General features: G+C 46.3%; 45 protein-coding genes and 1 pseudogene. 18 read left to right on the top strand and 28 right to left on the bottom strand.

Annotated features, from left to right (window positions below; translation table 11 throughout):
- The 4 genes and pseudogenes from AC3A8L_RS02385 to ribA all read left to right on the top strand — a co-directional run.
- Positions 1-277, top strand: a pseudogene (locus AC3A8L_RS02385) (thiamine-phosphate kinase); the annotation flags it as partial.
- Positions 270-797 carry a phosphatidylglycerophosphatase A family protein gene (locus AC3A8L_RS02380; protein WP_487960621.1) on the top strand — a complete coding sequence of 176 codons (528 nt, stop codon included), beginning with the start codon at positions 270-272 and terminating at the stop codon, positions 795-797. The pseudogene AC3A8L_RS02385 and the gene AC3A8L_RS02380, both read left to right, overlap by 8 nt.
- 50 nt (positions 798-847) lie before the next feature.
- Positions 848-1,510, top strand: coding sequence for a retropepsin-like aspartic protease family protein (locus tag AC3A8L_RS02375; RefSeq protein ID WP_487960620.1), 663 nt, complete (start codon positions 848-850; stop codon positions 1,508-1,510).
- Positions 1,511-1,544: 34 nt separating this feature from the next.
- Positions 1,545-2,138, top strand: a complete 594-nt coding sequence (gene ribA / locus AC3A8L_RS02370; protein WP_487960619.1) for a GTP cyclohydrolase II — start codon at positions 1,545-1,547, stop codon at positions 2,136-2,138.
- 72 nt (positions 2,139-2,210) lie between these two features.
- Here ribA and AC3A8L_RS02365 read toward each other — a convergent pair whose 3' ends face one another.
- The 6 genes from AC3A8L_RS02365 to AC3A8L_RS02340 form a co-directional block, all read right to left on the bottom strand.
- Positions 2,211-2,663 carry a cupin domain-containing protein gene (locus tag AC3A8L_RS02365; RefSeq protein WP_487960618.1) on the bottom strand — a complete coding sequence of 151 codons (453 nt, stop codon included), beginning with the start codon at positions 2,661-2,663 and terminating at the stop codon, positions 2,211-2,213.
- A 61-nt stretch (positions 2,664-2,724) separates the two neighbouring features.
- On the bottom strand, positions 2,725-2,934 hold the full coding sequence (locus tag AC3A8L_RS02360) for a hypothetical protein (RefSeq protein ID WP_487960617.1): 210 nt from the start codon (positions 2,932-2,934) through the stop codon (positions 2,725-2,727).
- 125 nt (positions 2,935-3,059) lie between these two features.
- On the bottom strand, positions 3,060-3,752 hold the full coding sequence (locus AC3A8L_RS02355; RefSeq protein ID WP_487960616.1) for an MBL fold metallo-hydrolase: 693 nt from the start codon (positions 3,750-3,752) through the stop codon (positions 3,060-3,062).
- Between the two features lie 25 nt (positions 3,753-3,777).
- Positions 3,778-4,587, bottom strand: coding sequence for a sulfite exporter TauE/SafE family protein (locus AC3A8L_RS02350; protein ID WP_487960615.1), 810 nt, complete (start codon positions 4,585-4,587; stop codon positions 3,778-3,780).
- Positions 4,588-4,601: 14 nt separating this feature from the next.
- The gene (locus AC3A8L_RS02345; protein WP_487960614.1) at positions 4,602-5,138 is read right to left on the bottom strand and encodes a rhodanese-like domain-containing protein; all 537 of its coding nucleotides are present in this window, start codon (positions 5,136-5,138) and stop codon (positions 4,602-4,604) included.
- An 11-nt stretch (positions 5,139-5,149) separates the two neighbouring features.
- Positions 5,150-5,458 (bottom strand): ArsR/SmtB family transcription factor, encoded by a 309-nt coding sequence (locus AC3A8L_RS02340; protein WP_487960613.1) that lies wholly within the window; start codon positions 5,456-5,458, stop codon positions 5,150-5,152.
- 248 nt (positions 5,459-5,706) lie between these two features.
- Here AC3A8L_RS02340 and AC3A8L_RS02335 point away from each other — a divergent pair, with 248 nt between their 5' ends.
- The 6 genes from AC3A8L_RS02335 to AC3A8L_RS02310 all read left to right on the top strand — a co-directional run bounded on the left by AC3A8L_RS02335 (position 5,707) and on the right by AC3A8L_RS02310 (position 14,536).
- Positions 5,707-6,240 (top strand): RNA polymerase sigma factor, encoded by a 534-nt coding sequence (locus AC3A8L_RS02335; protein ID WP_487960612.1) that lies wholly within the window; start codon positions 5,707-5,709, stop codon positions 6,238-6,240.
- Complete coding sequence (locus AC3A8L_RS02330) at positions 6,241-7,257, top strand: FecR family protein (protein ID WP_487960611.1); 1,017 nt, start codon at positions 6,241-6,243, stop codon at positions 7,255-7,257.
- An 11-nt stretch (positions 7,258-7,268) separates the two neighbouring features.
- Complete coding sequence (locus AC3A8L_RS02325) at positions 7,269-9,896, top strand: TonB-dependent receptor plug domain-containing protein (protein ID WP_487960610.1); 2,628 nt, start codon at positions 7,269-7,271, stop codon at positions 9,894-9,896.
- Positions 9,897-9,992: 96 nt separating this feature from the next.
- The gene (locus AC3A8L_RS02320; RefSeq protein ID WP_487960609.1) at positions 9,993-12,128 is read left to right on the top strand and encodes a hypothetical protein; all 2,136 of its coding nucleotides are present in this window, start codon (positions 9,993-9,995) and stop codon (positions 12,126-12,128) included.
- Between the two features lie 222 nt (positions 12,129-12,350).
- Positions 12,351-13,268 (top strand): hypothetical protein, encoded by a 918-nt coding sequence (locus AC3A8L_RS02315; RefSeq protein WP_487960608.1) that lies wholly within the window; start codon positions 12,351-12,353, stop codon positions 13,266-13,268.
- A 185-nt stretch (positions 13,269-13,453) separates the two neighbouring features.
- Positions 13,454-14,536, top strand: coding sequence for an alpha/beta fold hydrolase (locus AC3A8L_RS02310; protein WP_487960607.1), 1,083 nt, complete (start codon positions 13,454-13,456; stop codon positions 14,534-14,536).
- Between the two features lie 75 nt (positions 14,537-14,611).
- Here AC3A8L_RS02310 and dbpA read toward each other — a convergent pair whose 3' ends face one another.
- From dbpA to AC3A8L_RS02290, 4 genes are all read right to left on the bottom strand, one after another.
- A complete protein-coding gene (gene dbpA / locus AC3A8L_RS02305; protein WP_487960606.1) occupies positions 14,612-16,012 on the bottom strand; it encodes an ATP-dependent RNA helicase DbpA in 1,401 nt (466 codons plus the stop codon).
- A 58-nt stretch (positions 16,013-16,070) separates the two neighbouring features.
- Positions 16,071-16,559: a TrmH family RNA methyltransferase gene (locus AC3A8L_RS02300; RefSeq protein ID WP_487960605.1), complete on the bottom strand. Its 489-nt coding sequence runs from the start codon at positions 16,557-16,559 to the stop codon at positions 16,071-16,073.
- A gap of 142 nt (positions 16,560-16,701) precedes the next feature.
- On the bottom strand, positions 16,702-17,973 hold the full coding sequence (locus tag AC3A8L_RS02295; protein ID WP_487960604.1) for a DUF1501 domain-containing protein: 1,272 nt from the start codon (positions 17,971-17,973) through the stop codon (positions 16,702-16,704).
- 12 nt (positions 17,974-17,985) lie between these two features.
- Positions 17,986-20,727, bottom strand: a complete 2,742-nt coding sequence (locus tag AC3A8L_RS02290; protein ID WP_487960603.1) for a hypothetical protein — start codon at positions 20,725-20,727, stop codon at positions 17,986-17,988.
- A 25-nt stretch (positions 20,728-20,752) separates the two neighbouring features.
- On the opposite strand from AC3A8L_RS02290, the gene AC3A8L_RS02285 reads away from it, so the two are divergent.
- The 3 genes from AC3A8L_RS02285 (at position 20,753) to AC3A8L_RS02275 (ending at position 22,717) form a co-directional block, all read left to right on the top strand.
- The gene (locus tag AC3A8L_RS02285; protein ID WP_487960602.1) at positions 20,753-21,142 is read left to right on the top strand and encodes a hypothetical protein; all 390 of its coding nucleotides are present in this window, start codon (positions 20,753-20,755) and stop codon (positions 21,140-21,142) included.
- A gap of 344 nt (positions 21,143-21,486) precedes the next feature.
- Positions 21,487-22,080 (top strand): response regulator, encoded by a 594-nt coding sequence (locus tag AC3A8L_RS02280; protein ID WP_487960601.1) that lies wholly within the window; start codon positions 21,487-21,489, stop codon positions 22,078-22,080.
- 391 nt (positions 22,081-22,471) lie between these two features.
- Positions 22,472-22,717: a hypothetical protein gene (locus AC3A8L_RS02275; protein ID WP_487960600.1), complete on the top strand. Its 246-nt coding sequence runs from the start codon at positions 22,472-22,474 to the stop codon at positions 22,715-22,717.
- Positions 22,718-22,742: 25 nt separating this feature from the next.
- Here the strand turns inward: AC3A8L_RS02275 and AC3A8L_RS02270 are convergent, their stop codons facing one another.
- The 3 genes from AC3A8L_RS02270 to AC3A8L_RS02260 all read right to left on the bottom strand — a co-directional run bounded on the left by AC3A8L_RS02270 (position 22,743) and on the right by AC3A8L_RS02260 (position 26,849).
- Positions 22,743-24,041: a GGDEF domain-containing protein gene (locus tag AC3A8L_RS02270; RefSeq protein WP_487960599.1), complete on the bottom strand. Its 1,299-nt coding sequence runs from the start codon at positions 24,039-24,041 to the stop codon at positions 22,743-22,745.
- Between the two features lie 597 nt (positions 24,042-24,638).
- A complete protein-coding gene (locus AC3A8L_RS02265) occupies positions 24,639-24,770 on the bottom strand; it encodes a hypothetical protein (protein ID WP_487960598.1) in 132 nt (43 codons plus the stop codon).
- Between the two features lie 171 nt (positions 24,771-24,941).
- Positions 24,942-26,849 (bottom strand): sensor histidine kinase, encoded by a 1,908-nt coding sequence (locus AC3A8L_RS02260; RefSeq protein ID WP_487960597.1) that lies wholly within the window; start codon positions 26,847-26,849, stop codon positions 24,942-24,944.
- 61 nt (positions 26,850-26,910) lie between these two features.
- Between AC3A8L_RS02260 and AC3A8L_RS02255 the strand changes: the two genes are divergently transcribed.
- Positions 26,911-27,546, top strand: a complete 636-nt coding sequence (locus AC3A8L_RS02255) for a response regulator transcription factor (protein ID WP_487960596.1) — start codon at positions 26,911-26,913, stop codon at positions 27,544-27,546.
- Between the two features lie 83 nt (positions 27,547-27,629).
- On the opposite strand, the gene AC3A8L_RS02250 is transcribed toward AC3A8L_RS02255, so the two are convergent.
- From AC3A8L_RS02250 to AC3A8L_RS02200, 11 genes are all read right to left on the bottom strand, one after another.
- Positions 27,630-29,039, bottom strand: coding sequence for a tetratricopeptide repeat protein (locus AC3A8L_RS02250; RefSeq protein ID WP_487960595.1), 1,410 nt, complete (start codon positions 29,037-29,039; stop codon positions 27,630-27,632).
- 23 nt (positions 29,040-29,062) lie between these two features.
- Entirely contained in the window at positions 29,063-29,665 is a 603-nt protein-coding gene (locus AC3A8L_RS02245; RefSeq protein WP_487960594.1) for an energy transducer TonB, read from the bottom strand.
- An 11-nt stretch (positions 29,666-29,676) separates the two neighbouring features.
- The gene (locus tag AC3A8L_RS02240; RefSeq protein ID WP_487960593.1) at positions 29,677-30,078 is read right to left on the bottom strand and encodes an ExbD/TolR family protein; all 402 of its coding nucleotides are present in this window, start codon (positions 30,076-30,078) and stop codon (positions 29,677-29,679) included.
- Positions 30,079-30,159: 81 nt separating this feature from the next.
- Entirely contained in the window at positions 30,160-30,687 is a 528-nt protein-coding gene (locus tag AC3A8L_RS02235) for a MotA/TolQ/ExbB proton channel family protein (protein ID WP_487960592.1), read from the bottom strand.
- 12 nt (positions 30,688-30,699) lie between these two features.
- Positions 30,700-32,070 carry a MotA/TolQ/ExbB proton channel family protein gene (locus tag AC3A8L_RS02230; RefSeq protein ID WP_487960591.1) on the bottom strand — a complete coding sequence of 457 codons (1,371 nt, stop codon included), beginning with the start codon at positions 32,068-32,070 and terminating at the stop codon, positions 30,700-30,702.
- The gene (locus AC3A8L_RS02225) at positions 32,067-32,852 is read right to left on the bottom strand and encodes a DUF3450 domain-containing protein (protein WP_487960590.1); all 786 of its coding nucleotides are present in this window, start codon (positions 32,850-32,852) and stop codon (positions 32,067-32,069) included. The genes AC3A8L_RS02230 and AC3A8L_RS02225 overlap by 4 nt, the downstream gene beginning before the upstream one ends.
- Positions 32,853-33,151: 299 nt before the next feature.
- The gene (locus tag AC3A8L_RS02220) at positions 33,152-33,658 is read right to left on the bottom strand and encodes a dihydrofolate reductase (RefSeq protein WP_487960589.1); all 507 of its coding nucleotides are present in this window, start codon (positions 33,656-33,658) and stop codon (positions 33,152-33,154) included.
- Between the two features lie 13 nt (positions 33,659-33,671).
- Positions 33,672-34,505, bottom strand: coding sequence for a thymidylate synthase (locus tag AC3A8L_RS02215; RefSeq protein ID WP_487960588.1), 834 nt, complete (start codon positions 34,503-34,505; stop codon positions 33,672-33,674).
- A gap of 3 nt (positions 34,506-34,508) precedes the next feature.
- A complete protein-coding gene (gene lgt / locus AC3A8L_RS02210; protein ID WP_487960587.1) occupies positions 34,509-35,387 on the bottom strand; it encodes a prolipoprotein diacylglyceryl transferase in 879 nt (292 codons plus the stop codon).
- 149 nt (positions 35,388-35,536) lie between these two features.
- A complete protein-coding gene (gene ptsP, locus AC3A8L_RS02205; RefSeq protein WP_487960586.1) occupies positions 35,537-37,810 on the bottom strand; it encodes a phosphoenolpyruvate--protein phosphotransferase in 2,274 nt (757 codons plus the stop codon).
- A complete protein-coding gene (locus AC3A8L_RS02200) occupies positions 37,810-38,316 on the bottom strand; it encodes an RNA pyrophosphohydrolase (protein WP_487960585.1) in 507 nt (168 codons plus the stop codon). Before AC3A8L_RS02200 ends, ptsP begins: the two co-directional genes overlap by 1 nt.
- A 162-nt stretch (positions 38,317-38,478) precedes the next feature.
- Here AC3A8L_RS02200 and AC3A8L_RS02195 point away from each other — a divergent pair, with 162 nt between their 5' ends.
- From AC3A8L_RS02195 to AC3A8L_RS02185, 3 genes are all read left to right on the top strand, one after another.
- On the top strand, positions 38,479-39,132 hold the full coding sequence (locus AC3A8L_RS02195) for a histidinol-phosphatase (RefSeq protein ID WP_487960584.1): 654 nt from the start codon (positions 38,479-38,481) through the stop codon (positions 39,130-39,132).
- Between the two features lie 31 nt (positions 39,133-39,163).
- Positions 39,164-40,318 carry an imelysin family protein gene (locus AC3A8L_RS02190; protein ID WP_487960583.1) on the top strand — a complete coding sequence of 385 codons (1,155 nt, stop codon included), beginning with the start codon at positions 39,164-39,166 and terminating at the stop codon, positions 40,316-40,318.
- A gap of 277 nt (positions 40,319-40,595) precedes the next feature.
- Entirely contained in the window at positions 40,596-41,462 is an 867-nt protein-coding gene (locus AC3A8L_RS02185; RefSeq protein ID WP_487960582.1) for an HDOD domain-containing protein, read from the top strand.
- 201 nt (positions 41,463-41,663) lie between these two features.
- On the opposite strand, the gene gcvH is transcribed toward AC3A8L_RS02185, so the two are convergent.
- Positions 41,664-42,050 carry a glycine cleavage system protein GcvH gene (gcvH, locus tag AC3A8L_RS02180; protein ID WP_487960581.1) on the bottom strand — a complete coding sequence of 129 codons (387 nt, stop codon included), beginning with the start codon at positions 42,048-42,050 and terminating at the stop codon, positions 41,664-41,666.
- Positions 42,051-42,137: 87 nt separating this feature from the next.
- The gene (gene gcvT, locus AC3A8L_RS02175; RefSeq protein ID WP_487960580.1) at positions 42,138-43,232 is read right to left on the bottom strand and encodes a glycine cleavage system aminomethyltransferase GcvT; all 1,095 of its coding nucleotides are present in this window, start codon (positions 43,230-43,232) and stop codon (positions 42,138-42,140) included.
- An 89-nt stretch (positions 43,233-43,321) separates the two neighbouring features.
- On the opposite strand from gcvT, the gene AC3A8L_RS02170 reads away from it, so the two are divergent.
- Complete coding sequence (locus tag AC3A8L_RS02170) at positions 43,322-44,959, top strand: putative glycoside hydrolase (protein ID WP_487960579.1); 1,638 nt, start codon at positions 43,322-43,324, stop codon at positions 44,957-44,959.
- Positions 44,960-45,144: 185 nt separating this feature from the next.
- On the opposite strand, the gene AC3A8L_RS02165 is transcribed toward AC3A8L_RS02170, so the two are convergent.
- Both AC3A8L_RS02165 and AC3A8L_RS02160 read right to left on the bottom strand, forming a co-directional pair.
- Positions 45,145-46,257 (bottom strand): acyltransferase family protein, encoded by a 1,113-nt coding sequence (locus AC3A8L_RS02165; RefSeq protein WP_487960578.1) that lies wholly within the window; start codon positions 46,255-46,257, stop codon positions 45,145-45,147.
- Between the two features lie 319 nt (positions 46,258-46,576).
- On the bottom strand, positions 46,577-47,692 hold a 1,116-nt coding region (locus AC3A8L_RS02160), incomplete at its 5' end, for a VanZ family protein (protein WP_487960577.1).

Raw genomic sequence — 47,692 nt, 5'->3', positions numbered from 1 at the left:
CGCAATGGTCAACGTTAACCGCCTCCCCATGAGCGACCATTGGCGCAGCAGTGTAAGCCTCGATAAAGCCTTAGATTGGGCCGTAAGCGGTGGCGACGACTACGAACTGTGCTTTACCGTACCGCGTGATAAAATTAGCACCCTAGAAGACTGGGTCCGACAGGGGCGCCTACAAGCAACAGCGATTGGTAAAATCACGGCAAGCACCGGCATTTTTATGGTCAACAACGGCAAAACCTTAGAATTTGATGTAGAGGGATACAAGCACTTTGACTAACACAACCGCCGAAAACACCTTTCGCATCGACGCCAAGGGCCGACCACAACCGACCTTTCGTCAGCTGCTCAGTAACCCTATCGCCCTACTGGCCTTTGGTTTCGGTAGCGGCTTAATGCCCAAAGTGCCCGGCACAGCCGGAACACTGGCCTCACTGCCAATCTTTTACTTCCTCGCCGATTTACCCCTCTATACTTACATAGGTGTAATACTCATTACCTTCGTTATTGGCATATACCTGTGCGAGCAGGCGTCCAAGTGGTTGGGTGTACACGACCACGGCGGTATTGTGTGGGATGAATTTGTCGGCATGTGGATAACCATGATTGCCGCCCCCGCAGGTTGGCCGTGGCTGATTGTTGGTTTTGTGCTGTTTCGCTTTTTTGACATGCTAAAACCATGGCCCATTAGCCTTGCCGATAAACACATACATGGCGGCTTCGGGATTATGGTTGATGATGTTTTAGCAGGGCTAGCCGCTTGGTGCTGCCTACAAGCACTGGCCTACTGGCTGGTTTAACGCTGCTGGCGGCAAACCTTATTCGCTGAACTTACCGCTGCGAGGGCTCCGTGCGCCGTTTTTGCATTTACCTCAGCTTTTACATCAGCACTGCACTCGCTACTTTGCTTGTAAGCCAAAGCATTGCCGATGCACCGCGCGTGCTTGTTAAAGGCTTGTTTGCAGGCAGTGCCGTACTCGAAGTTAACGGCAAAGCACATATATTAAAAGAAGGCGCCAGCACGCCCGAAGGCATCACACTATTACGCGCCACCAGCAAATTTGCTCAAATAGAACAAAATGGCGAGATCAAAAAACTGGGCCTCAACCGCCAAGTTGGCGGCACCTATACACAATCAGAGCCCTCAAGCGTTAATCTTACCCGCCAACCCGATGGTCACTTTATTTCCTCGGGGCGCATTAACAACCGCTGGGTCGAATTTATGGTCGACACCGGCGCCACCAGCGTGACCCTTAATTCCTATACCGCCGACCACCTCGGTATCAGCTATATCGAAGCACCCACGTTAGAAGTTGGTACTGCACAAGGCAAGACACAGGCTTATCAAGTTATACTAGCCTCCGTGGCCGTTGGCGATGTACTACTCACCAACGTGAGCGCCTTTATTATAGAGGGGCGTTTTCCACAGACTATATTGCTAGGTAATACGTTCTTAAGCCGAGTGAACATGCGCACCGAAAACAGCGCCATGACTCTGCAAGCGAAATACTAGCCGTTGTTATTACTTTTATTTTTAAGGCCACCGAGTGACCATTACCTACGTCGACACCTGCAAACTGCCTACGCCTTACGGCATTTTTAATATGCACGGCTTTGCCGACAGCGTTAACGATAAAGAGCACGTTGTACTCACCATGGGCGATGTCACCACCGACGCCCCCGTACTCGCGCGCATACACTCCGAGTGCTTAACCGGCGACTCCCTGTTTAGCTTGCGCTGCGACTGCGGCGCACAACTGCAGGCGGGCATGCATAAAATTGCCACCGAAGGGCGCGGTGTTATTTTTTACTTACGCCAAGAAGGCCGCGGCATTGGCTTGCTCAATAAAGTGAAAGCCTACCACCTACAAGACCAAGGCCTGGACACCGTAGAAGCCAACGAAAAACTCGGCTTTGGCGCCGACATGCGCGACTACAGTATTTTAAAACCCATGGTCGAACATCTAGGGATTCAATCTGTAAAGTTGATGACCAACAATCCCCGTAAAATAGCCGCCATGAAAGAACTCGGGCTACACGTTACCGAACGCCTAGAACACGAAACCGGCCGCAACCCACACAACGCACATTATTTGGCAACGAAAAAAGGCAAACTGGGGCATTTGTTGGATGGGGAGTAAAAAGATACGTGATCACCATATTGATGATGATCTACTTTTAGCGCGGCAAGGGGACGCCTAGGCTTTGATGGCTCAACCGCCGCTATTAGGACTCGACTTAATCTCAACATCCTCTACCACTAAAGTTTTACGCACAGGGAGCTGAGAAAAAATACGCTTTGACTGCCCCGTACCCGTAACCTGCATAAGCACCCGCCCCTCTTTTGCCCAAACAAAATGCGGCGTATCTTTAGGCTCGGTGAAGACACTGCCTTCAGGTAATTTTTTGAGTTTAGATTCATCATACTCATCACCGTAACCCACATAGAGAGACCCCTGCAAAACAGTAATCACCCGCTGATCGGTATGGTAATGCGGTGCGCTTTTATGCCCACCCGGGAAAGCCACACGGTAAACATACATATCACCCGTATGCTCATCGCCCGTAATAGGCGCGTATTGAACGCCGCCCTCTAGGCCCCGCCAATTTAATTCTTTAGGCTCTAGCCGAACCGAAGAAAAGTCACGCCCAAATGCCAGTGGCACAATAAAAGCAACGCCGACTAAAGCTAATATCCGTTTAATAATGCACTCCTTATTTCCAAAATCACTTCATATTGAACGCAACGCACAGCCCAAGCTGATTATGACAAATTGCGGTAGCCGGTAAGCATAAAGCCTGGCTTACATCCGAGCAAGCCAGGCCTTCTTTACATTCTTCATTCTCGGTCAATATTTGGATACGGCCGGCCGATAGTGCTCGCCAAAGTGCTTTATAACGCCTTTCCAGTTTTGACTCTAATGTATGCATATTCAAACGGGATCCCCTAAGGGATGGTAAAAATATATTACCCTCTAATACTTTCCTACTCTTCATTACTCAATGCGTTACATGTTCAACACGCACCCTTTAATCGCCTCGCAACGCCCCACTCCCCCCCCCTAAGCCAACTTCCCACATTTCTGATTCGCCGGTACAGCGACATCCATCATTTTAGGATTCGCCAACTTGAGGTTATTCATAATCACTGCGTATTCTTCAGCACTATTAACCTGCAAGCGCGGATTGTTGCGTCTCTCCTCCCCTACGGTACTTACCGTCCAACCGCGATAATCATGCCCCGGGTACACAACCGCATCATCACCATAGACAAGTAGCTTGTTAAAAATACTGTGGTATTGCTGCAGGGCATCACCTTGCTGAAAATCAGTACGGCCGGAGCCGCGAATCAATAAAGTATCGCCCGTAAATAAACGTATTTCCCCGTTATGCTTAAGCATAAAGCTGTAAGAATCGTCGGTGTGGCCTGGGGTATGAATCGCCGTTAATGCTAAATTCCCCACAGGGATTATTTCGCCATCGGTGAATGTTTGGCTAACACACTCACTTTTAGACTGCTCACCCAGCAAGGTTAGGCACTGCGTTTTCTCCCGCAACGCACCCATGGCCGAAATATGATCGGCATGGGTATGGGTATCGAGCACGGCCGTTAAATTGAGATCCAGCTCTTTAAGTAGCCGTAAATAATCGTCAACTTTTTCGACGACGGGGTCGATGAATACGGCCTCCGATTCATCGGCAATAAGATAAGTATAGGTATAGCTCGCTTGATCGAATAATTGGCGAAACAACATGCAAAACACCCCTGTAAAATAGTATTTAAAGAATAGCCCGAACAACCGTGACGATAGAAATAAAAATTAAAGTGATGGCGAATATTTTTTGCAACATAGGGCCTGCAATAAAGCGACTTAACCACTGGCTTAGCAGCATTCCCACTAGGCTAGCCAACAAAACGTGAAGTAATGAAACCTGCGTAGGTAAGCCCTTAAGCATTAAGTGGCTTAAAAAGCCTGAACTACTGATTAAAGTAATGGCCAATAAAGAGCTGGCCACCGCGCGCGCCATGGATATTTGACTAAGAAACAGCAAAACCGGAATAATTAAAAAGCCACCACCCACCCCAAGTAAGCCCGAAATAAAGCCAATAACCAGCCCTCCAACAATTAAGCCCGTAACGCACCTAGGCCTTAACTGAAATTGCCCGGTTGTACTTAGTCGACAAAGTAACGGGGCGCTATCGTATTGCGAATAGCCCGCGCGCAATACATGTGTTTGCGCTGGCTTTAACGTGGCTTGGCGCCACATTCTTAACGCAATAAAAAAAGCGAGCGCACTAAAGGCCATTAACAGATAAAGGTCTTCAACCATTAGGGCAACATATTTACCCAGCGGAGCCGTTAACATTCCGCCCAATGCCAACGAAAGTGCTGGCAGCCACAACACATTTTTACGCTGCAAAATAACACCGTAAGCCGCACTAGCCGCTACAGCACCCAATGCTACGCCCATCGCATCGGTGGCGCTTACCCCCAGAAATAGAATAAGCATGGGCACCGCAAGCACAGACCCGCCGGCACCCGTTAACCCCAGCACCGCGCCAATAAATAATCCAATGAGAAGCGCCATTTATTATCAACCCCTTAACTACGAGCTTTATTCCACGGCATGTGCGCTAAACACATAGCCATGCCGCACGTATCCGTAATCCCAGCAAACATTAAACCAGCCCCAACAAAGGCTGAAACGCCATAAAAATAGGCATTTACAAATGTCCCTAAAACAACCCCTGCGACCACTAAAGCCCCGGCCGCAATGCGTACTTGCCGCTCTAAGCTGATTGTTTTTCCGCCACCCGACTTAACCGGCAATCCGCTCGCTTTAAGGGCATTTAACCCGCCCTCAATAATCACCAATGGGCGATGAGTTTTACCTTGTAATTTATCGACAGCAATTTGCGCGCGCTTGCCACTTTGGCAGAGTAGATAAACAGGGTCGTCGCTATGGCCTTTTTCATTGAGTAGCGCATTAAAATTTTCGGCATTGAGCTCCTGCACGGGTAAACATAAGCAGTTATCTAAGTACTCGCCGTTAACCTCTGCAGCTGTACGCAAATCGACGATGGTTGCATTGTGGGCAACTTTAACGAACGCTTCGGCTGATGTTTTTGTATGTGTCATAACCACCTCGTTTATGGGCAATAAATGTTTTTAAGTGTAGAAATAATTTGCAATACTTTGTCATCCGCCAGCTGGTAAAAAACCGTTTGCGATGCTTTGCGAGTAACAACGACTTTAGCCGTGCGCAATCGCGCCAAGTGTTGCGATAAAGCCGATTGGCTTAACGGTAAACGCTCGTTAATCTCCATAACCGATAGCTCTCCGGCCACTAAACTGCAGCAGATCATTAAGCGATGAGTATTGGCCAACTCCTTCAAAAGCGCAGCCGCCTCGCCGGCATGGATAGCGAGCTGTTCAAGTGATACGGTTTGATCCGCCATAAGAATTCCCCTCTAAGACAACATCAGTATTATCCAGCACCGATGAATTAGCAACACCTAAATTAGCACTACCTAATATTAAAAACGTATAATTAGGCGCTTCAACACCTCCTTATTAATCTATCCGCAGTATCATGCTCCACTAGGGTTCGATTTTGTCAGCTCATACGTTATAGAGGAACATGACATAACCTGCCAAATCAAAACGGCTGAAGTCACCACTGGCCCACACAAGCAAAGCGTACTGCATGGAAATATCAAACCACAACCTAAGCCAGCTATACCTCACTCACAAAGAAGAGTTACTTCGCCATGTGAGCGTGAAGTTTGCCCTGGAGCGCGTGCAAGCCGAGGATATTGTGCAGCAGACCTTTGCCAAGTACACAACCACCGCGCGCGCGCAAACAATAACCAACCCCAGAGCCTACCTTTATAAAATGGCCAGTAATCAAGCGCTAGACCTATTGCGCCGGCAACAACACAATGCGCACCCGTGTAGCCATACCGACGCTGGCGAAGGCGATGCATTCAATGACGAGCAGCTTCACGACCCGGCACGCATTCATGCTGCCCGACAAGCACTGAACACTATGCAGAAAGCCATGCAAGCAATGCCCGAAAAACGCAGGCATTTTTTGCAGCTCAGTCGATTCGAGCATATTAGCAATGTTGATATCGCTAAAGAGGCTGGCATTTCTGAGGCTGCCGTACGCAAGCATATTTCACGAGCTCTGCTCGATATTAAACATGCCATGGATAATCAACCATTGGAGGAGTATTAAATGGATGAGTTATCGCAACACAGAGAAAATATTAATGAGCAAGCTAGCGATTGGTTTTCACTTATTTATCTGGGCAGCCCCTCTAAAACAGAAATACTTGCCTTCGAAAAATGGTGTTTAGCTAAGCCATCACATCGTAAAGCCTATCAAGAGCTCATTACGTTATGGCACAATTTGCCTGAAAACGAGGCGAGTCTTTCGCCAGTAGCGTTGCCGAATAACCCAAACCTAGAAACACCAAAAAGGAATCACTTTTTTTCCCGTAGAATGGCGCTTTCTATGGCTGCATCTGTAGCAGCATGCGGTGGCATATTTGCAATGACGAGCCTACAGGCTCCGCATAATCAGGCGATTCACTATCAAACAGCCATAGCCGAAACCAGCCGCATAACACTACCCGACGGAAGCCATGTTGAGCTCAGCGGAAAAACGCATATAGAATATGAGTTTGATCGTAAACGTCGCTTGGTTAGACTCTATTCAGGCCAAGCTTATTTTGATGTCAATACAATCGTTGATGAATACAATCAGAAGGTTCCCTTCGAAGTCACATCTGGTCCACTCAATATTAAAGTCGTTGGAACAGCCTTTGACGTAAAAAAACAAGGCGACAAAACAACAGTGACTGTTGCAGAAGGTATCGTAAAAGCCCAAACATCCTCGGCTAAAAGTACAAGAATTATAGCCGGCCAAAGCGTTTCCGCCGTTTCAACATTTCCCACAGAACAATTCACAATTGAAGAAGTAGAGCTAAAAAATATTGCTAGCTGGCGCCAAGGACGTCTAGTGTATGTGGATGCAACATTGGACGAAGTAATGAGTGATGCGCGGCGATTTCATAATGGGGCCATTATTCTAGGTGATCGTTCTTTGGCCAAACTGCGAGTGACCGCCACATTTAGATCGGATCAAATTAATGAAATGGTGACAATGCTAGAGCAACTGCTTCCAATCAATGTTTATTTAGAGCCCAGTGGTCGAATTGTTATTTTGGCAAAACACGTAAGAGAAACTTAAGAAAAAACACCGTGAAAAAAACAATAAAAAATATACGCTTTTACTTAATATTAACGCTTACATCATCGATTAGCTTTGACTCTATAGCCAAAGAAAATACGCTGTATTTTAACATCCCAAAGCAGCCGCTTGACCAAGCTTTAATTGCGTTCTCTATACGTACGAATACCATAATAGTTGCATTACCTGCGGCCATAAAAAAAATTGAATCCAACAGTATTATTGGTGAATTTAGCGTAAGCGATGCTTTACTAATACTAATGAGTAACAGCACGCTTACAGCAATACCTCAAGAAAATGGCGGTTATGTAATACACGCAGAAAACACCGTCACAGAAACGCCGAAAATCCATAAAACAGTGACAACGCCCCCAGTAAACGATATTGAAGAAGTCTTTGTGTATGGGTTTCCTTTAGCGCCAAAACCAACAACGCCTACCAAAGTTAGCACCACATTTGATAACCAGATTCTAGAACAATATCACTTAAATTCACTCAACAATATTGCCGCACTTGTACCTAACTTTACACCCATTTCCAATGGTGAAGGAATTGCCAACCTGAGTATTCGCGGTATAAAAAGTTTTGGCACCATAGAAGAAACCACCGCACCTGTAACGCTACATTACAATGGTGCCTATCTTTCGCCAGGCGAGACAGATACACTTTTTTTGTTTGATCTTGAAAAAATTGAAATTCAACCAACCCCCAACATTTCAGGTAAGGGGCGCAGCTCTGTCGCTGGAAACATTGATATTAGTTCAAGAAAAGCACAATACAGTATACCTTCTACCTCACTGCAGTATGGTGCAGGCACTTACAATGCACGCTCCGCACAGTTCATAAGTAATGTACCCTATGGCGATTCATTCGCTTTGCGTCTATCGGGCGCCTATGAATCGCACGATGGATATACGAAAAAAATCTCACAATATACGTTAGCGCCGGATAACGGCATGACGACGATACAAACCTCCAACAACGAAGATCAAGATAACATGAAGCGACACGCTTTACGTTTATCAGCCCTCCTAAACCCAACGAATACGACGACGATATCCGCATTTTACGAAAGGCATGAAAATACGAGTGACCCCATTACGTTCCTAGACCCCTTTTATGTTGAAAACTATGAACGTGCGGTCGTTATCGATTCCAATGTGGACAACAACAGCTCGTTAACATTAGGCGGCATTACTTTTCAGCACAATAATCCCAAAACAGCATTTTCATACAGCTATAATCAATCTCGGTTTTTCAGCCATTCAACGCTCGATGTGGACTTCGGACGGCGCGACTCTTTTCAAGAGCACCGAATAGAAAAATACGAGTCGCTTAAAAATAGCCACAATATAGAATTCTACTCGACATCAGACTCGGCAAAGAATTTTTGGTTAGTGGGCGTTCGCGGAGAAACCACACGCCACCTAAGCATTAGCAGTAATGACTCCTACCAGAAATTACCCAATCAAGCGGCGAATACCACAAGCTTTGTGCTAATTAATTCATACAAAGATAGCGAAATACTTGATGCCTACACACTACTAGGCCGCAACATTTCAAATTCTACGCAATTATTCGCAGAGCTACGCTCGACCACCAATACTATTAGCGCTTCGCCAGGAAGAATTGGCTTCTGCAGCGAAAATCTGCACAGCCCCAAAAAAAATAGTTTATCCATAAATAATCCAGATTACACATCAGCTCTTTACAATGTCAACGTGGATGATGAAATTATAAATACTGAAGGCAGCCCATGTAGCGCATTTACCTTTGATGGCATCCAAGTAAAAAGTAAACCTATTAGTTATAGAATCGGTATAGAAAAGAAACTCTCACCAACGCTCAGCAGTAACATTAGCTACAGCAAAGGCGCCCGACCAGAAAGCGATCACCAAATCAGTAAAACCTGGCAAAGTAGTAAAAATATTGAAGCGAGTCTAGCCGGAAAATTACTCGACAAAAAGCTTACATTCCAACTAACTGCTTTTAATAATACTCATGAGAATATGCTTGTCCCGTGGGGGGAGAACGATGAAATTTCAGCGGTTACCCGTGGACTGGAATGGCAAAGCAACCTTATGATTTCCACTAGCAGCCAATTTAATTTTTCGACAGCATACCTTTATACTAGAATGGGGGCCCTCGAACGTATTGACCCTGTATTTCCTGACAACAACGATTGGAATGCCCCCAGTCACGATCCCGACAAGGCCGCAGCTGGGGTAAAACAACTATATGGCAACCAGCTGCCTTATGCGCCAACATTGAGTGCCGCTTTTCGCTATATCCATAGCTTTGAATATTTACAGCATCGTTTTGAAGCGACGACAGAAATCACCGCGCATGATGGTTATTTTTTAGATATTTATAACAGGGACGATGTCACTGTCTCTCAAGCCGAACACGCGGACATAACCATCACGTCGTTATCTCGACAGGAAGGGCAAATAAACTTAAACATGAATATAGAATGGAGACCGAAGCGTGGACCACTCTATATTATGCTTTCTGCAAGTAACATCACCGACAACAAGAGTCGAACCTATGTACGTGAAAATTATTTCGGCCCTAATGGGTTTTCATCCAGCTACGCACCACCACGCACTATTATTATTTATGCAAACTTAGAATTTTAATTAAATAAATAAGTTCGAAATAGATATCCTATTCGTCTTAGCGCCATAGATACACGTTAAACACATTAACTTTAACAACTATGGCAAAAACGTCTTATGATATTTAAGCAAGCATTAGTATGTCTACTCGCCACACCTATTTTACTCATTAGCGGCTGCGGTAGCTCAAACTCAAAAACACCCACACAAACTACAATAAATACACCCTCATCAGAAAATCCATCAAGCACTTCAGCCACGCCAGAACCGGAAGAACCTCAAGACTTTATTAGCACACGGTATGAAGCAGAATTCGCGAATTTACTCGGTAGCTCCTCCTACGCTGTAGATAAAATGGCTTCCGCTTCAAAAATCGCCATTATTGAAGTGGGCCCCAATAATGGATTAGAGATTAATAGCGCACCAGCATCAGAATCGTTAAAAATATCTTACACTAGTGACAGTAGCGGCACGATCGCAGTTGCGATTAACGATATAGAAATAAAAGAAATAACCATTACTGAATCAACAATTCCAATGAGCTTAGAAACTAATCTATCTATTAGTCAGGATGATAAAGTTACCATTAACAACATGGGAATGGCGCCAATAAATATCGACTACGTGGAGCTTTCCCCTCAAGATATTGCGCTATCGCATTGGCAAAAAAATGAATACTTGGGGAGCATAGGGCAGCCCCGGGCCGACCATATAATTATATCGCCTAATGGTGACATTGTATCCTCGGGTGGATTCCCTAATCTTAATCAAACTGGGGTAACACCAACAACAATTGATATCGATAATTCAGAGGGTATTGTTGGCTTTGCGTATAACGCAACGGGAGATCTTTACATTGCTGATTTTGTTGGAAATAAAATTCTTAAACATAGCAACACGGAAGGTACAAGCGTCTTAATTAGTGATATTGCTAACCCCACAGGATTAGCGATAAATAGCAATGGTGACATTTACATTTCTCAATTTAATGATGGTTCAAACGTATCTATCATTAAATATTCTGAAAATTCTGGCACACAAGAAATAATCACACGAAAATCACAGACTAATGGCGTAATCGGCCTTGTGGTTGATGAGTACGACAACCTGTACGCGGGTAGCTGGTATACAGGCATTATCTACAAAGTTGATAGCCAAGGCACGCTTAGTACCGTTGGAACAATTCCTAACAGCACCAACAACGGTATTAATCAAATTACATATGCATCGGATTACGTCTATGTCACAGCGGGTTCACCAAGAAAGCTCTACCGCGCCAATATAATCGATAATAGTGTCGAAGAACTAACGCCCTCGCGACTTGATATACCTAGTGATTTTCTAGATAACCTAGGCGGCGCTATCACGATTACAGCTGATTCAAAAAAGCTATATCTTGGCACGAATGAAGGGGAGCTAATTTCCCTTAGCCCCAACGACGAAAAATATTCCTATGTTTCAACCCTGAAAAATGTTGGGCGCACCGTTGATGGTATGCGTGTGACGCCCGACGGCGACATACTTCTAGGCGGAGACACATTAAGTCGCCTATCGATCTCTGGTGAAGAAACAGCAGAATCATTAGGCGGGTATAGCGGCCTTGGAATGGACTTTGATTCTGATGGTAATCTATTCATCACCAATTGGGGTGACCGCGCTATTTACAAAAAAAGTACCGACGGAACTGTAGAGAGATGGGTATCTAACGCCAATTACCCCAATAGCGTAACAATTACGGACGATGGCTATTACGTCGCAATGTGTGGATCCAATTTCACCGGCAACAATGTTGTTAAATATGACAAAGACGGCCTTCAACTCGAGAATATTGTTATAAACGAAGCAAACAATTCTTGTATAGCGGGAATAACTCACGATTCAAATGGCGCCGTTTATGTCTCCAATTGGAGAAGAGGTACTATCACTAAGATAGTGAATGATGAAGCCAGTACATTAGCCACAATAACCAACGACACTGGTGCGACAACGAACACTAACCATATCGTATTTCATGATGGTTTTATTTATGCTCCAAGCTCTAACTTCAACCAAATATTTAAAGTGGATAGCTCTGGAAATATTGAAAATTTCGCCGGTACACAAAGTAACATAAGCATAGACGGAAAACTGGATAATGCTGATTTCACCAGCATTATGAATATTGCGGTGAGTAATAGTGGCGATGCCATTTACACAGCGGAATCTAACGGCGATGTAAAGGTGATTAGTTCATACAAGCTGCCTTCACAATAAAAAATATAACTACTCGACATAGATAATCTCCTGAAAAATTATTCTACTGGACTATTCGGGAAACCACTCAGTTGCCAAGTAAATCTGAGTGGCGTCCAGAAAACAATACGCCAGCTAGGCTAGCCTTACCTAGGCTCCAGATTAACAGTTACAAAAATTATAATAAAATCCACTAAACAGCCGAAATTACTAATAATTACTGAAAAATATGGAGACATAATTATGTTAAATATAAAATCAATTTTTACATTATGGTCAGCCTCAACAATAATTCTTATGGCTGGCTGTGGCAGCGATAAGAATTATACCGCGCCGCCCATTAACGATGCATCAGCGAGTTATCAAAATGGCATAACATCATCTTCTACTAATATTTCCAGTGAAGCAATGAGTACTGCCGATAACTCTGGGGTGGAAATAGAGGCAATGCCGCAATCGCTTGCTAACAAGGCTATGCATTTAACCATCACCGATGTAACATCGTTAGCGCAAACAGGAGAACACCCAACGGAAGGCACTTTTATTGTTCGCTTTGGCGATAATGGAACCCTCGTTAATGAGGGAATTTCTCCCTGGGGGGCAGCGTATGCTGCAACCTATAATTACACTGTCACAAGCGATAACACCGCTGAAAACAATACTATCCGGCTCGACGAAAGCAGCATTGCCATAAAAACTGAATATATATTCACTACCCCAAGCACAGGAACTTGGGTGCAAAACTACAATAATAACGAAATTATTTACGAAGGTACCTTTACGGTAAATACAGAAACGTACCCAGGCTTTGCTCCCAACGCACTTGTGGGGCTAAGTGCGGATATAGAGTTTTTAACCAGCGTATCGAATGAGCCCGCAGGTTCCTTCCCGACAGCAGGCATTGCCACCCACATTTATAATACCGCAACGACTTTTAATACTGACGGATCCCAAGTTAACACTCCAAATACAGTGGGCACCTACGCCGCAGAAAAACTTTCGCTCAATGTTATTCGTGATAGTGGTTTTAATACAACATTTAACGATGTTTATGAAATTGTTTACACCTTCGAAACATTAACGAGCGGAACCTTTACCGAAGACTGGGGTAATGGTCAAATTCTATGGACGGGTGTATTTAATGTACAGCCGATTGAATAATTCATAAACTTTCACCAACAAACAACGCATACGTAAAGCGCCCTCCATACTTATTTACGAGGGCGCTTTTCAACCACAATCTTGATTATCCTCTGCTAGCCAAGCACTTAGTACCAATCTCTCTCAAAAATGCCTAGATCGCACAACTATTGCAGACATTGACCACTAACAAGACATCCATAAAAATGATAAATTCCGGCCGTTTTGACATTGCGCCTGCAATATCAAAATACCCTGCGGAATATATTGATACCGCGTTACTGGAGTTTATCTACATGGGAGTCACTAAGACTATGAAATTGATTACACAATGCATGATCAGTGCATTTGCTACTATGGCCATCGCACTATCGGCTATTGCTGACAACTTTGAAGAAGGTTTTGTCGGTTTAGATAACGGGCAGTCTCTGCATTACATTGCACAAGGTAAGCAAGGCAAAAAGCCACTGATGTTATTTATTCACGGCGCACCGGAACGTGCCGAAATTTGGAAAGACTATATGGAAGCCTTTAGCGATGACTACTATACCGTCGCTTACACCTCGCGTGGTTATGCACCTTCAAGCATTCCTACCGAAGTAGAGGCTTATACGGTTACTAACTTAGCGGCTGATGCACTGGCTGTAGCCAACGCTTTTGGCTACGAAAAATTTACTGTTGTCGGGCACGATTGGGGCGGCGCTACTGCATGGCGCGCTGCGATTGCCTTCCCTAACAATGTTGAAAATTTAGTGGTTATTTCCAACCCTCACCCATTAATGTATGCGCGCGCTTACCATGAGTCTGCCGAGCAAAAAGCATTGATCGATGCCTATATCCCACTTGCACGTGAAGATATTGCCCCTTGGTCGCGCGAAGGTACTCTGGCGAATAATTTAGAGCATTTCAAACAAACCGTTTATACCGAAAAAGCAAAATCGTCACTCGATTGGACAACCGGTTTATTACTAGAAGAAACTTGGTTAGAGAACGATGGCGCCAGCATTGATGCCATTTATAACCACTACAAAGCACTGGACTGGCCATTAACCACGTTAGCAACTTGTAATCCGGCGCCCACTTTTTCTTTAACGGCGCATCAGCCTGCACTCGTATTTTACGGTGACAACGACCGCTTTGGCTCTGCCGATGCGTACACGCTACCGAATAACGACTGCACCCCCAATGCGAAGTATGTAAAAATTCGCAAAGGCGATCACTTTATTCACCACACTCACAAGCATCGTTTAATTCACAAAATGAAACGATTTCTTCGAAATAATTCATAAGTATATTGCTGCAATAAAAAAAGGCCTGTTATTAACAGGCCTTTTTTTATTGCGTAATTTCGAAGAGCGGTAAAGCTATAGCCTGCGCACTCGAAATGTTCGCCCCTTCAATTTTCCGTTGGCGATTTTACTCAGTGCATCTTTGGCCACTTTAGTATTCACGGCCACAAAAGCCCAGTTATCCATGATTTTAATCTTGCCGACCTGCTTGCCATCAATGCCATCCTTGCCGGTAAGCGCGCCCAAAATATCACCGGCCCGTACTTTGTCTTTTTTGCCGCCATCAATTTGCAATGTTGTCATCGCGGGCTTGTAAGTACCTGCAGCAAGTACTTTTTCGGGAGGTAACGGCTGCACATCGACCGTCATATTATGGGCTTCTTTTAAGCGCTCAATTTTGAAGTTTTCTTTGCGGCTAAACAGTGTGCTCGCTACACCTTTTTGCCCTGCCCGCCCGGTGCGGCCGATGCGATGCGTGTGTACATCAATATCACGTGAAATTTGATAATTAATTACGGCATCCAAAGCTTCAATATCCAACCCTCGGGCAGCGACATCCGTTGCCACTAGAATAGAGACACTTTTATTGGAAAAACGCACCAAAGCTTGATCGCGCTCGCGCTGCTCTAAATCACCATGCAAGGCGATTGCGCTAAAGCCCAAAGCATTCAAGCCGTCGGCTACGTCTTGCACTTCTCGCTTGGTATTGCAAAAAATAACCGCGCTGGTAGGGCGAGAATCGCACAGCAAACGCTGTATCGCATGCAAGCGCTGCTCTTCACCACTCCCCTCTAGATCATCTATTTTATAAAAATGTTGCGTAATCGTGTCGCTCGAATGCTGCGACTCTACAGTAACGCGTGTGGGCGTACGCATAACGCGCCGCGCAATACTCTCGATCTCTTTCGGGAAGGTGGCACTAAATAGCAGAGTTTGCCGCTGACGTGGCGCGAACCCCAAAATGGCATCCAAGGTTTCTTGAAAGCCCATATCCAACATGCGGTCGGCTTCATCGAGCACAACACTTTTAACATGATCTAAAACCAACGAGCCTTTACGCAGATGCTCTTCTATACGACCAGGCGTACCCACAATAATATGAGCACCATGCTCGAGAGAACCGATTTGCGGGCCGAAAGGCATACCACCGCAAATACACAGCACTTTGATATTGTGAATAGCACGCGCTAATTTGCGGATTTCGGCCGCCACCTGCTCAGCCAGCTCACGGGTGGGGCACAGAATTAAAGTCTGAATACGAAAACGCTTAACCTCTAAGTGCTGAAGAATACCCAGACCAAATGCTGCCGTTTTACCGGACCCCGTTTTACCCTCGCCAATCACATCCTCACCCGCCAATATGGCCGGTAAGCTTTGCGCTTGAATCGGCGTCATTTCGGTGTAGTTAAGGCTTTCTAAATTACTTAATAGTTCGGGTTTAAGCGCAAGGCTCGCAAAAGAAGACACAGCAGACATCTCTGAAAATAGAAGGTGGTCGATAACGGCTTAAGCAGCATCGAGGAAAGGCGATAAATTATACAGCACTGGCCACAAATTTATTGTGCTCTATCGCATTAGGGCAGTTATCGCTTTGCGCCATAAAGGTATTAAGCACTACCCCGCATGCCACATTCACGTTAACCGAAGCACCGTTACCATACTGCGGAATATGGACACAGTAATCGCTAAGCGCTAACACTGCCGCGGGAATGCCTTGGCCTTCATTCCCCAGAATGAAGGCGGTGTCTTCGTCAAATTGCATCTGGTTAATCGATTGTGACGACGGGCTAATTTCTACTGCCACAATCTGATACCCACTCGCTTTATAGTGCTGATGGGCACTAGGATAATCAAAGAAATGGCGAATACGGGTTGTACTGTGGGTGTTCTTATTACCGTAAGAGGAATATTTTTTACGGCCAACAACACAGACCTCAACCACACCTAAGGCATTGCACGTTCTAATGAGCTGGCCTAGGTTGGTATTCTTTTCAATATTTTGGAGAATAACTACGGCTTTCATACTGCGCCCAACGAATGATTAAGGGCGTGAAAGTATAACGTTTTGCCACAGACAACAACTGCGGCAAAAATCGACTAAAAACACTGTAAAGCCCGGCTAGTGCATTAGAGACGAGGAAACAATATTTCATCCACGACTATTTTCAGCTAAAAAAGTTAAAGCGTTCCGCTACGCTCAATGGGAAGGCATCATCTATCGCCGAACCAGTAATCCCAAGGTGATCACGCATGGCTTGGTGAATATGCTTGGGGTAAATAACACTGCCGCCATCACTTGCTTGCAAACTATTGGCATCAACTTTAAGCGCATGCTGCATGTCATCAGTACCCGCGACTAAGCGATTGCCCCAGCTCGCGTTTTTCTCCATAACAATGGCACTGCCCACCGACCAATGGTCTTTGCCTGCGCTGCTGTTGTACCAAGGCGTACGCGCAAAATCACTGGCGATGAGTACCGTTAAACGATCTGCAATGCCTTGCTCTTCAGCATAATCCCATAGGTAATCAATGCCCGCCGTGAGTTCGGCCAGCTTTGGCATTTGATCGCGGTCGTGATCAGCGTGCGTATCAAAGCCACCCAATACGACATCGGCACTACAGGCCACACCTGATTTAAACGCTAACGCAGTAATTTGCATCTGCTGCATTAAACGATTGCTTTGTAGTTGATCGTCCGGCGGAATAACGGCTGCAAAATCCTCAAGGCCGCTCGCATTTTGTCGCGCGCTGTAATAAGCATCCATGGCGTACTGCGTACGCGGAAGGTTATTCGGGTTACTGCGCAAACGATCCAAGCGTGCCTGCTGATGCTCTTTTACCATGGCTAACATATCGGGATTCTGAAAGGTTTGCTCTCGATCCCACGGCAAAACGTTTGGCGTAAGAACGCTTAGTAACGCACGCACATCATTCAGGCGGGTATAGCGAATTAAACGTGCTGTTTCAGCATACCCCCCATAGTTCAAATAAGAGAGCGGAAGTTCTGGTGCATGAGTTGCGGCGAACAGCGCGGTTAGCGACGGGAAGCCTGCCGAGTTACGGCCGCTCCAGTTATGTAATACACCCGTTGAATGGGAGTTGGTCTGCGAGTCGATTCCGTTAATCACCATCATTTTTGCATAGTGTTTATCGAAAAATGCGGCATTGCCGCCCACTGGGGCGTAACGCAAGTTACCGGCGGTTTGAATCTCACCCGTTTGCGCCCAAGTGTTGATAATGCCTTCACCCGCGGGGTTGCTTTTGGGGTCGCAAAAACTGGCCACATCCCAGGCGCCCTCAGCTTGCACCGTGACAAACAAGCGGCCACTGTAATCTTCTGGTGCCGCAAACAATCGCCCAGTCGGCAAGCTGCCCAAAGCCACTGCTCCAGCAATTTTATGCATGCTGGCAAGTAAGTCTCTACGTTTAATAGCCATTAGTCCTTCCTCTTACTCGTGCAAATAGTGGTAATCGGTCATGAAATAAATGAGCATCGATATCCACGTGCCCTGCATATAACGTGTGTCGGCAAGTTCATTGGTCCAATCCTGCTGCCACCAATTAGGAATAGGTATATCGCAACCCTCCGTTTCCCAATCGTAAGCGCGTTCCGGCATATTGGCCTGCCGCCACTGCCAAGTATCGACCAGCAATTGGTAACTTGCGTCGATTTCTAGACTATCGGTGGCTAGCGCTTGACCTAAGAACAACTGATGCAAGCGCACCAACTGCGCTCGCAATGATTGCTCGCCAGAACTCTGGTTGTTGGGCGCTAACGCATCCACAGATATCATCATATTGACGGGGTAATTAGGCACATTGCGACGCCATGCAGAAACCGTCACGGAATACTCATCTTCCGCCGCAAAGGTTACCGGTAACGAAAGGCCGCCAGCCCACAAAATAGCGCCGTTATAGTCTGCTGTAGCATTATCATAAAAACGCCCCCCTGTTGGATTACCTTGATCATTAAGGCTAAAAGCGGCTCCATCCAAGGTACTTATCGCTTCACCGGCTACATCCAGAACAGCCACTCCGCTGCTATTGCGTATTTGCAAGCGCGTGATAATCAGGTTCGTACCTTCTTCCAAGTCGGCATCCCAGTGTGGGTTAGCAAAGCGTAGGCTTACGCGCTGCTCACCCGCCGGTATTCTGATATTCACCATATGCTCGCTGCTTTCGGCGTAAGCCGTTCCTGTTACCGCCTCTAGCGATGCGCCATGGCTCACCGGTGTTACGTAGCGATCGACCAACGAAAAGATCGAGGGCGCAGGCGAACGATTAAAATCTAACACCACTGCGCCGCAAGCTACAGACGCCGCTTGTGTAAGCGCTACATTCGACATCAAGGTATTAAGCTCGCGCGCCCGCGATGTAATACCTAAGGAATCCATACCGCCGTAATAAATTAGATAGCGATCCAATAATTGCGTGTAGCGACCATCCAACAACCAAGGCGCTTCAGATTCGCCCCACGCATAACCTAACAATGCCGAGGTTTTAGCTTCGAGCTCTTCTGGCGTAAGTAGCCGGCCAGTACCAACGCCGGCCAACATAACCTGCTGATCCTCAGTTAACGGCGCTGAACTTTGTTGCGCTCGAAACCAGGGGCTCATTAGCATTTCGACCAACACATCTTTCAGGTTGTAAGCAGCGCCCCCATTAATACCCACCCGAAAGTCGTCGGCCAAGGCTTGTATAAAGGTGTTTTGGGCATCGAAAGCTGCTAGCTGCTCTGCATAGTGAATGTCCTCTAGCGCTTCTGGTGCTGCGATTAAGCCCTCGGCCATCAACGCTGGCCACCAGAATTTAATCGCCGCCTCAGCGAAGCGCTCATCACTAACCATTTGTTGTGCGAGCCATTGCAAGCTATTAGCTTGGCTTTCTGCTGGCGCTGCCAACACGCCAAAGCCCGGCGCCCTTACATCGCGATACCAGGTGTCTCCTCGCTCATACAAGTCGCTATCTTTATAGACTCTAGGCAGCGCATCCAAACCACCCCAGCTACTGAGGTATACACCCTCATCACCATAGTTTTGAAACGCCGCGGCAACAGGGTCCATTGCAATATGGCACACGGTGCAGTTTGCGTTATTCATCGTAGGATTATTGGTATCGGCAAGGGCCGCCGGGTCGTGCGCGCGCGCGGCAGACTTTTCTATATCGACACCCAGAAAGTGGTAATACGCCCAACGAGCACGAGCGCGATTGCGGTTCGTATCCGTTGTTGGGTAGCGATTTAAAAATGCCGGTTCATTCAGTATGCCGGCATGCGGGTACTCCACAAAAGCACCATGACTATCAATAACAGAGCCAACTCCCTCGACAAACTCTGACGAGAATTCCCCGTTGTGTAGGACCTGCCCCCTGTTTTGAACCACTTTAAAAACCGAGAAATCGCTATCGCCAAACAAGGTTTGCCAGTCGGCGTTATACACTTGCGCTAAAGCCGAATTTGCCAAGGTGTAATCCGCCGTTAGCACTTCGGTATAAGGCCTATCATTTTCAACAATGTAAGCAATTAACTCTAAGGGTGCGTGTGCTACACCATGGCGAAGCTGGCGGTAATAATCGCCATAAAAATCATCCCGCTCCCCTTGCTGATTGGCCGCTACAAACTTTGCAGCCAAGGTGGGGTAAAAACCGCCATTGGGTTCAAGTACATCAAGGTTTAAATCTTGATTGAAAGCATCCGTTAGCAAACGGTCATTCGCGCCGCGCACTAAAAACTGATGAAAGCCATCACCCGTCATTAAGTTGTGTAAAGCCGTTTTTAATTCAGTTTCTGTTTGCGCGCCGGCGAACTCTTCCGCGGTGGGAAGCCGCCCCACCAGTAGAAGTGCAGCGCGGCGTAACGTTTGCTCTGTTGAGCTATTCTCAACCCCCTCAAAAATACCGACCTTAGCGCTATTCTGGGTGTTACCCGTAAGCAATTGCAAAACTGACTCTAGCGCAATGAACTCAACAGTACTGGTGCCAAAAACAGCGCCACCTTGATGCAGCGCTCCACCTTGGGTTTTCGTTAATAATAATGTATCGCCATCCTCAACCGCAGCCAAAAAGTTTTGTACGACCGCGAAATTAGCTTCGGCCTGCGCCGCGCCCGCTGAAAACACTAAACGCGTATGACCCGAAGCCCCACCACTGACATGGCATAGCACGCAGCGCGATTGTACGACAGGAGCTTCCACTGAAGCTTCGTATTGAGCGAATACAGTGTCGACTACAGATGCACTCGATGACGATAGTGCGCTAGAAGATGAAACGATAGAAGAACTAGAAGAGAGCAATGCTGCAGACGAGCTCATAGCAAGGCTAGAGACCAGACTCGAAGAAGAGACAGCAGAAACCGTACTCGAGCTAATTGCCGAAGATGAAGATAAAGACGAAGAAACAACCCGCGGTGACGAAGACGTAGCAGGCGCTGGAGTATCATCACCGCTATTACCACCACAAGAAACTAATAGAGCCATCATTAATATCGAGGAAAGCAAAGTAACGGCATTACGGCGCGGATTTATTATTAATAAATTCATTATGGTCGCTATCACTATTAAACTTGAGAAATGGATTATAATTAAAATTAAAAACGTGCAGTCTCTTTGACGCTCAGTGTACGTTAAGGCGAGGCACGCGTCAGCAGTTCTGAAATACGCTATTCATATAAAGAATAAATTTTAAGAACAAATATGATTTAAAAATGCAAAAAAAATCCTCAACAGGCCCCTTAAGTTCGCTTTAAAAGTAAAAACCTTTTTTAAAGAAAAAATCGATATAACAGAGCCGCTTAATCATATTGACGATTGAGTGCAAATAATTGATAGTTTCTGACAGTTATTGTTTATAACGAAGTACGAATTAAATTTTTATTACAAAATGGCCAACAGGGGCGCCTTGCGATTTGAAAGAAACACAGCACAATATTTCCGATTGGCGAACGAGCATGATGTATGAGTTTATCTGGCTTCAAATTCGAAAAAAATGCTAACGGCCTAGAATGCTACGACACGCAGCCAGCAAAACACATAATGTTAGTAGACGACGAAGAATCTATTCTAAAGTCGGCTGAACGTTGTTTAGCTTATGACGACTACATGATCACTTGCTTTCAATCGCCCAAAGAAGCCTTAAAAAGTGCCCGCCACCAAGCGTATGATTTAATCATCACAGACCAGAGAATGCCCCACATGAGCGGCGTGGAGCTGCTTACCCAGATTAACGAGGTTCAACCTCAGAGTGTCGGCATTATTCTGAGCGGATTTAGCGATAGCTCGATGCTTCTAGAAGCGATAAACCAAGCGCATATTTATCAATTTGTCTGCAAACCCTGGATTAATGAAGATTTTCGTATACTCATCAAAAAAGCCCTAGCGCACGCAGAACAGCAAAGTGAAACACAAAGATTGGCAGACGAAGCGCGTGTAAGCAGCGGAAGCATGACTCGTCATCGTGCACAGCTCAGGGAACTAGAGTCAAAATATCCTGGCATTACTCGAGTGGACCGAGATGAAAATGGCGCCATAGTGTTGAACCCTAAACACTGAGTCACAACGCTTCCCGCCGCTAAACGCGCACGCAAGTCACCCCTCCATTTTCACTACTCGTCGCCACACTAGATTATCTCCTAAAAAACGTCTTATAATTCATTTAACATTACGATAAGGTGCCCGCCACATGACCATGGACACCTTTAACGTCGATACACTAACGATGAATAAGCCCTAACATTGCATTAGGTTTTGAGTTCAGGAGCTTTTAGAGTGGTATTTATAGCTTTGAACGGAGATTTTTTTGGATTGATACTAGTCACTCTAGGTGAGATCTAGAAAAATTGAGTACGACGCTAGAAATGCTGCTATAGAAGCAGCGAAGCGATTTTGGGCCAAAAATTAATGCAACGTTAGGGCAAATAAGGACCAGACTAGGGATTAATTTATGAGTGATATAAAGCCTCAGTGCCCCAACTGCCAACAAAGAGTTTTACAAAGTTTGTCCACACGCTGCATGTATTGTGGAGCAGAACTCCCCAAAAACCTGCACGCCACGGATGCACAAAAGCAGGCGATCCTATCCCGACACGAAGAAAACAACCGTGTTCACGATCTTGCCATGGAAGCCAAAGCCAGCAAAGACACTAAAAAGAAAAAACAGAAGCCATTCATCCAGCCCCCATTAAACTAGATACGTAACTACCAATATAACCGGCCTAAATATCACACACGCGGTTGCGCCCATTCGTCTTTGCAGAATAAAGCGCTTCATCAGCACGAATAAAAGCACTATTCAACGAATCAGTTTTACCAAATGAGGTCAGCCCAATACTCACTGTAATGGAAACAGCTTTTCCTGAATTAAAAGCATGACCAGCCACCAGCGCTCGTAATTTTTCGGCTAATGACTTAGCCTGCTCTAACTCATAGTTCGTCACTAACAAAACAAACTCTTCACCACCCCATCGTGCAAAAATATCACTTTTCCGAATATTCGTTGAAAAAAGGTTGGCAACTTCCCATAATATTTTATCGCCTACGACATGCCCAAACTTATCATTAACTTGCTTAAAGTGATCAATGTCGACAATTAATAAGCAGCCCTTAAGTGCCCCCTTCCCAAACAAGCTTTTTAAGGTTTGCATAAAGCCATAGCGATTATAGACTTCGGTTAAACTGTCAATATGTGAAAGCTCACGGTATTTTTCAGATTTTTCACGCAGCTCCTCTGCATAACTGGTTAGATCTTTAACCTGCCGAAGATTCTCTCTTGCAACCTTTCTCCAGCGATACATTCGCCACGTGGTTTCTGTAAACAGTACGCTTAGCCAAGCTAGAATAATACCCAAGTATAAAGCTTCTGCTTTGATCCAAACCCCGATCAACTCTACCGACTCCAGCTCTAATGTGTTCTCCCCCATCACCTGAGGGAATGGGAAATCGACCCCAAATGAGGTGATGTGATCGAATTGTGGTTTCGCATTATTTCTATCCACTTTAAATTCGTCCCGCCACCAATCCGCCACCTGAAATTCAGACAACGATACTTCTGTCGTATAGGACTCGACAAAATCACCAAAGTCATTCGTGGGAATATTGACATGCATAAATTTATGCGTGTCTCGATTTTCTTTAACCCCATGTAAACCATCAAAGTTACGCATATAAATACGCAGCGTATTGCCCGGCCCCTTGTAGCGAAGCTTAACGCGCAAACTAGAAAAGCCGCGCGCATTAACAGACTCCCTCTCGGTATCATTCAAGTGCACGGATAGCCCGCAAACCGGGTGCGCAGGGCTACGCTTAAGACTGCAGAGCCAGCGCGTATTTTTTTCATCTAACCACTTCGCTTCAGACTCGCCATTCCACTCACCATCGCTGTAAATAGTCATCGCATTATTACTAGCTGGGTGAATAACAATGTGTTTAGGCGGCAGGACGTAATGCAGTACCATTGCTGCAACAGTTAGAGCAATCGCGGTAACGCGAATACGTGATGGAGATACCAAAGCCATACTCCAAACCTCCAACATAAGGGGCGTGCATTAAATAACTTCCCGTTTTTGAATTCCTGGCTGCACGCTTGCCTTCGTTAAAAATATTTGCAATAGCCGGCTATTACGCCATATTTTCGCCTCGTCAAGCAAGCACCCCAAAACCCAAATTCCAGTAACTTATTCAGTGCTCGCCCCTAAGGGACAAGGAAACAATTTTTCATCCGCGAATGCTTGATTGCGACCCACTTACCTTCGCTGCCCAAAGCATTACAAACCTCGGTAAGAAAGCCGTCCCAATGCGTTATTCTATTAACCTACGCCCCTGCAGGCCTCTTCGCTCAATGGCGAAAACCGAGAACACCCTCGATTAATGTGTAGATTAAACCTTTAAGGTAGTCTTAACTAACCAAGACTGCCACCCATAGGAGATAAAAATACAAATAAGGGTGTTATTGACAGCGAATATTTACACGCTAAAAACGCTAAAAACGCAAAAAAGGAGGCATTAAGCCTCCTTTTAAGTACCACTATCTATAATGTTGCTGACCAAAGATCTTTATTTAATGACACCAAAGAGTCATTAAAATGGTAACCAGCCAATCATTCATCTTTTTATCAAATGAACTCAATCACGGCAAATGCTAACTCTTGTGCATTTGCATCGTTCATGCAAGCACCCAAAGCAAGCCCCCACCCAGCAAGAAACAGCAATTTACCAGAGCTAACCAAAATTCCGCGACTAAACATAAAGCACCTCATTAATCAGTGCATTCATGCTAACTAAAAGGAAAGTCTAAAAAGTTGCTGCGCATCAAATTCTAGACAACCCCAAAAAACCACACTCAAAGCTGTGATAGAAAACACAAACAAAACGTGAAACACCTCTGCTATTTATTCAATGCGACTATAAGCAACTGACTATTGAGGCAGTAATACGCTGACGCAAGTGCCCCGACCGAGCACAGAGCGAATGCTTAAGGTGTAGCCCGCCTTCTCGGCCAAGGTCTTTACAATGAATAGACCAAGGCCAAAACCTTGCAATGAGTGTGGGTTTCCTTGCGCAAAGGGCTGCTTAAAGCTCTCTACTTGAGACTGACTCATACCGCGACCAGTGTCCCACACCTGCAACAAAATAGCCTTAGGCCTAGATCTTACGCTCAACAAAATGCCACCATCATCAGTATAGCGCGCAGAGTTCACCAACAAGTTATCAATAATGCGTTGTAGCAATACCGGCATGCACTCGAATTCAGCGACCCCTAGATGAACACGAAAATCTAGCCCTTTTTGCTGAAACAGATCTCCTTGGCGCTTTTGAATCTGCACAAATATTTGCCTTGCAGCCACTTGCTGGCGCGCAAGCTCGTAATCATCCTTACCGTGCTGAGTCATACTTTTTAGCAACTCTTCCGTGTAATTGAGTGTTTTGACAATATGCTCCTTGGCACCCGTATTTTTCTGATCATCAACAAGTGCTAACGCAAATCGAATGGCTGCCAAAGGTTGGTTTAAATCGTGTGTTGCAGATGCCAAGCTAAGAGCCTCCACTTGACGATCAGCCAGCATCATTGCCCGCTCTTTTTCCGCCAAGGCTAGCGTTTCAGCATCTTTAACTCGCTGCTCAAGCTGATCATGCAGTGCTTTACGCAACTGGCTGGCCTGCATTAATAGCGCGGTGGAGAATAAACCTAAATCGAATATTTGCCCTGCACTTAAAAAACTAAAAAGATAATAGCTGTACCCGAGGTGGACACCAAGGCACTCCAGTGCAAGCAAATAACTTAAACTGCAATGTAATACGGAACCCGCCAAGAAAAGGTTAGCCGACGTCAGTCGTTTGCGCCGAGCCCATACAGCAATAATTATTGGTATCGGTAACCCCAAAAGTGCGAGCGCCGCCAACAACCAAAAAACATCCAGTACAATATTCGCCAGCGCCAGTAAAAATGCTAATGCGGCTAGAGCAATAGTCATTCGATACAGAAGCTTGAATTCTTCACGTAAGTTAAACAAATGCGCGCTAAATAAGTAATAAAAACCATAAGTCACGCCGGTAATCAAGGGCGTGAACAGCTGGTTAAAAGCCCCTGAATCAGGCCATAGGTAGGAAAAATTGTAACCAAAAACCTGGCCAACTAATAAAATGAGTCCCGCGATATAACAACAATAATAAATAAGTGATGGACTGAATGTCGAACACGCCTGAGCAAGAAATAGAATAAAAAATACGAATAGTGCACCAAAAACGATCCCCCTCACTAATGTAAAAAAGGACATTTTTCCCTGCAAGTCCTCGGCACTCACAACACGCAACGCTAAGGGATAGTTAGCCAGACTTTGATGCTCAATGAGCAGTTTTCTTGTGCTATTTGCAGGTATCTCAATAGGAATAAATAATAGAGGGTATAAGAGCGCGCGGGCACTAAAGGGGTCACTCGCCAAAGAAGTGAAATGCTCATTGATGCCATCGTCATCAACCCAGTAAGCTCGAATCATAGGCGTACTAGGAAGCCCTGTTGCCAAAAAGTAATTCGCCACAGAATCTGTAGAGTTGTTAAGCAACAGCGTATACCAATGCTTCTTAGCAAAGAACGTGAACTTATCACTGCCTATAGCCTTAAATTGTCCGCTTTCAAACGCGCTATGCGGGTCAACGCCATCAGGGTCTGGCCAATAATTAACTTGCTCTGCGGCGGGAAGACTAAAGCCATCAGCTATTAGGTTAACTTCATTTTCAGGCCATACATGGCCGAGTGAAGCCAATGGACACAAACAACAGACTATTAGCAAGCAGCAATGTTGTAATAGCGATCTCATACGAGCCATAAATAACCGTTGCCTGAAAAATACGGTATTGTAACCACATCCCGAGCTATGAGTTAAAGCAATGACTAAACACCACCCTAAACGCATACTTTTAGTCGATGACCATGCACTGTTCCGTAGCTCGTTAACCATGCTTTTAGAGCACGCACTGAATTATAACGTCGTGAAAACCTGTGACTCCCTGAGTGCCGTTAAAGATGACGTCGATACTTATAAGCCAGACATAGTATTAATGGATTACCACATGCCCAGTGGTGACTCACTTGCCGTAGGGCAACTACTTAAGCAGCGCAACCCCGATTTAAAATTGGTTTATCTAACCGGCACACAGTCTGGAGCCGTCTTAAACCAACTTGTACAAAGTAAGGCTGATGGCGTGCTTCATAAAGAAATCAGCCCTGAAGAGCTGTCAAATGCGCTAAAGCTAATACTATCGGGCAAAAGAGCCATTTCACAACATATTCAAGACAAGCTCCCCCCAGACAACTCACGCTTTACCGAAAGAGAATTCCAGCTTTTTCGATTACTAGTGCAAGGAGCCGCAACTAAAGAGATCGCTGAAAACCTTAACATATCCCCCCGAACAGCAGAAAAACACCGGGAAAATCTCTTCAAAAAAGCCAACGTTCGAAATATTGCGCAACTTATAGAACTTGGTTACAAGTGGCAAATACTAGATATAGAAGCAGGCGCCTAGCCAGGACACATAATCAGGAAAACATCAGGCGAAAAAAAACCCAGTAGCTGCCTACCGGGTTTTTAAAGAGCTCGCACTAAAAACTACGCGGCATCTTCAGGTAACACATCAAGAGACTCTGCTTCTTGTTCAGCTTCACGAGCGGCTCTTTTCAAGCCATCTTCACGCGCTTTTTCAGACTCAACATAGCGTAAAAGGTCACTGGCATACTTACCAAATCGATCATCCTTTCGCGCCTTTTTCAAACTCTTAATCGCTGAACCAAAGCGCTTCAACTGCATCTCAGCATTACCTTTATAAAAATGCGGTTCGCCGGGATACTTGAGCCCTCCCTTTTTGAGTGCTTGATTGGCGGCATCTATAGATTTTTTATAATCCTCAGCGTCAAGATAAATAGCCGATAATTGCGCGTACAGTTTGCCATCTTTAGCTTTCTTAGCCGCTTCCGCCATCACAGGAATAGATTCTTTAATCTCCTGAGACTGGCGTAATGCAGCACCCAAATATTCTAGGTTTTTGGCATTGCGCGGCAAAGTACCTTTCTTAAGATGCGCTTTAAGTACTTTAGCTGCAAGGTAAGGCGCTTCAGCTGATTGATACAATGAGGCTAAGTTTCGAACCTGAGATGCCTTATCTATAGCACCCAAAACATTCAGCGCATCCAATAGGCCGCGTTGCTTTTTCTCACTACCAATTAAGCCATATAAACCCGCCAACTGAGAGATATTCTTAGGCTTTGGATAATTAACAGCGATTTTTTCAGCAACAAGAGTAGCCGTTTTAAAAGCTTCTTTATCGACATAAAGTGCCATCTCTAGGCGGTACCAACTTTCCTTCGGCACAGAACCTTTCTCTTCAACTTTTTTCACAGCTTTACTAGCAAAACTTAATGCAGACTTTTTATCATCCATTTGATAGTAAATCTGCGCCAACATGTAGTAATAATCAGTTGGGATAATCCGAGGACAAGTTTTTTCCCATTGATTAAACGACGCCATAGCGCCCTTATAGTCTTCTAGCGAAGCTTTTAATTGCGCAGTAGTAAACAAGCTTTGCTGCTCAAGCGACAAGGGGATATTTGGCGACAATCCAACCATTTTTTCATAATACGAAATGGCGCCTTTAGTATTCTCTAGAGAATAATTGACATATGCAGCACGATTATACAGTTGCGCTTGCTCGTAAGGATTACAGTCATCGCAACGATTTACAATCTTTTGTAGTCGTTTCCACCCTTCTTTGAAATTTGGCTCAGGGACTACACCCGTTGCAGGGTCTTCCTCTGGGCTGATCATCTCATCCACAGGCGCTAATTTTTTAAATAACTTCTGACCTAACGCCGGTAAACGACGGGGCTTTACAGGCTCAGTTCCGCATCCCGGAAAAGACTCCGCAAAACTCACAGAAGGCACAATAACCGCACCGCCTGCAAATAATGCAGAAGACAAAGCGCTGCACAATAGCGTGCGGTTCAAGGTTTTTTTCAAACGCATAGTATTCACCTAATTACCTCACCCTACTTTTGCATTTCAAAAATGAAACGGTTCTGAACGCCAGGAACACTGATCGCCGTACCATCTACAACGCGCGGCTTATATTTGAATTTGCCGGCAGCCTTAATTGAAGAGCGTACAAATACCTTTTCAGGGCAGTCAACAGCGACGTGGTCAGCTGTAGTCCCGATTTCAGTCACTGTATATCCAATGGTGCAATAGCCCTCAATACCTCGGCTTAATGCGCGCGAAGGGTATTGTGCAGCAATCTTAGTAATTGGAATCATCTCTCCATCGCCACCAAACCCACCAGGGCCAGCAACTTTTGGCTTATCAATTTTAGGGCCAACGATATTAATACCTTCGTTAGATGTTTCCGGAACATCAAAATCCATTTCAGGCATTTCGGGTGGCGGCTCATCCACTTCATCGGGGCGATCGGGCTTGCTGGTATCATATTCAGTCATTATTTCGCGATCAGGCATTACCATGTCAGGAATCTTGTACTGCTTTACTTCACCAGGCGCCTGGATATTTGTTTGAATCAGAACGTGCATTAACAGGACTAGAGCAGCAGTTACAACCGCCGCTAATGCACCTGAAAATATGAATCTCACCATACTCATGGGCTTAGTCCTTATTGCTTATTAGTTGCTATAGAGATATCAGCCACGCCGACTTCGCGGGCTTTTTGCGCCACGATGTTGAGCATTTTAATAGTTGATTTACTATCAGCTTGAATCACAACAGGGCTCTTGGGGTTTTCAGCAATCAATAACTCGATCTGATCTTTTACCAAAGCCTCATCAATTTCATTCTTATCAATCCATATTTTGTCGTCGTTATCAACGGCGATAAGGATCTTAGAATTTTTATAATCGGATGTTGTGGCGTCTGGACGCTCAATTTCAACACCCGGCTCTTTAATAAAGGTCGCCGTCACGATAAAGAAAATCAACATGATAAAAACCACGTCTAGCATTGGCGTTAAATCAATGGCGCCGGCTTCTTCATCGGTAGCGGAATTTTGTCTGCTCATGGCTACTCTCTTTTATATCGGCCTATTAAACCGGCCGAGTTACCTCGGCCGCTATTACGGCTCAGATCAATACAGTCGGGATCAATGATCCATTGTCATGTGATCTTCAAGCAGTTGGCTTTCGCGGTTGGCTATTTGGTTAACAATGGTACTTCCAAATACACCAGAAATCGCCGCCACCATACCAGCCATAGTGGGAATAGTTGCTTGTTTTACCCCGCCGGCCATGGATTTAGCATCCGCACCGCCAGAGGTCGCAAGAACATTAAAGACTTCGATCATACCCACAACCGTACCTAACAAACCAAACAAAGGACACAACGCAACCAAGGTGCCAATAACATCTAAGTTGAGTCGAATCTGCTCAGTTACACGCGAAATCATCGCGATACGGATTTGATGCGCATTCCAAGATTTTCTCTCGGGACGCGCATCCCAGCGCTTAACGGTACCGTTTACAGTGTTACGAAGCGTAGCCTTGTAAAACCATAAACGTTCAAAGATTAACGTCCACATGACACAAGTAACTGCCGCAATTACCATCAAGATTGGACCACCCGAATCAACGAATGTCTCGACGGTCGATAATGCTGCTATTACGTCATTCATTATGGCGTCCTCTTAGCGCTCTGATTTTTCAGCAATTAAGCCAGCACTTTGCTCTTCGAGGGTATGAATGATGCGCTTAGCTTTACCACTCAAGATGGTGTGGAGGAATACCGTAGGGATCGCAACCACAAGGCCTAGAACCGTTGTTACCAAGGCTCCAGAAATACCGCCAGCCATTAACTTAGGATCACCTGCACCAAAGTCTGTAATCGCCTGGAAGGTTTGAATCATACCTACTACTGTACCCAGCAGTCCCATCAACGGCGCTACCATGGATACAATCTTCACCATGTTTAAGCCACTTTCAATACTCGGGCGCTCTTTAAGCACGGCTTCTTCTAGTTTCAACTCTAGAGATTCACCATCAATACCTGGGTTGTCCTCAGCAATTTTGAGTACTCGGCCCAGTGGATTGTTGGTTTTAGCTTTCTTGGCTTTTAACTGCCCGCTAACTTTAGCGCCAATTAAAGTCAAAGAAATCAACTTCCAGATGCTTAACAGAAAGCCAACACCGCCAAGACCAAACAGAATAATCTTACCGACTAATCCACCTTGCTCGATTCGTTGCTCAAGGTCAGGACGGTCGATCATGATTTGCATGATTTGGCCACCCAAAGGCAATGTAGGATCCACAGAGGCAGCAACTAATCCGCCAGATGCAGACTGAACCACGTCTGGATCAGCTAGCTCACCAGGTTGACGAGGTGGTACGGTGATGCCGCCTTTTTCGAAGAACAAATACTCTCCGTTAGACAAAACACCGTAGTTACCAATACGCACAACTTCACGCTGGCCTGCAGTACCCGCTGCATCAGATACTGTTGTTGTAAACTTAACAACTTTACCGGCTTGTACTGTTTCAAACTGAATTTCGTAGAAAAGTTTTTCTATTTCAGCAACGGTAGGCAGCTTAGTTTCACTGTTCATTTTCTCGATAAGATCAAGAGCAAACTGCTGACGACCCGGAAACTGAACACTAACCAATGAATTACCAAGACCTGCACGGTAATCATCGGCCGCTGAACTTAAGTGACCAAAAAGTTCTTTTAGCGCACCAAGGCTCTCATCCAGCTGCTCACGCTTAGCTTTAATATCAAGATCTTGCGCTGTGTAACTAGCCTCTAGCTCAGCAGAACGCTTCTCTTCGGCAACACGTGTTGCTTTAGCTTGCGCCAGAAGATTTGAACGATTGTTCTTTTGAGACAAGAATTCTGATTCACGCTGCTTGTGCTCACGTGTCTCAGAAACTTTGCTGTTTTTCATCATTTGCAAAAGTTGATCAAGCGAAGTAGCTTTTTCGTCTTGCGCAAAAGAGACAGTACTCATTGCACAAAAAGCACCACCAGCCACTACGGCCATTATGTGTTTGTAGAGCGATTTCATTGTGCAGCCTCCGGAGCGTGAACTGGCAAGGCAAGAATACCGTTAGATACTTTCTTCTGAGCCATACGTATACCGGTATACACGGTATCAGCGTACTCATCAGCCGGTAAGGCTGCCCATTTATTCAATCCGCGATCCCATGCAGCAGTTACAGAACGATCCGCTGTTTGGAACATAAGAGAGACACGACCAACAGCAAGAATACTGCCGTCTAACTCTTGTCCATCAAGAGTGATGCTTTCAGGGTAGCTGTCCACTTTACGCGCATATTCAGCTTCAATATTGTAGAGCGCAACCACTTGGCGGAATTTTTCAGCGACAGTAATCTTCGCGCTATCCAAGTTCGCTCGCTGCTTCACGATGCGCTCTAAACGTAATTCTTTTTTGTAAGGTGCGTCTAACTCAACAAACTGTTCCATCGCATCTAACATGCGAATTATCAGCGGCGGTACTTCGCGCTGAATAACAGTAACGTTGGCAATGGCATCATCCAACTCGGCTAGTGCAGCACGCTGCGCATCGAGTTGCTTTTCCATTTGCTTGTTATATACACGCAAACCTTCAATTTGTTTGTTCTCTTGCTTGAATTGAACAATCAGGTCGCTGGTTTGGTCTTGTAACTTGTTAATTCGGACTTGTGATACACGAGCGGCATCAACTTTTGACTGTCCAACTGACAAAATACTATTTAAAGTTTGATCTGCCTGTGCGGCGCCAGCCAGAAGCGCTCCGGCTGAAATCACTGTGGACAGGGCCACAGCTTTCATTCGCTGCTTTTTCATATTCCCCCCAATCGGGCGCATGCATGATTTGAAATGTTGCTACAGAGCTTACCTGCTTATTTTAGAAATAAGACAGGCAAATTTCCACTGAGCTGAAAATCGTGAAGTCGACTTGGCAACAACTAAGCGTCGAGCATTTTAAAAGGAGGTAAGAGCTTTATTCAACGGGTTTATGGCTTGTCTCGCAAGCCCGTGCAATATATTAACCTTTGGTAACACTTTAAAACCAAAGGGTAACACTTTAGTAACAACCCCGAAGCAAAAATATCCGACACCACCGCAACGTATGCACTGACAGCTTATTTTTTATCCCAGCATTCAAAAGTATAGTCGTACGGATTACTTTCATTGGATTTATATTGAACTTTCGAAATACACGTCCAATCGTCGCCATTGTACTCGGGGAAAAAGGCATCCCCATCAACCACAGCATCAACGCGCGTTAAATACATGCGCGACACCATCGGCAACATTGCCCCGTAGATTTGCGCCCCACCAATGCATATAATTTCATCAGCATTCATGGTCACCGCCGCCTTTTGAGCAGCATCCAAGGCCAGCTGCAAACCTGTAACGGCGGTAACGCCCTTAGCGGACCAGCTGTCACTACGTGTTATCACGATATTTTGACGCCCCGGTAAGGGCCGACCAATCGAATCATAAGTTTTGCGCCCCATAATAATGGGCTTCGCCGTTGTCGTTTTTTTGAAATGTTTTAAATCTTCCGGTAAGTGCCAAGGCAAGGCATTGTCTTGACCTATGCAACGGTTACTCGCCATCGCTACCATCAGTGCAATAGGAACCATAACTTCTCTCCTGTTATACCGCTATAGGTGCAGATATGGGCGGATGACACTCGTAATTCTGGAGCTCAAAGTCATCAAAAGTGAATGCAAAAATGTCCTTAACCGCAGGATTTATCTGCATAGCAGGCAAGGGGAATGGCTCTCGAGTCAATTGAAGATCCACCTGTTCCAAATGATTTGAGTACAGATGCGCATCACCAAATGTATGAATAAAATCACCAACAGCTAAATTTGTCACCTGTGCAACCATCATCGTCAGTAACGCATAAGAAGCGATATTAAAGGGGACTCCCAATAAAATATCGGCACTACGCTGATACAGCTGGCAGGATAGCTTTCCATCCAACACATAGAACTGAAACAAGGTATGGCATGGAGGGAGTGCCATACGGCCCTCAGCTGCATTATCGCTAGGTTTTCGTCCCTCATCAGGCAAGAATGTTGGATTCCAAGCCGACACAATGAGACGCCTGGAATCAGGCTTAGTTTTAATTTGCTCAATGACGTCAGCAATTTGATCGATAGCGCCGCCATCGACCGTAGGCCAACTACGCCATTGTGCGCCATAAACCGGCCCCAAATCACCGTTATCGTCAGCCCATTCATCCCAGATCCGGACGCCATTTTCTTTCAGATAAGCAATGTTTGTATCACCGCGTAAGAACCACAAAAGCTCGTGAATAATAGATCGTAAATGACATTTTTTGGTTGTAACTAACGGAAAACCTTTAGCCAAATCAAAGCGCATTTGGTAACCAAATACACTTTTGGTTCCAGTACCCGTTCGATCGGATTTAACCACGCCAGTATCGCGGACGTGGCGCATCAGTTCTAAATATTGCTGCATGACCTACCCCTTCTTAGCCTTTGCTTCAGGCTTTTTCTCAGCCTCTAACTCTTTTCCTGGACCGTAGTTTTGCCGCTTCATCGCCCAAATAAATACGCCCCCGCCAATTAATAGCATGGGTACGCATAAAATCTGACCTCGCGTCATCCAGCCAAACAATAAGAACGTTATATGGGAATCAGGCTGACGAACAAACTCAACGCCAAAACGAACGCAGCCGTACAAAAACACAAATAAGGCGCTTACGGCAGCACGGGGGCGAGGTTTTTGAGAGAACCAAAATAGAATCGTAAACAAGACCGCGCCTTCAAAAAACATTTGATACAGCTGGGAAGGGTGACGCGCAAGTTGCTCAGGATCCTTTGGAAAGACCATGGCCCAGGGTAAATCAGTGGCGCGTCCATAAAGCTCACCGCCGATAAAGTTGCCCATACGCCCCAAGCCTAGTGCTATCGGCACAAAGGGCGCAAAAAAATCGATAACATCGAAAAAGTTTTGATTCACTTTACGACAATACAACAATGTTGCAGTAATAACCCCTAAGAGACCACCGTGAAAAGACATTCCGCCATCCCATACGCGAATAATCATGGCTGGGTCAGCCACAAATTCAGTAAAGTGATAGAGCAAGACATAGCCAACGCGAGCGCCTAACACCACCCCCATAGCCACGTAAAATAACAAGTCATCCATTTGCCGCGCATGCACCACATAATGAGCCTTGCGCGAACGGTACATACCCAGGCCCCAGCAAGCAGCAAAGCCAAACAGGTACATCAAGCCATACCAATGCACTTGCAGAGGCCCAAAGGTACTGCCAAAGACCGTGAGTGACTCAAATACAGTGAAGGCCACCGGATCAAATTCTGGATAAGTGAGCATAAAGCATCCTTAAGAGGGTCAAGTTTCAGTCAAGAAAACGCGCGCGATCAAACACGGCAGGAATAATGATAGGCACGTAAAGGTGAGGCATCATAGAGGATAAGGCATCGATAAAAAAGTTAGTACCTCCCAGCATTTAAAGCGGCAGGCTAACGCACGATAGGAATTACCGGCTTAAGCATACGACTCAAACCCGCTTCTTTGAAAGCCGCTGCCATTGTGGCGTAAACTGACTCAGTATCCGGTAACGCCAGTACTGTCGTCATTAGCTCTTTGGCATCCGTTAGGCTAACGCTCCGAATCACCGACTTCACTTTTAATAAGTTGGTTGCGCTCATCGATAGCACATCAAAACCCATCGCCATTAAAAGTAACGCTGCCGTAGGATCTCCAGCCAATTCACCACAAATACTGACAGGTTTACCTTGGCAGTGAGAAGCATCAACCACATCTTTCAGCGCGCGTAACACTGCAGGGTGCAGCGAGCGATACAAATCGGCCACGCGGGTATTGTTACGATCAACCGCTAAAATGTATTGGGTTAAATCGTTACTTCCTACCGACAAGAAATCACTGCGTGCCGCCAACTCCCGAGCCTGATAAACCGCAGAAGGCACTTCTATCATTACCCCAATCGGCGGCATAGCAATCTTATGCCCCTCAGCTATCAATTCTTCATAAGCGCGTACAATGAGCATTTGCGCAATTTCTAGCTCGGGTATCGCCGATATCATTGGCAATAAAATGCGGAGGTTATCCAAGCCTTCGCTGGCCTTGAGCATAGCGCGTACTTGCACCAAGAAAATTTCTGGATGATCAAGCGTTACCCGAATACCACGCCAACCCAAAAAGGGGTTTTCCTCCTCAATAGGGAAATAAGGCAAAGCCTTATCGCCCCCAATATCGAGCGTACGCATGGTGACAGGGTGAGGAAAGAACGCCTCTAATTGCTCCCGATAGACTTGGCGCTGCTCCTCCTCGGTCGGAAAGCGATCGCGCAACATAAACGGAATTTCAGTACGATATAGCCCCACGCCCTCGGCGCCACGCTCCAACGAAAGCATCGCGTCGGCCACCAAGCCAGTATTTACCCACAGCTCAAGTTTGTGGCCATCAGTTGTCTCACAAGCTTCATCCTTAAGGCCTTCCAACATTCGCACAACTTGTAAATCTTCATCGACGATGTCCTGATAGTGATGCAGCAAGTTGCGTGAGGGGTCACTAAAGACACTTCCGTGATAACCATCGACAACCATTTCACGGCCATCCAGTTTGGTAAACGGTAAATCAACCGCCCCCATAACCGTAGGAATACCAATAGAGCGCGCAAGAATAGCGACATGCGAGTTACTCGAACCACGTACCGAAACAACACCGGCGAGACGGCCCTCTGGTACTTCCGCCAGCATTGACGCCGTCAGTTCTTCGCCAATCAATATGGTGTTTTCGGGGAAAACACGCTCCTCTTGATTACTTTGCTGCAGCTCAGCTAACACGCGCGAGCCCAAATCTTTTACATCGCTTGCTCGCTCACGAAGATAGGGATCACTCATGCTTTGGAAGTTAGTAATGTGCTCGAGAATGACCTCACTCCAAGCATATTGCGCACTCACACCCTCGCGAATCCGCTCCATCACTTCACCGCCCATTGAAGCATCATCCAGCATGCCTACGTAGGCATCAAATAGCTGGCGCTCCTCTTTGTTGACACGATTGCCCAGCTCATCGCCCAATTTGCGTACATCTTCACGCACACGAGTGAGCGACTCTAAAAAGAAAGTCACCTCAAGCTCTGGGTTATCACATTTTCGATAAGGTACTGCACGTAAGTCTGCGGGGGGCGAGGTAACAACCGCACGACCAATAGCCACGCCAGGTGCGCCAGGTATTCCAGAGAACTTAGCTTCTGTCGGTAAGCGGTCTGAATGAATATCGACTAACGCGCCAGTGGCCTCGGCATGTGCAATAACTCCAGCAAGCTGCGCAGACATTGTCACCAGGAAGGCTTCTTCGCCTTCATCAAAAGTACGCCCCTTGATTTGCTGCACGACCAATACGCCCATCACTTTACGGTGATGAATAATAGGAACACCAAGAAAGGCGCTATATCGCTCCTCTCCCGTTTCGGGGAAGTATTCATACTTAGGGTGCGTTTCGGCCTGATCAAGATTGACAGGCTCTTCGCGCGAAGCAACAAGCCCGACCAAGCCGTGCCCACGAGAGAGAATAACGTGCCCAACCGCTTCAGGGTTTAGGCCTTCAGTCTCCATCAAAACATACTTATTTTGTCGGTCACGAAGGTAGATTGAGCAAACCTCAGTCTCCATCGTCTTTTTGACACGCTGGACGATAATGCGCAATACCGCGGGTAAATCTCTCGCAGAATTAACTTCTTGAACGATGCTCCGCAGGGATTTCAGCATCAAGCGAGCCTCTCCCGCCAGCGGCTATCTTCGTAGTTAGCATGCGCTGGAGCTAGCTCCCGCATTGCACGACGGTACACGTCACGCTTAAAGTTGACCACACGGTTGAGCGGATACCAATAACTAACCCACTCCCAAGTATCAAATTCAGGATGGCCATCACCACTAAGGTCAATGACACCGTCATCACCTTTGTACTCTAACAAAAACCATTTTTGTTTTTGTCCAATACACACTGGCTGCTGCTGACGCACAAAACGTTTGGGCAGCCGGTAACGCAGCCAGCCGCGGGTTACGTCAACCACAGAGACTTGCTCAGCGGTTAAACCCACCTCTTCTTTCAATTCACGGTATAGCGCCTGCTCGGGTGTTTCATCAGCTTTAATGCCACCCTGCGGAAATTGCCATGCATTTTGGCCGCCAATACGCCGCGCCCAAAGCAGTTGGCCCTTAGGATTCATTAGCATTATGCCCACATTTGGGCGAAAGCCTTCGGCGTCAATCACGCGAGCCCCCTAGGTCTTGTTATAATCATTTGGCCATTGTTTCACAATATAGCTGAATACAGCAATTTTCGATTCAGCTTATATTCAGCTTTATTGCATAATGTTGCAATAGTGCATTTATTGTTCAGCAGACTACACGACACTTTATTTTAAGGAGCCCTCTTGACCCTTGCCCTGTTCGACCTCGACAACACCCTGTTAAACGGTGATAGCGATCATGCGTTTGGCGAGTTCTTGTGCCATAAAAACGTTGTTGACCGCGAACACTTTAAACGCGCCAACGACCAGTTTTACCTTGAATATCAGCAGGGTACTCTGGACATTAGCGCCTACATTAAGTTCGCTCTTAGCCCATTAACCACCCTTTCGGCGGCCAAGCGGTTTGCCCTACAAGCCGAGTTTATGACCGATGTTATAGAGCCCATGATACTGCCTAAGGGCGTAGAGCTTCTCAATAAGCATCGGCGCTTAGGTCATACCATTGTCATTATCACCGCAACAAACCGCTTCGTTACCGGCCCCATTGCTCGACGCCTAGGTGTTAGCCACTTGATTGCCACCGAGCCCGAGATCATCGATGGGCGCTATACCGGTAAACATACCGACACACCGTGTTTTCAAGAAGGAAAAATCACCTGCCTGAATATGTGGCTAAGTGAGCACAAAGCCTCATTAGTTGACAGTTATTTTTACAGTGACTCGGCTAACGACCTACCTCTGCTAAAGTTAGTCACGCACCCTGTAGCCGTAGACCCTTGCCCGCGATTAAACGACTACGCCCAAAAACACGCAATGCCCGTAATCAGTTTGCGTTAACGATAAGCTGGCCCACCACCAAGGATTGAGTATGTCATTGCCCCGCCGCCTTCAAACGTTCACGCTTACCCTATTGTGTGGCGGCACGCTGCTGAGCTGCAGCGGTGAATCCACCGAGCCAACAAACGTCCATTCAAACAAGAACCTATCATTATCCTCGCCACCATTGGTGTCACCACACAACCAAACCGTAACACTCTGGCAAAGCCAACAAGTGCACATTAATGCCGCTATTGGCAAAGCCACAACGCTAGAAAAAAGCCTGCAGCGGTTACTTGCAGAGCCAACATCAACGAACCTAGAAGCCTCGAACCGGCAATGGCTAATAACAGCCGAAGCGATAGAAGGGTTCGCCCTAATCGGCCCGCTGGGTCGCGAGGCGCAAAGCACCGCCTGGCAAGCGATTAATCAGACTTTCGATTTCATTACAGTCTGGCCAGCCCAACTCGGCTATCTCGATAAAAATGTATTGCACGGTAAAACCGGGCTTATTTACGATATCGATACGCCTATCACCCCCGAAAACCTAAGACATCAGCATGGCTTAACCCATCCACAAGACGCCAGCTTAGGCATATACCCAATAGGCTTGATATTACGAGCAACCAGCGATGACTTTACTGAATCGACTGCGCTCAACGAAAGCGAACGCATGATGGGCTTTACCTCCATACAAGAGCTGGCCAATAACCGACGCCGCCAACTCATTCAACTGCAAGCTCAGCTATTGGTCTCCGATCTCAAAGACCTACACACTGCATGGGCGCGCAGAGACCGAAACTCAGCCCTTAACGCCGCCAGTCAGCCTGCTATAGAACAGCAACAAAAGCACCATATAAAAGCGGGCCTTAATTTGCTCACACAGCAATTACTCGAGTTAAAAAGTACGCCGTACACCGTCGATACCTTGCAAGAAGCCCAATGGAGCCTCGAATACAGAAACAGGCGCTGGAATACACAACTACAACAACTCGGGCAGTGGCTATCATTGCAGGGAATTGACTACCTAGCAGAGCCTATTGTGCAACTGCGACAATCCCTAGAAGCGCAATTTACAACACTCAACACCGCTGATGAAGAGGCAAGTAATAGCGCATTACGCCCTGCCGATAAAGAGATGGAAGCCCAGTTAGCAGCAATGGTCTTGGCGCTGAAAAAAACTCTCGAAAATCGTCCACAACCGTAATCAGGCGCCACTATTTCACCACACAATGAAATCTGTGAGCTACCCTTAAAGGAACATGCTGCACTTTGGCAGCTCCCTTTAACCTAAAAACCGTAGTTGAGAGTCAAATAGATGCGTATTCCCTTGGTGTGCATGGCGTGTAGTAAAAATGTGTAGTCACCTTATTGGTGATGAATCATTTTTACCGCACGTTAGGTGCGCTAAGGGGATGCGTAGACTTTGATGGTTTAACTGCGGTTTCTAGGTTTAACGCACCATACATGTCGACGATTTTTTCATGAGCCAAGAACTGACTCCAGAGCAAATTAAACACATCCTGCAAGGCATTGCGATACCACCTCAGCCTCAGGTGATGGTCGACTTGCAGATGGAACAATGCTCACCAAAATGTACTGCAGAGTCCATTGCGACATTGATCAGTCAAGATGTGGGCCTATCTGGTGCAATACTCAAAACCGTCAATTCACCTTTTTTCAAGCTGACCAACAAGATCACCTCAATTACTCAAGCCGTTGCCCTACTGGGCATCAATAGCGTGGTCAACTTGGTCAATGCACAATCCATTAAAGGTGCATTATCCGATGAAGAGATCATTGCGCTTGGGGCATTCTGGGATACCGCCATGGAAGTCGCCATGACAGCGGCGGTAGTGGCAAAACAAGTCGGTTACAACAGCCCTGATGAGGCCTATACATTAGGGTTAGTCCATAACTGCGGCATACCACTGCTAGCCAGTAAATTTGATAACTACGCCATGGTGCTTCAAGAGGCCTATCATCGCGAAGGCTCACTGATTACCGATACCGAAAACGAGCTTATCAATACCAACCACGCCGTTGTGGGTTATTACGTCAGTCGAAGCTGGAACTTGCCACCTTATATTTCAGAAGCGATTCACGAACATCATCATGTCACCCAAGAGTTCATGGAAAACTCCAGCAACAGCCAGATCAAAACGCTGCTTTCTATTTTAAAAATGGCAGAACACATTAGCGGCCTGCATAGAACTTTAGGTGGCTGTGCCGTCGATCACGAGTGGGAGCAAGTCAAAGAGGCTATTTTGATTCATATCGGCTTATCCGATTATGATTACGAAGGCATGATCGAACACATTCAAGAGCTTGGGCTAGGAGGTCAAGCTTAGCCCCCTCTACACAACCCCAGCTCAGCCGTCACCGAACAGATAACACTAAATAGCTGTAACCGGATATTAAAACGAAGAGATTTGTTCGAAGGTAGGGAATAAGGGCTTTAAGGTCGTCATTTTATGAGGCCTAAAGACACAAAAAAAGGAGTACCCAATGGGCACTCCTTTTCAGCAAAAAATCAGTCATTGCGAATAAGCTTAATCGCCGATCGCCTCTTGATAAGCTTCGGCATCCAAAGCATTATCAAGCTCTTCTAGCTCAGAAGGACGCACTTTAAAAAACCAGCCATCGTCATAAGGTGAAGCGTTAACCGTTTCCGGCGCGTCTTCCAATGCTTCATTCACGGCAATCACTTCGCCGCTCACAGGGGAGTAGATATCGCTTGCCGCTTTAACCGACTCAACAACACCCGCTTCAGAGCCTGCCGTTACTTCACTGCCAACTTCAGGCACCTCGACAAAAACGACATCACCAAGCGCCGCTTGCGCGTGATCACTAATGCCAATGGTCACAGTGCCGTCAGCTTCAACACGAGCCCATTCGTGGCTCTCTAGGTATTTCAATTCCGCGCGAACTTCGCTCATGGGATTATCCTCACAATTGATCAAAATTATTGGGCGACATTGTATGTGTTAGTGCGAGCTTAAACCAGTGGCCCAGCCCAACACGTATTACACCAGCGCTTTACCGTTGCGAACAAAGCTGGGCTTAACGACTTCAACCGGTACGCTTTTACCGCGAATAACCACCTCCGCAGCGCTTAGCTCGCCAACGGGCACACGTGCAATCGCAATCGAAACACCCAAGCTAGGCGAGAAAGTACCGCTGGTAATCACGCCGCGCACATCAGAGTGCGGCACAACTACTTCGTAGCCATCACGCAATACTCCTCGACTGCGCATCACCAAACCCACCAGTCGAAACTTAACCCCTTCGGCTTTTTCTTGGGTAATCACACGGCGGCCAATGAAGTCGCGACCGCTAGGCTCCCACGCAATCGTCCAGCCCATATTGGCGACTAAAGGCGAAGTGTCATCATTCATTTCGTGACTGTAAAGGTTCATACCAGCTTCAAGCCGTAAGGTATCGCGTGCGCCCAAACCACAAGGCTTTACGCCAGCATCCACCAACTGCTGCCAAAAACCACAGACGCTATCGGCAGGTACCATAATCTCAAAGCCATCTTCGCCGGTATAACCTGTGCGGGCCGCAAACCAGTCGCTCCGCTCGCCGCTTAAAGCAACGCCGTAAAAAATACCCAACGCATTTAAAGCCTCAGCATCGTTAGCCAAAACTTCAACCACTTTTTGGCGCGCTTGCGGCCCCTGCACCGCAACCATTGCCATCTCCGGGCGCTCGATGACTTGCACGCTATATTTTTGCGCCTGCAAGTTAATCCACGCGAGGTCTTTTTCACGCGTTGCGCAATTCACCACTAAACGGTAGCCCAGCGGCGTTAAGTACACGATTAAATCGTCAATCACACCGCCATTATCGTTGAGCATTCCGGTATATAACGCTTTACCTTGCTCGGTCAACTTAGCCACATCGTTCGCTAACAAGTAACGCAGAAACTCCTGCGCTTGCTCGCCATGCACATCCACCACCGTCATATGAGAAACATCAAACATGCCAGCATCGGTGCGCACGGCATTGTGCTCTTCGATTTGCGACCCATAGTTGACCGGCATCCACCAGCCCCCAAAATCAACCATTTTGCCACCCATCGTCGGGTGCAGCTCTGCCAGCGGCGTTTTATTTAGCATTGAGAAGTCCGTAGGAGTTGGAGTAAAGGCGGTATTGTAGCGGCATGTGCCGAACGGGTCAGCAATTGTGGCTCTTAGGGACCCAAGTAATGTTTAGCCCCAAAAAGAGAAGCCCTACTCACTTCAAATCATCAACTCAAACGCCTAGCACGCCACTTTTATGTATGCTCGAGCAAAATCGTTTAGAGCCCACCCCCATGCTGCCTTTTCGTTGCTCATCCAGCACACTTGCCTTTAGACTTTTAGCCGCGCTATCGCTTAGCGCCTGCACCGGAGGCAATGCACCGCAATCTAGCGCAAGCCTAGTATCGTCCAGCGCTGTAGCTTCAAGCCTTAGCAGTAGCGAACAAACACAAAGCTCTAGCGCGCAGGCCTTTAACTTAAATGCTGGCCCTGATATCACGGCCAGCAATAGCCAGGTCGTACAGTTATCCGCTCAAGTAAACGGAGGCAACGCGATTAGCTGGAGCCAAATTTCAGGACCAAAAGTAAGCTGGATACAACAAACTGGCACGCAAGCCGCGTTAGTCACGCCAGATGTAAACAGTATCGAAACACTGACCTTGCAAGCCGAAGCCAACGGTATTTCGGACACCCTAAACATTACCGTTAAACCCTGCAGCGCTAACACTGACATGGTGTTTGAAGAGTGCACAGCCCCTGGCTTTGGCGCTTGGGTGTCTTATGAATCGGGCGCGGCGAGCAGCCCATTTTTTCATCAGATTGGCGAAGGCGACTACCACGTGCAGTGGAAAACTGTGGATACAGGCGATGCCGAGCATCAACAAGTGATGGAAGTCACTTGGAATGCCAACGATGCAGACAATACCAAAGCCGTAAAAGGCTGGTTTGGTTTGGCTATGCCAGAACTTGCCGCCACCCAAGGCGCCAACTTAAGTGACTATGCCGATGGCGAGCTGACCTTTGATATGCGCATGGTGTACCACGAGCAACCCAGCAATGCCGCTGGGTTTATCGTAAAAATGGAATGTATTCATCCGTGCAGCAGCGCAGAAATGCCCATTACCAACAGCGCCTCATTTGATTGGCAAACACACCGTTACCCCATCAGCCAATTACGCGCTAGCGGCTTAGACATTACCCAGGTAAACCATATCTTTGTGATTCAACCTGACTGGTTCAATCAAGAGCAAAACGTAACAATTCAAATCGATAATATTAAATTATCACGCACCATCGAACGCCCACCGATAAACGAGGGCTGCATAGCCGCCGGCAATGTCAGTTATACCTTAAACCGCGAAGCCGACCCCACCACAGATCAACAAGACGCTTACCGTTTAATTACCAGCGCGATGGATGAAGCGGTTAAAAACTACAATTGTTACAGCAACCTAAGTCGCCACCTCAGCGTGCAATACAACCCAGGCGTGCAAACAGCCGATGGCAGCACCAATGGCAACATCCGCTTTGGCTCGCGCGCCTCTATGCACCACGTAACCGCCATGCACGAAATCGCCCACACCTTTGGCGCCGGCGGCTCGAATGTATTTAGAAGCTTAGTCGTTGATGGGATATTTACGGGCACGAACGCCACCGCTAAAATCAGAGAAATTACCGGCGACAATACCGAAGAAGTCCACTCCGACGGCACCCACTTCTGGCCCTATGGTTTGAACTACATTAGCGAAGGCGGCAGCCTGCAAGATTTAATAAATCATTGCTTTGTCGTTGAAGCTATTTATTCGGACTTGGTGGAGCAGTAAGACCAGCCAAAAAAGGCGCGAGGCAATAATAGCTTTCCAACTAAGGCTAAATCGACTTTCGTACCGAAGCGCTTAAAAGCGCTCACGCTTTGGTACGTAAGCTCTGAGCAGCGATGTTAAGTTTGACGAGAGCAAGCATAGTGGATGAGATATTGTTTCCTCGTACCTAAATCAAAACCTGCGCCCTAATTAGCAGCAATATATAGCAGGCCTGTTAAGGTCAACAAGAAAGCTGCAACCGTTGCAATAACGACCAACACGGGATATTGCGAAGCAAATGCATCACGCCTTTTTATTAAGGGCCACTCTACGAAGCGTACCGATAGGTAACTAATTAATACCGCAATACCAAAGGCAATTACCAATCCTGCTTCGGAGGAAATCACCTCAGGTAACTTTTTACTAATCGGGTTAGCGATATACAAACCGATCCAATGAAATAGATAAAAAGAGTAACTCATAGCGCCCAGCAAGAAAATAAAATTGCTTTTAGCCCGCGCAACCGATACACCCACAACCATTAACGCGCCCGCTAGTGCAACCAACACAGATTGACTGCTAAAACCAGAAACCAACAAAATCAAAAAGGCAGGCATACCGACAAACAAGCTAACCTTTTGAATGAACCCCCACACAGAGGGTGCCAGCTCGCGTTGCATTACAGCCGCAAACACGCCAAGACAAATTGCCGAGAAATAAGATACGCCCAACGTGAAAGGTAAGGCAATTGCCAGTACCAACATTAATATTGCCATTAATGCTCTATTGAAAAAAGCACCAACCAGTAAAGGGCATAGTAGATAAAATTGCTCCTCTACCGCAAGTGACCATGAGTGATTTATGGGCGCCACCGAGGATGACAAACCAAAGGCGTCATTCGCCCAGTTGTGCGTATATGTTAATAACGGAATTAAACGAAGCTCTAAGTCAGAAGACCATTGATCGCGAAGTAAAATCAACGCGACATAACTCATAATCAATAAGTAGTACGGCACCCAAATACGCAAGCAACGATTGAAATAAAATTTTGGTAGCGCGCTCCAAAAATGAGACTTTTGCCTCATATCCAACAGGATCCCGCCGACTAAAAATCCAGATAACGCAAAGAAAACGCGTACAGCATAGCCGCCAATAGAATCAAGGGGTTCTGGTAAAATATTGGCATGCGAAATAAAAACGGCTACGGCCAATACGGCACGCATCAAGTCAAAATAGCCATAATAAGGCTTCGCGGAAACCGTGCTATCGCAGCCGTCTTTAGCCTGTAATAGCGTAGCGCCGTCATTACTTACTTTCACAAAAAATCTCCATTATTGAACTTGGAATAATGATCAAAATGCCCCCCAAGAAGAGGCGAGCAGAGAGAACTTACATAGGGAGGCCGAAATCCCCCCCTATTAGATTAGGGGGCGAGGCAATATATAGATTGTCCAGCTAGGCGCAGTGTTCTGCTTTCTCATCAAGGTACTTTAAAGCGCCGCGCCGGGGCATGTAACGCTTTGAGTAACGAAGATGAGGAAGTAGAGAGCAAGCATTAGTGGATAATGTATTATTTCCTCGTCCCTAGGCACAGTATAAAGCTAAACACCAATAATCAGAAAATATAACCTCCACCCACTAACGCAGTCGTATATTATCCAGATAAAGCTCCCCGGCCTGCTCGGGCTTTGGTCGATAATAAATCAACGTTTTGGCAGCACCTAGGTCAACCGTCTCTTTCACATCGGCCAACGACACACACACCGTATTACTACCTGCGGTTATAGTCGTCACACGATCAAACTTTTGGCTTTTGCCGGGGAAACCGGCATCGTGTATGTGAACACCCAAACGGGTATCCCATAAATAAGGCCAATAAATCTCAGCGCATAACTCACCATAACCCTCCCAACTAACAAAAGCATGCTGCACCCCAGCACCAGGGTAAGTCGTAGTCGGAAACGTTAAAACACCAAATTCTGAGTGATTATTCGGCCACTTGGTATTTTCAGGCATATGCGGCTTGATCGTTTTGAACGCTCCTTGGTTAAAACTCAATGCCCAAGGGCAAGGGCCATCGAAGTTACAAATTATCGGGCGCTGCTTTTTAAGCAAGTAAGAGTGATACGTCACCCAAAGCGGATTAATAAATGCAAACGCCATAACTAGACTAGCCAAGCCAGCAAGGAATAAACGCTTTTGCCCCCAGGCGCAGTACAGTAACGAGCCAACAACAATGCCAATACCGTCCAAAAACACATCATAAAAACTGGCGAAGCGGCCAATAAAAGACTGCGCGACCTCAATCGCCACACCAACCCCAAGCAACCCCAGCCATAAATATTGCCAGCGCCTACTCTCCCTTACGCTACTACTCGGCAACTGAAAAAAGGCGGCCAAACCCACACTCAACAATAAAAAAAGGACCGAGTGCGCCGAGTCATTCAACGCTAACCATGTTGGCGAGAAAGCCGGCAACTTAACCAAGAGGGGCAGTGAAGCCATGACAGGTAACACGAGTAAATAAATTTTCTTGTTCGCTACCACAACATTCCTCCTCAGATTAAACACACACCAACCAACAGCACTTCCCCGTAACGTGCTTATTTGAGCACTAACCATTACCATAGCCGGCCAGATAACCGACCCCAACCGCAACCATGACAACACCCATTCATCACACCCAGGCCAAAAGTTTTTTGACTCGTGTATTAGCATGGTATGCCAAGCACGGTCGCAAACACCTGCCGTGTT

This window comes from Marinagarivorans sp. (genome assembly GCF_982758155.1).
Note: the sequence above shows the minus strand (reverse complement) of the source record. Positions and strands in the feature narration are given on the sequence as shown.

Coding starts and splice junctions, on each gene's coding strand:
- AC3A8L_RS02355 (WP_487960616.1), bottom strand. CDS start 3,752: ATGTTGTTTCGCCAATTATTCGATCAAGCGAGCTATACCTATACTTAT.
- AC3A8L_RS02350 (WP_487960615.1), bottom strand. CDS start 4,587: ATGGCGCTTCTCATTGGATTATTTATTGGCGCGGTGCTGGGGTTAACG.
- AC3A8L_RS02345 (WP_487960614.1), bottom strand. CDS start 5,138: ATGACACATACAAAAACATCAGCCGAAGCGTTCGTTAAAGTTGCCCAC.
- AC3A8L_RS02340 (WP_487960613.1), bottom strand. CDS start 5,458: ATGGCGGATCAAACCGTATCACTTGAACAGCTCGCTATCCATGCCGGC.
- AC3A8L_RS02335 (WP_487960612.1), top strand. CDS start 5,707: ATGGAAATATCAAACCACAACCTAAGCCAGCTATACCTCACTCACAAA.
- AC3A8L_RS02330 (WP_487960611.1), top strand. CDS start 6,241: ATGGATGAGTTATCGCAACACAGAGAAAATATTAATGAGCAAGCTAGC.
- AC3A8L_RS02320 (WP_487960609.1), top strand. CDS start 9,993: ATGATATTTAAGCAAGCATTAGTATGTCTACTCGCCACACCTATTTTA.
- AC3A8L_RS02315 (WP_487960608.1), top strand. CDS start 12,351: ATGTTAAATATAAAATCAATTTTTACATTATGGTCAGCCTCAACAATA.
- AC3A8L_RS02310 (WP_487960607.1), top strand. CDS start 13,454: ATGATAAATTCCGGCCGTTTTGACATTGCGCCTGCAATATCAAAATAC.
- dbpA (WP_487960606.1), bottom strand. CDS start 16,012: ATGTCTGCTGTGTCTTCTTTTGCGAGCCTTGCGCTTAAACCCGAACTA.
- AC3A8L_RS02300 (WP_487960605.1), bottom strand. CDS start 16,559: ATGAAAGCCGTAGTTATTCTCCAAAATATTGAAAAGAATACCAACCTA.
- AC3A8L_RS02295 (WP_487960604.1), bottom strand. CDS start 17,973: ATGGCTATTAAACGTAGAGACTTACTTGCCAGCATGCATAAAATTGCT.
- AC3A8L_RS02280 (WP_487960601.1), top strand. CDS start 21,487: ATGAGTTTATCTGGCTTCAAATTCGAAAAAAATGCTAACGGCCTAGAA.
- AC3A8L_RS02275 (WP_487960600.1), top strand. CDS start 22,472: ATGAGTGATATAAAGCCTCAGTGCCCCAACTGCCAACAAAGAGTTTTA.
- AC3A8L_RS02270 (WP_487960599.1), bottom strand. CDS start 24,041: ATGGCTTTGGTATCTCCATCACGTATTCGCGTTACCGCGATTGCTCTA.
- AC3A8L_RS02265 (WP_487960598.1), bottom strand. CDS start 24,770: ATGTTTAGTCGCGGAATTTTGGTTAGCTCTGGTAAATTGCTGTTTCTT.
- AC3A8L_RS02260 (WP_487960597.1), bottom strand. CDS start 26,849: ATGGCTCGTATGAGATCGCTATTACAACATTGCTGCTTGCTAATAGTC.
- AC3A8L_RS02255 (WP_487960596.1), top strand. CDS start 26,911: ATGACTAAACACCACCCTAAACGCATACTTTTAGTCGATGACCATGCA.
- AC3A8L_RS02250 (WP_487960595.1), bottom strand. CDS start 29,039: ATGCGTTTGAAAAAAACCTTGAACCGCACGCTATTGTGCAGCGCTTTG.
- AC3A8L_RS02245 (WP_487960594.1), bottom strand. CDS start 29,665: ATGAGTATGGTGAGATTCATATTTTCAGGTGCATTAGCGGCGGTTGTA.
- AC3A8L_RS02240 (WP_487960593.1), bottom strand. CDS start 30,078: ATGAGCAGACAAAATTCCGCTACCGATGAAGAAGCCGGCGCCATTGAT.
- AC3A8L_RS02235 (WP_487960592.1), bottom strand. CDS start 30,687: ATGAATGACGTAATAGCAGCATTATCGACCGTCGAGACATTCGTTGAT.
- AC3A8L_RS02230 (WP_487960591.1), bottom strand. CDS start 32,070: ATGAAATCGCTCTACAAACACATAATGGCCGTAGTGGCTGGTGGTGCT.
- AC3A8L_RS02225 (WP_487960590.1), bottom strand. CDS start 32,852: ATGAAAAAGCAGCGAATGAAAGCTGTGGCCCTGTCCACAGTGATTTCA.
- AC3A8L_RS02220 (WP_487960589.1), bottom strand. CDS start 33,658: ATGGTTCCTATTGCACTGATGGTAGCGATGGCGAGTAACCGTTGCATA.
- AC3A8L_RS02215 (WP_487960588.1), bottom strand. CDS start 34,505: ATGCAGCAATATTTAGAACTGATGCGCCACGTCCGCGATACTGGCGTG.
- lgt (WP_487960587.1), bottom strand. CDS start 35,387: ATGCTCACTTATCCAGAATTTGATCCGGTGGCCTTCACTGTATTTGAG.
- ptsP (WP_487960586.1), bottom strand. CDS start 37,810: ATGCTGAAATCCCTGCGGAGCATCGTTCAAGAAGTTAATTCTGCGAGA.
- AC3A8L_RS02190 (WP_487960583.1), top strand. CDS start 39,164: ATGTCATTGCCCCGCCGCCTTCAAACGTTCACGCTTACCCTATTGTGT.
- AC3A8L_RS02185 (WP_487960582.1), top strand. CDS start 40,596: ATGAGCCAAGAACTGACTCCAGAGCAAATTAAACACATCCTGCAAGGC.
- gcvH (WP_487960581.1), bottom strand. CDS start 42,050: ATGAGCGAAGTTCGCGCGGAATTGAAATACCTAGAGAGCCACGAATGG.
- gcvT (WP_487960580.1), bottom strand. CDS start 43,232: ATGCTAAATAAAACGCCGCTGGCAGAGCTGCACCCGACGATGGGTGGC.
- AC3A8L_RS02170 (WP_487960579.1), top strand. CDS start 43,322: ATGTTTAGCCCCAAAAAGAGAAGCCCTACTCACTTCAAATCATCAACT.